General features: G+C 68.7%; 52 protein-coding genes and 1 other RNA gene (2 of these 53 running past the window's edge). 16 read left to right on the top strand and 37 right to left on the bottom strand.

Annotation, left to right across the window (positions count from 1 at the left end; genetic code table 11):
- A protein-coding gene (locus ABT304_RS14650) for a glycoside hydrolase family 13 protein (RefSeq protein ID WP_350716111.1) crosses the window boundary here: on the bottom strand, positions 1-523 show its start. The gene continues 1,100 nt to the left of window position 1, outside the view; the window shows 523 of its 1,623 coding nt (coding positions 1-523); it begins with the start codon at positions 521-523; its stop codon lies off the left edge, out of view.
- A gap of 324 nt (positions 524-847) precedes the next feature.
- Here ABT304_RS14650 and ABT304_RS14645 point away from each other — a divergent pair, with 324 nt between their 5' ends.
- Positions 848-1,051, top strand: a complete 204-nt coding sequence (locus ABT304_RS14645) for a cold-shock protein (protein ID WP_008357755.1) — start codon at positions 848-850, stop codon at positions 1,049-1,051.
- A 70-nt stretch (positions 1,052-1,121) separates the two neighbouring features.
- On the opposite strand, the gene ABT304_RS14640 is transcribed toward ABT304_RS14645, so the two are convergent.
- Both ABT304_RS14640 and ABT304_RS14635 read right to left on the bottom strand, forming a co-directional pair.
- The gene (locus ABT304_RS14640) at positions 1,122-1,598 is read right to left on the bottom strand and encodes a YbaK/EbsC family protein (RefSeq protein WP_350716110.1); all 477 of its coding nucleotides are present in this window, start codon (positions 1,596-1,598) and stop codon (positions 1,122-1,124) included.
- Between the two features lie 10 nt (positions 1,599-1,608).
- Positions 1,609-2,307 (bottom strand): spermidine synthase, encoded by a 699-nt coding sequence (locus tag ABT304_RS14635; RefSeq protein ID WP_350716109.1) that lies wholly within the window; start codon positions 2,305-2,307, stop codon positions 1,609-1,611.
- A 191-nt stretch (positions 2,308-2,498) separates the two neighbouring features.
- Here ABT304_RS14635 and ABT304_RS14630 point away from each other — a divergent pair, with 191 nt between their 5' ends.
- A complete protein-coding gene (locus ABT304_RS14630; RefSeq protein ID WP_350716108.1) occupies positions 2,499-3,713 on the top strand; it encodes an MHYT domain-containing protein in 1,215 nt (404 codons plus the stop codon).
- 18 nt (positions 3,714-3,731) lie between these two features.
- Here the strand turns inward: ABT304_RS14630 and ABT304_RS14625 are convergent, their stop codons facing one another.
- The 9 genes from ABT304_RS14625 to ABT304_RS14585 form a co-directional block, all read right to left on the bottom strand.
- Positions 3,732-6,704, bottom strand: a complete 2,973-nt coding sequence (locus ABT304_RS14625; RefSeq protein ID WP_350716107.1) for a bifunctional [glutamine synthetase] adenylyltransferase/[glutamine synthetase]-adenylyl-L-tyrosine phosphorylase — start codon at positions 6,702-6,704, stop codon at positions 3,732-3,734.
- Positions 6,705-6,731: 27 nt separating this feature from the next.
- Positions 6,732-7,508 carry a type 1 glutamine amidotransferase gene (locus tag ABT304_RS14620; protein ID WP_350716106.1) on the bottom strand — a complete coding sequence of 259 codons (777 nt, stop codon included), beginning with the start codon at positions 7,506-7,508 and terminating at the stop codon, positions 6,732-6,734.
- A gap of 112 nt (positions 7,509-7,620) precedes the next feature.
- Positions 7,621-8,958, bottom strand: coding sequence for a type I glutamate--ammonia ligase (glnA, locus tag ABT304_RS14615; protein WP_160022154.1), 1,338 nt, complete (start codon positions 8,956-8,958; stop codon positions 7,621-7,623).
- 49 nt (positions 8,959-9,007) lie between these two features.
- Positions 9,008-9,199 (bottom strand): hypothetical protein, encoded by a 192-nt coding sequence (locus ABT304_RS14610; RefSeq protein WP_141805306.1) that lies wholly within the window; start codon positions 9,197-9,199, stop codon positions 9,008-9,010.
- An 11-nt stretch (positions 9,200-9,210) separates the two neighbouring features.
- The gene (locus tag ABT304_RS14605) at positions 9,211-9,960 is read right to left on the bottom strand and encodes a hypothetical protein (RefSeq protein ID WP_350716104.1); all 750 of its coding nucleotides are present in this window, start codon (positions 9,958-9,960) and stop codon (positions 9,211-9,213) included.
- A gap of 7 nt (positions 9,961-9,967) precedes the next feature.
- The gene (locus ABT304_RS14600; RefSeq protein WP_350716102.1) at positions 9,968-10,603 is read right to left on the bottom strand and encodes a SatD family protein; all 636 of its coding nucleotides are present in this window, start codon (positions 10,601-10,603) and stop codon (positions 9,968-9,970) included.
- A gap of 96 nt (positions 10,604-10,699) precedes the next feature.
- Complete coding sequence (locus ABT304_RS14595; protein WP_350716100.1) at positions 10,700-12,724, bottom strand: NAD(+) synthase; 2,025 nt, start codon at positions 12,722-12,724, stop codon at positions 10,700-10,702.
- Between the two features lie 58 nt (positions 12,725-12,782).
- Positions 12,783-13,853, bottom strand: a complete 1,071-nt coding sequence (locus tag ABT304_RS14590) for a 3-keto-disaccharide hydrolase (RefSeq protein WP_350716099.1) — start codon at positions 13,851-13,853, stop codon at positions 12,783-12,785.
- Between the two features lie 126 nt (positions 13,854-13,979).
- A complete protein-coding gene (locus tag ABT304_RS14585) occupies positions 13,980-14,450 on the bottom strand; it encodes a GNAT family N-acetyltransferase (RefSeq protein WP_350716097.1) in 471 nt (156 codons plus the stop codon).
- Positions 14,451-14,504: 54 nt separating this feature from the next.
- Between ABT304_RS14585 and ABT304_RS14580 the strand changes: the two genes are divergently transcribed.
- A complete protein-coding gene (locus ABT304_RS14580; RefSeq protein WP_350716095.1) occupies positions 14,505-15,041 on the top strand; it encodes a GNAT family N-acetyltransferase in 537 nt (178 codons plus the stop codon).
- A 95-nt stretch (positions 15,042-15,136) separates the two neighbouring features.
- A complete protein-coding gene (gene panB / locus ABT304_RS14575) occupies positions 15,137-16,009 on the top strand; it encodes a 3-methyl-2-oxobutanoate hydroxymethyltransferase (RefSeq protein WP_160022140.1) in 873 nt (290 codons plus the stop codon).
- 73 nt (positions 16,010-16,082) lie between these two features.
- Here the strand turns inward: panB and ABT304_RS14570 are convergent, their stop codons facing one another.
- Positions 16,083-16,730: an ion channel gene (locus ABT304_RS14570; protein ID WP_350716094.1), complete on the bottom strand. Its 648-nt coding sequence runs from the start codon at positions 16,728-16,730 to the stop codon at positions 16,083-16,085.
- Between the two features lie 46 nt (positions 16,731-16,776).
- On the opposite strand from ABT304_RS14570, the gene ABT304_RS14565 reads away from it, so the two are divergent.
- Positions 16,777-17,991, top strand: a complete 1,215-nt coding sequence (locus ABT304_RS14565; protein ID WP_350716092.1) for a PQQ-dependent sugar dehydrogenase — start codon at positions 16,777-16,779, stop codon at positions 17,989-17,991.
- 20 nt (positions 17,992-18,011) lie between these two features.
- Here the strand turns inward: ABT304_RS14565 and ABT304_RS14560 are convergent, their stop codons facing one another.
- On the bottom strand, positions 18,012-18,221 hold the full coding sequence (locus tag ABT304_RS14560; RefSeq protein WP_160022132.1) for a hypothetical protein: 210 nt from the start codon (positions 18,219-18,221) through the stop codon (positions 18,012-18,014).
- A gap of 75 nt (positions 18,222-18,296) precedes the next feature.
- Between ABT304_RS14560 and ABT304_RS14555 the strand changes: the two genes are divergently transcribed.
- The 3 genes from ABT304_RS14555 to ABT304_RS14545 are packed head-to-tail and all read left to right on the top strand — an operon-like array spanning position 18,297 to position 21,486.
- Entirely contained in the window at positions 18,297-19,781 is a 1,485-nt protein-coding gene (locus ABT304_RS14555; protein ID WP_350716090.1) for a circularly permuted type 2 ATP-grasp protein, read from the top strand.
- Positions 19,781-20,710, top strand: a complete 930-nt coding sequence (locus ABT304_RS14550; protein ID WP_160022128.1) for an alpha-E domain-containing protein — start codon at positions 19,781-19,783, stop codon at positions 20,708-20,710. The genes ABT304_RS14555 and ABT304_RS14550 overlap by 1 nt, the downstream gene beginning before the upstream one ends.
- A gap of 14 nt (positions 20,711-20,724) precedes the next feature.
- Positions 20,725-21,486, top strand: coding sequence for a transglutaminase family protein (locus ABT304_RS14545; RefSeq protein ID WP_350716088.1), 762 nt, complete (start codon positions 20,725-20,727; stop codon positions 21,484-21,486).
- Between the two features lie 6 nt (positions 21,487-21,492).
- On the opposite strand, the gene ABT304_RS14540 is transcribed toward ABT304_RS14545, so the two are convergent.
- Positions 21,493-21,804 (bottom strand): 4a-hydroxytetrahydrobiopterin dehydratase, encoded by a 312-nt coding sequence (locus ABT304_RS14540; RefSeq protein ID WP_350716086.1) that lies wholly within the window; start codon positions 21,802-21,804, stop codon positions 21,493-21,495.
- A gap of 41 nt (positions 21,805-21,845) precedes the next feature.
- Positions 21,846-22,271, bottom strand: a complete 426-nt coding sequence (locus ABT304_RS14535) for a tetratricopeptide repeat protein (RefSeq protein ID WP_350716084.1) — start codon at positions 22,269-22,271, stop codon at positions 21,846-21,848.
- Between the two features lie 87 nt (positions 22,272-22,358).
- Between ABT304_RS14535 and ABT304_RS14530 the strand changes: the two genes are divergently transcribed.
- The 4 genes from ABT304_RS14530 to ABT304_RS14515 all read left to right on the top strand — a co-directional run bounded on the left by ABT304_RS14530 (position 22,359) and on the right by ABT304_RS14515 (position 23,820).
- Complete coding sequence (locus ABT304_RS14530) at positions 22,359-22,550, top strand: DUF1918 domain-containing protein (protein ID WP_141794223.1); 192 nt, start codon at positions 22,359-22,361, stop codon at positions 22,548-22,550.
- Positions 22,551-22,563: 13 nt separating this feature from the next.
- Positions 22,564-22,917: RNase P RNA component class A (rnpB, locus tag ABT304_RS14525), an RNA gene on the top strand.
- A 169-nt stretch (positions 22,918-23,086) separates the two neighbouring features.
- Positions 23,087-23,386 (top strand): hypothetical protein, encoded by a 300-nt coding sequence (locus ABT304_RS14520; RefSeq protein WP_350716082.1) that lies wholly within the window; start codon positions 23,087-23,089, stop codon positions 23,384-23,386.
- Positions 23,383-23,820, top strand: a complete 438-nt coding sequence (locus tag ABT304_RS14515; RefSeq protein ID WP_350716080.1) for a PIN domain-containing protein — start codon at positions 23,383-23,385, stop codon at positions 23,818-23,820. The genes ABT304_RS14520 and ABT304_RS14515 overlap by 4 nt, the downstream gene beginning before the upstream one ends.
- Before the next feature lie 2 nt (positions 23,821-23,822).
- On the opposite strand, the gene ABT304_RS14510 is transcribed toward ABT304_RS14515, so the two are convergent.
- Positions 23,823-24,968: a tyrosine-type recombinase/integrase gene (locus ABT304_RS14510; RefSeq protein ID WP_350716078.1), complete on the bottom strand. Its 1,146-nt coding sequence runs from the start codon at positions 24,966-24,968 to the stop codon at positions 23,823-23,825.
- Positions 24,969-25,066: 98 nt separating this feature from the next.
- On the bottom strand, positions 25,067-25,294 hold the full coding sequence (locus ABT304_RS14505; RefSeq protein WP_350716076.1) for a helix-turn-helix domain-containing protein: 228 nt from the start codon (positions 25,292-25,294) through the stop codon (positions 25,067-25,069).
- A 125-nt stretch (positions 25,295-25,419) separates the two neighbouring features.
- Between ABT304_RS14505 and ABT304_RS14500 the strand changes: the two genes are divergently transcribed.
- Positions 25,420-26,157: a helix-turn-helix domain-containing protein gene (locus tag ABT304_RS14500; protein WP_350716074.1), complete on the top strand. Its 738-nt coding sequence runs from the start codon at positions 25,420-25,422 to the stop codon at positions 26,155-26,157.
- Positions 26,158-26,259: 102 nt separating this feature from the next.
- Here ABT304_RS14500 and mobF read toward each other — a convergent pair whose 3' ends face one another.
- The 16 genes from mobF to ABT304_RS14420 form a co-directional block, all read right to left on the bottom strand.
- Positions 26,260-28,896, bottom strand: coding sequence for a MobF family relaxase (gene mobF, locus ABT304_RS14495; protein WP_350716072.1), 2,637 nt, complete (start codon positions 28,894-28,896; stop codon positions 26,260-26,262).
- 519 nt (positions 28,897-29,415) lie between these two features.
- A complete protein-coding gene (locus ABT304_RS14490) occupies positions 29,416-31,044 on the bottom strand; it encodes an AMP-binding protein (RefSeq protein WP_350716071.1) in 1,629 nt (542 codons plus the stop codon).
- Positions 31,045-31,072: 28 nt separating this feature from the next.
- A complete protein-coding gene (locus ABT304_RS14485; protein WP_350716069.1) occupies positions 31,073-32,224 on the bottom strand; it encodes an acyl-CoA dehydrogenase family protein in 1,152 nt (383 codons plus the stop codon).
- Entirely contained in the window at positions 32,224-33,267 is a 1,044-nt protein-coding gene (locus ABT304_RS14480; RefSeq protein WP_350716068.1) for an LLM class F420-dependent oxidoreductase, read from the bottom strand. The genes ABT304_RS14485 and ABT304_RS14480 overlap by 1 nt, the downstream gene beginning before the upstream one ends.
- Positions 33,257-35,413: a 3-hydroxyacyl-CoA dehydrogenase NAD-binding domain-containing protein gene (locus tag ABT304_RS14475; protein ID WP_350716066.1), complete on the bottom strand. Its 2,157-nt coding sequence runs from the start codon at positions 35,411-35,413 to the stop codon at positions 33,257-33,259. The genes ABT304_RS14480 and ABT304_RS14475 overlap by 11 nt, the downstream gene beginning before the upstream one ends.
- Before the next feature lie 42 nt (positions 35,414-35,455).
- Positions 35,456-36,661: an acetyl-CoA C-acetyltransferase gene (locus ABT304_RS14470; RefSeq protein ID WP_350716065.1), complete on the bottom strand. Its 1,206-nt coding sequence runs from the start codon at positions 36,659-36,661 to the stop codon at positions 35,456-35,458.
- 66 nt (positions 36,662-36,727) lie between these two features.
- Positions 36,728-37,414 carry a TetR/AcrR family transcriptional regulator gene (locus ABT304_RS14465; protein WP_008357826.1) on the bottom strand — a complete coding sequence of 229 codons (687 nt, stop codon included), beginning with the start codon at positions 37,412-37,414 and terminating at the stop codon, positions 36,728-36,730.
- Positions 37,402-39,258 carry an acyclic terpene utilization AtuA family protein gene (locus tag ABT304_RS14460; RefSeq protein ID WP_350716063.1) on the bottom strand — a complete coding sequence of 619 codons (1,857 nt, stop codon included), beginning with the start codon at positions 39,256-39,258 and terminating at the stop codon, positions 37,402-37,404. Before ABT304_RS14460 ends, ABT304_RS14465 begins: the two co-directional genes overlap by 13 nt.
- Positions 39,255-40,082, bottom strand: coding sequence for a TIGR03084 family metal-binding protein (locus tag ABT304_RS14455; RefSeq protein WP_350716062.1), 828 nt, complete (start codon positions 40,080-40,082; stop codon positions 39,255-39,257). Before ABT304_RS14455 ends, ABT304_RS14460 begins: the two co-directional genes overlap by 4 nt.
- Positions 40,079-40,867 (bottom strand): enoyl-CoA hydratase/isomerase family protein, encoded by a 789-nt coding sequence (locus ABT304_RS14450; RefSeq protein ID WP_350716060.1) that lies wholly within the window; start codon positions 40,865-40,867, stop codon positions 40,079-40,081. The genes ABT304_RS14455 and ABT304_RS14450 overlap by 4 nt, the downstream gene beginning before the upstream one ends.
- Complete coding sequence (locus ABT304_RS14445) at positions 40,860-42,866, bottom strand: acetyl/propionyl/methylcrotonyl-CoA carboxylase subunit alpha (protein WP_350716059.1); 2,007 nt, start codon at positions 42,864-42,866, stop codon at positions 40,860-40,862. The genes ABT304_RS14450 and ABT304_RS14445 overlap by 8 nt, the downstream gene beginning before the upstream one ends.
- A gap of 10 nt (positions 42,867-42,876) precedes the next feature.
- Positions 42,877-44,469 (bottom strand): acyl-CoA carboxylase subunit beta, encoded by a 1,593-nt coding sequence (locus ABT304_RS14440; protein WP_008357837.1) that lies wholly within the window; start codon positions 44,467-44,469, stop codon positions 42,877-42,879.
- Complete coding sequence (locus ABT304_RS14435) at positions 44,466-46,034, bottom strand: AMP-binding protein (protein WP_350716057.1); 1,569 nt, start codon at positions 46,032-46,034, stop codon at positions 44,466-44,468. The genes ABT304_RS14440 and ABT304_RS14435 overlap by 4 nt, the downstream gene beginning before the upstream one ends.
- A 30-nt stretch (positions 46,035-46,064) precedes the next feature.
- Positions 46,065-47,024: an NAD(P)H-dependent flavin oxidoreductase gene (locus ABT304_RS14430; RefSeq protein WP_350716055.1), complete on the bottom strand. Its 960-nt coding sequence runs from the start codon at positions 47,022-47,024 to the stop codon at positions 46,065-46,067.
- A gap of 137 nt (positions 47,025-47,161) precedes the next feature.
- Complete coding sequence (locus tag ABT304_RS14425) at positions 47,162-48,151, bottom strand: LuxR C-terminal-related transcriptional regulator (protein ID WP_350716053.1); 990 nt, start codon at positions 48,149-48,151, stop codon at positions 47,162-47,164.
- 74 nt (positions 48,152-48,225) lie between these two features.
- Positions 48,226-49,161 (bottom strand): LuxR C-terminal-related transcriptional regulator, encoded by a 936-nt coding sequence (locus ABT304_RS14420; protein ID WP_350716052.1) that lies wholly within the window; start codon positions 49,159-49,161, stop codon positions 48,226-48,228.
- A gap of 377 nt (positions 49,162-49,538) precedes the next feature.
- Between ABT304_RS14420 and ABT304_RS14415 the strand changes: the two genes are divergently transcribed.
- From ABT304_RS14415 to ABT304_RS14405, 3 genes are all read left to right on the top strand, one after another.
- Complete coding sequence (locus tag ABT304_RS14415) at positions 49,539-51,857, top strand: molybdopterin cofactor-binding domain-containing protein (protein ID WP_008357851.1); 2,319 nt, start codon at positions 49,539-49,541, stop codon at positions 51,855-51,857.
- A 4-nt stretch (positions 51,858-51,861) separates the two neighbouring features.
- Entirely contained in the window at positions 51,862-52,338 is a 477-nt protein-coding gene (locus tag ABT304_RS14410) for a (2Fe-2S)-binding protein (protein WP_008357853.1), read from the top strand.
- Between the two features lie 224 nt (positions 52,339-52,562).
- A complete protein-coding gene (locus tag ABT304_RS14405; protein WP_350716132.1) occupies positions 52,563-53,615 on the top strand; it encodes an acyl-CoA dehydrogenase family protein in 1,053 nt (350 codons plus the stop codon).
- Positions 53,616-53,775: 160 nt separating this feature from the next.
- On the opposite strand, the gene ABT304_RS14400 is transcribed toward ABT304_RS14405, so the two are convergent.
- The 3 genes in view from ABT304_RS14400 to ABT304_RS14390 are tightly spaced (at most 56 nt apart) and all read right to left on the bottom strand, a layout consistent with a single transcriptional unit that may run on beyond the window.
- Entirely contained in the window at positions 53,776-55,062 is a 1,287-nt protein-coding gene (locus ABT304_RS14400; RefSeq protein WP_008357860.1) for an ABC transporter substrate-binding protein, read from the bottom strand.
- Positions 55,063-55,115: 53 nt separating this feature from the next.
- A complete protein-coding gene (locus ABT304_RS14395; RefSeq protein WP_008357862.1) occupies positions 55,116-56,207 on the bottom strand; it encodes a branched-chain amino acid ABC transporter permease in 1,092 nt (363 codons plus the stop codon).
- Positions 56,208-56,263: 56 nt separating this feature from the next.
- Positions 56,264-56,529 carry the final stretch of a branched-chain amino acid ABC transporter permease gene (locus ABT304_RS14390; RefSeq protein ID WP_040755028.1) on the bottom strand. It continues 652 nt past the right edge of the window, so 266 of the gene's 918 nt are visible here — the last part of the coding sequence; its start codon lies beyond the right edge, outside the window; the stop codon is at positions 56,264-56,266.

Raw genomic sequence — 56,529 nt, 5'->3', positions numbered from 1 at the left:
AGTTGAGGTCCGGCTGGTCGTCGTCGAACAGGTGGAGATACCACTGCCCGTCCTCGATCCGCGTCCATGCCGGACCGCCGAAGACCGAGCGCCAGTTGGTGGGCGGCTCCTCGCCGTTCTCACCGCGGCCCTCGCGAAAGATGTAGCGGTCCCGCGCCGGTGACCCGGGTCCCGCCGCGCGAGCCTCCATGAACCACGGGTGTGCCGAGGACGTGTGGTTGGGGACCAGGTCGACGATGACCTTCAGGGCGAGCTCGTGGGCGCGCGCGATCAGATGATCGGCGTCGGCCAACGTGCCGAAGATCGGGTCGACGTCGCAGTAGTCGGCGACGTCGTAGCCGTGGTCGTTCTGCGGTGAGGTGTAGAAGGGGCAGATCCAGATCGCGTCGACGCCCAGCGCGGCGAGGTAGTCCAGGTGGTCGGTGATCCCCTGCAGGTCACCGAGCCCGTCGCCGTTCGAGTCCGCGAACGAACGCGGGTAGATCTGATATGCGACGGCTTCGCGCCACCATGGCTGGTCCACGTGGACCCCTATCTCCTCGATTGGCCTCCAGTACCCCGATCTTGTCGATGTGATGCTCGGGGTTGTCAAACCGGGCGGTCCTCCGCGGGCCTGCTATTCGAACGGATACACCGGCTGAAACGCCGAAAAACCGGGGTTGCCCGAAGTCGGCTCATGGCATGTAGGCTTGTCTGCGTTGAAGGAGGCGTCCCCACGCGCTTCGCGGTTGCTCTCGGTGACCGTTCGTGCAGCACTTGGTCTTCCGCAGAAGCAGAAATCAGGACTCGTGGATTCAACGCCCAAAGGGCGGCACGGAGTCGCCCTGTGTACACAAGGATTAGATTCATGACTCAGGGAACCGTGAAGTGGTTCAACGGCGACAAGGGCTTCGGCTTCATCGCCCAGGATAACGGGGGCGACGACGTCTTCGTGCACTTCTCCGCGATCCAGACCCAGGGCTACAAGACCCTGGACGAGAACCAGCGCGTCGAGTTCGACGTCACCCAGGGCCCGAAGGGCCCGCAGGCCGAGAACGTCCGCCCGGTCTGACTCTGGCTTTCAAGGCGGCCCCGCTCCTGCTTCGGCAGGGCGGGGCCGTCCCCCTTTTTGCAGTCCTTGCCTACTCGGGAAGCTTGGTGACGTCGACCCAGCCCCGGGCCTCGCTGATCGTCTCCAGGTCGCCGAGGGTGAGCGCGATGGTCGTGTTGGCGCTGCCCGCGGCCGGGTAGACCATGTCGAAGCGCTTCAGCGAGGCGTCGAGCCACACCTCGGCCGACGCCGGGTTGCCGAACGGGCAGACGCCACCGATCGCGTGTCCGGTCATCGGCTCCACGTCCTCGGCGGCGAGCATCCGCGCCTTGGTGCCGAAGTGGGCCTTGAACTTCGCGTTCGCGATCTTGGCGTCGCCGGCCGCGACGACGAGGATCGCGGCGGTCCGGTCCTCGGTGTAGAGGCTGATGGTCTTGGCGATCTCCGCCGGCGAGACCCCGAGAGCGACCGCGGCGAGCTCGACGGTCGCCTTCGACTCGACGGACTCGATGATGTCTCCACCGCGTCCGAATCGGTCCAGGTGGGTGCGGGCCAGCTCGATCGACATGATCCTCACCCTAGCGGCGCGTCCCGCCACCGAAGGAGTCGGCGACGGCGCGGTCGGTGAAGATCCGGTACTCCATCGGCGAGGGCGACCCGAACGGCGAGTCCGGCACCGTGCCGCAGACGATCACCAGGTTGCCTGCGCGGCGCCCCTTCATCGTCGCCGGCTCGACACCGACGACCATCTCGCCGAGGTCGCGGGCCGCCGCGACGAGGTCGCGCGCCTGAGGGAACGGCGCCCGGTCGACGAGGTTGGCCACGAAGACACCAGAGGGGGCGAGGACGCGGCGTACGTCCTCCACGAAGGCGGCGGAGGTGAGCTCGTCCGGGGTGCGACCGCCGTCGAAGGCGTCGAGGATCACCAGGTCGGCGAAGCCGTCGCGTACGCCGCCGATGCCGCTCTTCCCGTCGACGGGACGCACCTTGATGCCGCTGCGCGGCGGGAGCGGCGCCTCGCTGCGTACGCGCTCGATGACCTCGACCGACGGCTCGAGCACGATCTGCGAGGAGCGCGGCCGGGTCACGTGGACGTAGCGCGCCAGCGTCATCGCGGCACCGCCGATATGCAGGACTCGCACTGGCCCTGGAGGCAGTCGGTCGATAACATCCCCGATACGCCTCATGTAGTCGAACACGAGGCGGGTCGGATCCCCCAGATCGACGGCCGACTGCTGCATCGCGTCCAGTTCGAGCACATATACATCGTCGGCCATAGCGGAGATACCCTACCCCCCACGTGGAAATGGGGGACCTGTTCCTCTATTGTGACCTGCGCGACAACGGCACTATTGCCCGCTATGGTTGCATCTCGGGTACCCCTAGGGGTATCTACGGATGTCTCCAGATCTACTTCGCCGATCCCCCACACCCCGCCCGGCGAGGAACGAGAGGAAGTCAAAGCAGCGTGACAACCATCGAAGAAGTCACGATCGGGGCGTTCAGCCAACCCCTGGTCGGGATGTCGTTCATCATCTCCGTTCTCGGCTCATGGGTCGGCCTGACCTGTGCGACCCGCGCTCGTAGGCGCGGTGCGGGCACGGGCGCTTGGCTCTGGCTGTTCGGCGCCGCCGCCTCGATCGGCGGAGGTGCGATCTGGTCCATGCACTTCATCGGCATGCTCGCCTTCGACAGCCACGTGGCGTACGCCCTCGACGTCGGCACCACCCTCATCTCGCTCGCCGTCGCGATCATCGCGGCGATGGTCGGCATGCTGATCGCGACCGCCATGCGCGGCAACGCGGGCTACATCGTCGGTGGTCTGGTCACCGGGGCCGGTGTGTGCGCGATGCACTACACCGGCATGTACGCCATGGACATGAGCGCCAAGATGGTCTGGAAGCCGGCCGTGGTCGTGGCCTCGGTCGTCATCGCGCTGGTCGCCTCGGCGCTCGCGCTCTTCTTCGCCTTCAACGTCACCACGCGGCTGATGCGCGTGGGCGCTGCCGTCATCATGGGCATCGGCGTGTGCGTCATGCACTACACCGGCATGCTCGCTCTCGAGATCCACAGCTCCCCCGACGACAAGCTCGGACACGTCAGCGGCGCCGACCCGGTCTACCTGGCGATGCCGATCTTCGCGATCTCGGCCGGCATGCTGATCGTGATCGGCTTCGCCACCATGTTCGCGGGCATCAACGACGATCTCGAAGACCCATGGACCCCGGACCAGCGGCCGGTGACCTCCGACTCCGGCGCCCACGCGATGATGCCGCAGCGGCCGGCCCTGGGTCAGTCCTTCTCCGGTCACGAGCCCGACATGCTCCAGCAGCCACGACAGCCGCTGCAGCCGCTCCCGACGCGTCAGCCGGCCGCCTCCGGCAGCCCGCAGGCGAACCAGGCGGCAGGCGAGGGCATCGGCAGCATGTTCTCCCAGCGCCCGCAGAACCCGGGCCAGCGTCCGCAGCGTCCGACCCAGCTGCGCCCGCAGAACGGACGTTGGACGCCCCGGCCCTACGCGCAGCAGCCCTCCAACGGCTTCCCGGAGCGGCGGACGGACCTGTTCAACCCGCAGGGTGGACAGCCCGGCGAGGAGGCGACCAACGAGCCGCCGGCTCAGCCGCAGCCTCGGGCGCCGCGCAATCCGGGCTGGCTGCCGCCGCGCAACGACAACAACCTCTAGGCCGACTGCATCTGGGGGCTACTCCCAGAAGACGCGCTCGACCACACCGTGGGCGAGGCGGGTCATCCGCAGGTAGTCATTGACCAGCTCGTCGGTCGCGCCCGCCGGATAGCCGAGGATGGCCGCGACGGCGTGCTGCTCGACGGGCCCTGCGGGCAGCGAGTCCGCCGGGCGGCCGCGCGCGAGCGTGACCGCGTTGCGGACCCGGCTGACCATCCGCCACGCCTCGATGAGCGTCTCGGCGTCGTCGGCCGCGATCAACGAGGCGTCGCGGGCGGCCTGCAGCGCCTCGACGGTGCGTGGCGTACGCAGCCCCGGGACGGCGTACGCATGCCGCATCTGCAGCAGCTGGACGGTCCACTCGATGTCGGCGAGCCCGCCGCGGCCGAGCTTGAGATGGGTGTTGGGGTCGGCGCCGCGGGGCAACCGCTCGTGGTCGACGCGGCCCTTGATGCGGCGCACCTCGATGATGTCGTCCTCGCTCAGCCCACCCTCGGGGTAGCGCAGCGGGTCGATCATCTCGGTGAACGCCTCGCGCACCTGCGGGTCGCCGACGACGGCGTCGGCGCGCAGCAGCGCCTGCGACTCCCAGATGCCCGACCACTTCGCGTAGTAGGAGGCGTACGCCGGCAGGGTCCGCACCAGCGCGCCCTGCCGTCCCTCGGGGCGCAGGTCGGCGTCGATCTCCAGTGGCGGGTCGGCACCCGGCAGGGCGAGCAGCCGGCGTAGGTCGGCGATGACCTTGAGCGCGAACTGGGTCGCCTCGCCCGGGTCGGCACCCTCGACGGGCTGGTGGACGAAGAGCACGTCGGCATCGGAGGCGTAGGAGAGCTCGAACCCGCCGTAGCGGCCCATCGCGATGATGGCGATCCGCGTCGGCGGCCCGTCGATCCCACGACGGGAGACCTCCTCGGCCACGACCGTCCGCAGCGAGGCCTCCAAGGTGGCGTCGGTCAGCCGGGACAGCGCAGCACCGATGGTGTCGATCCCGGCCTCACCGAGGAGCTCGGCAGCCGAGATCCGGAACAGCTCGCGGCGGCGGATGGCCCGGATGTGGCGTACGGCCTCTTCGGCGGAGGTGGTGGTGCGCCGGCGGGCTGCGCGGGCGACCATCTCGTCGGTCAGCGCCTCGGCGGAGAGCGGCGCGAGGTCGTGGCCCAGGAGGCGCAGCGCCTCGGGCTCCCGCTCCAGCAGCGCCGTCGTGTAGCGCGAGGTGGACAGGATCGTGGCGAAGTGTTGCGCGACCAGGCCCTCGTCGCGCAAGGAGCGCAGATACCAGGGGGTGGCGCCGAGGGCGTCGGAGATCCGGCGGAACCCGAAGAGCCCGGCGTCGGGGTCGGAGCCCTCGGAGAGCCACTCCAGCATCACCGGCAGCAGCGCCCGCTGCAGCGCGGCGCGCCGGGAGACGCCCGTGGTGAGCGCCTCCAGGTGCCGCAGCGCAGCCTTGGGGTCGGCGTAGCCCAGGGCGGTCAGCCGCTCCTCGGCCGCCTTCGCGGAGAGGTGGGCCTGGCCGGACGGGATCCGGGCGACCGCGTCGAGGAGCGGCCGGTAGAAGAGCTTCTCGTGGAGGCGGCGTACCTCGATCCGCTGGTGGCCCCACTCCTTCTCCAGCCGCACCACCGGGTCGCGCAGGTAGCCGAGCGAGCGCGCCAGCCAGCGCAGCGACTCCTCGTCGTCGGGGACGACGTGGGTGCGTCGCAGCCGATAGAGCTGGAGCCGGTGCTCCATCCGCCGCAGGAACGCGTAGGCCTCGTGCATGGCCTCGCCGTCCTCGCGCCCGACATAGCCGGAGCGGGTCAGCGCCGCCAGCGCGGAGAGCGTGGTCGGCTGGCGGATGCCGGTGTCGGTGCGGCCGTGGACCAGCTGCAGCAGCTGCACCGCGAACTCCACGTCGCGCAACCCGCCGGCGCCGAGCTTGAGCTCGCGGTCGGCCTCCCGGGACGGGATGTGGGCGATGACCCGGCGCCGCATCTTCTGGGTGTCGGAGACGAAGCCGTCGCGCTCGGCGGCCTTCCAGACGAACGGGTTGACGGCGTCGACGTAGGCCCGGCCCAGGGCGAGGTCGCCCGCGGCCGGCCGGGCCTTGAGCAGCGCCTGGAACTCCCAGGTGCTCGCCCAGCGCTCGTAGTAGCCGACGTGGCCGGTGATCGTGCGGGAGAGCGCGCCCGCCTTGCCCTCGGGGCGCAGCGCGGCGTCGACGGGCCAGATGGTGCCTTCGCCGGTGTGGGCCGAGCAGACCTGGATCAGGTTGCTGGCGAGCTGGGTGGCCACTCGCAGCGACACGTCGTCGCCGACTCCGTCGGCGGCCTCGTGGGCGAAGATCACGTCGACGTCGGAGACGTAGTTGAGCTCGTGGCCGCCGCACTTGCCCATCGCGACGACGGCCAGCCGGACCTTGTCGGCGTCCGTCCCCACCCGCGCGCGGGCGACCGCGAGCGCGGCGTCGAGGGTGGCGCAGGCCAGGTCGGAGAGCTCGGCGGCGACATCGTCGACCGGGAGCTGGTGGGCCAGGTCGCGGGCGGCCAGCCGGAGCAGCCAGCGGCGGTACTCCACCCGCAGCGCGTCGACCGCCTCCGCGTCCGGGACCGTGGCCACCGGGCACTCGTCACCCGGCTTCGCGCCGACGGCCTCGAGCAGCGAGGCCCGGAAGACGTACGCAGCGGGCCTGGTCGTGCCGAGGGTCGGGTCGGCCAGCTCGCGCCAGTGATCGGGATGGCGGGCCAGGTGGTCGGTCAGCGCGGGCGAGGCGCCGAGCACGGAGACCAGCCGCATCGCAGTGCCCTCGTCGCCGGCGAGCTCCTCGACGAAGCCGTCGCCCTGGGACTCGGCGAGCGTGACCAGACCGTCCAGCGCCGCGTCGGGGTCGGCCGCCTGACCCAGGATCGCCAACAGCTCGTGGGCGCCGGGGCCGAGACCTGCCAGATGGGCCAGGGCCGTGTCCGGGTCGTTGAAGCCGAGCCGGAGCAGCTCGCCCTTGCCTGGCAACGTCATGGCCCCGATTCTGTCACCTGGGTGACGTCACGCGCTCCAGGGCCTGGGGGTCGGGATGACCCCTCCCCGGGTGCCGCCGGGGGCGACGGCGGCACTGCGTTCACGGACCAGGCGAGCGAACCCGAAAGCCAACGGCTGCCAGGTCTTGATCAGCTCCTTCTCGGCGAAGGTGGCCGTCGCGACCACGTCGTCGACGCTGCGCCCGATCTGCTCGAGCTCCTCGACCGACTCCTCGGCCCAGACCGCAACCGCGGCGGCGTCGACCTCGGGGTGGAACTGCACGCCCCACACGGTCGGAGCGAACCGCGCCGCCTGGACCTGTCCGTCGATCGAGCTGGCCAGCTGGACGGTGCCCTCGGGCAGCCGGCCGACGACGTCGCGGTGCCAGTGCATGGCGCGGTCGTCGCCCGCCAGCAGGCGCATCAGCGGGTCGAAGAGCACCTCGGGCTCCCAGGTCACCTGGTGTACGCCCACGGTGAGCCCGAACGGGCTGCGCTCCACGGTGCCACCGAGCGCCATCGCGGCCAGCTGGTGGCCCAGGCAGATCCCGAGCGTCGGGATACCGGCCTCGGCGGCCTGCGCGATCCGCTCGCGAGTGACCTGGAGCCAGGGGTGCTCGTCGTCGGAGTCGGCGTCCATCGAGCCACCCATCACAAGCAGCCCCGAGTAGGAGGCATCCAGCGACGAGAGCGGCGGGATCGGCTCGGCGTACGCCCGACAGACGTCGACACACATGCCCGCCTCAGCCAGCCAATGACCGAACAACGCCGGCGGCACTGTCTCCTCGTGCTGGATCACAAGCACTCGGGGAAGACTCAACGACATCACTCCCACTCTCCCGTTCGATCCAGTGTGGCAGCACCAGATCGGAAGTGTGGAATCGGGCTTGAGTTTCCTTGACAACCAGTTTGCGGACTCAGATGACCGGCAGCATCCGGGAGCGCTCGTAGGCGGTCACCTGCTCGCGGTAGGCGGCCCACTCGGCGCGCTTGTTGCGCAGGAAGAAGTCGAAGACGTGCTCGCCCAGGGTCTCGGCGAGGAGCTCGGAGTCCTCGGCCATCCCGATCGCCTCGTCGAGGTTCTCCGGCAGCGGGTCGATGCCGAGGCTCTTGCGCTCGCGCTCGGTCAGCGCCCACACGTCGTCCTCGGCCTCGCGCGGCAGCTCGTAGCCCTCCTCGATTCCCTTCATGCCCGCCGCCAGGATCACGGCGAAGGCCAGGTAGGGGTTGCAGGCGGCGTCGAGGCTCCTGACCTCGATGCGGGTCGACTGGCCCTTGAGGGGCTTGTACATCGGCACCCGGACCAGCGCCGAGCGGTTGTTGTGGCCCCAGGCGACGTGAGCCGGCGCCTCTCCCCCGCCGATCAAGCGCTTGTAGGAGTTGACCCACTGGTTGGTCACCGCGGTGATCTCGCCGGCGTGGCGGAGCACGCCGCCGATGAAGCTGCGACCGGTCTTGGAGAGCTGGTATTCGGCGCCCGGCTCGTAGAACGCGTTGGCGTCGCCCTCGAACAGGCTCAGGTGGGTGTGCATGCCCGAGCCCGGGTGATCGGTGAACGGCTTGGGCATGAAGCTGGCCCAGATGCCCTGGCTCAGCGCCACCTCGCGGATCACCGTACGGAAGGTCATGATGTTGTCGGCGGTGCTCAGCGCATCGGCGTAGCGCAGGTCGATCTCGTTCTGGCCCGGCCCGCCCTCGTGGTGGCTGTATTCGACGCTGATGCCCATGGCCTCGAGCATCGTGATCGCCTCACGCCGGAAGTCGGCGCCCATCGACTGCGCGGTGTGGTCGAAGTAGCCACTGGAGTCGACCGGGGTCGGCTCGCTGCCGTCGCGCGGGTTGTCCTTGAAGAGGTAGAACTCGATCTCGGGGTGCGTGTAGAAGGTGAAGCCCTTCTCCGCGGCGTTGGACAGGGTGCGCTTGAGCACGTAGCGGGGGTCGGCGTAGGACGGCGAGCCGTCGGGCATCACGATGTCGCAGAACATCCGGCCCGTGGCTGGGCCGTCCTGGCGCCACGGCAGGATCTGGAACGTGCTCGGATCCGGCAGGGCCAGCATGTCGGCCTCGGTCACCCGCGCGAACCCCTCGATCGCGCTGCCGTCGAAGCCGATGCCCTCCGCAAAGGCGCTCTCGAGCTCGGCCGGCGCCACCGCGACCGACTTCAGATAGCCGAGCACGTCGGTGAACCACAGCCGCACGAAACGTACGTCCCGCTCTTCGAGTGCCCGGAGCACGAAGTCCTGTTGCTTGCCCATGCGTGAACACTAACGGTCCGACGTTACAGGCGGGATCTCCGCGCCACGGTCAGCGGCCGGGACCTCTGAAGATCGAGATCACCAGCGCCACCCCGAACCCCGCCAGGGCGGCTCCGAGGATCGACCAGGCGGTGCTCGTGCCGCCTCCGCCGAGATAGCCCATGCCGGTCAGCGCCAGCGCTCCGCCGGCCAGGAGAAGCACGGCGGCCACCAGGAGCCCAAGAGCCTTACCCACAGTCATGACACGGCAATCTAGGTGATGACCAGGGCGAGGGTCACCAGCGAGGTCATCCAGGAGACGAAGCTGCCGACCAGGAAGTATTCGGTCACGTCGTTGATGCTCGGCCCCTCGTGCTCGCCGCGGAACGACTGCAGCTCCGGCCAGCGGATCAGGCCCTTGGCCGCGACCACCAGGCCGGCGGCGGCCAGGTTGCCGGTGAGACCGAGCCCGAAGATCGTCAGCCGCTCGAGCGGACCCAGGAGCCGGCCGCCCTTGAGGTTGTTGCCGTCGACACCGTCGAGCGGGTTGGCCACCTTGGCGACGTCGAGGACGAGCTGCACCACGACGTTGCCGGTCGAGACCTGGACCAGCAGGCCACCGAAGACGAGCAGCACAGCCTCGGGGCGCGCCGCCTCGACCCAGACCCAGGGCGCGTGCTCCGCCCACGCGGCGACCGGTCCGCCGACCTCGCCGGCCACCGGGGCCAGCAGGATCCCGACGAAGATCGCCCCGCCGAGCAGCGCCAGCGGGATCCCCGGACGGGGGTTCTTGTCCACGCCCTGGGGCGGATGGGCCAGGAACCCCCACAGCACGGTGAGCCCGGCGATCACGATCACGGCCGCCAGGTCACCTCCGAAGAGGGCCGAGAGCAGGCCGAAGGCGATCACCGCAGCAGCCCCGATCGCCTCCGGGACCCAGCGGATCTGCTTGAACGGGTCGATGATCGAATGGGCGAAGTCGACCGTCCCGACCCCGATCAGCAGCAGCGCTATCCAGCTCATGCCGCGCTCACCGGACCTTCCCCAGCAGCTCGTCGGCGCGCACGATCACGGCGATGCCGTCGCGGCGGACACGCTGGGAGACCGCGGAGGGGGTGATGTCGAGCTCGGCGGCGATGGCCTTCTGAGGCATGGCGGAGAGCATGCCAGAAAGCACCGACACCGAGGACCGGTCCAGACGAGAAAAGAGCTCGTCGCGCGAGACCAGAGCAGCATTGACCGCGGCCGGGTCCGGCCCGCCCGCCTCCTCCGCCGGCTGATACCAGGTCCGTACGCTGCGGGAGGCCGCCTTGTTCTCGGCGTTCTCCGCTGTCTCGATCGCCGCCCGCGCCGACCACCACCCCGGTCCGTCCTCGACCCGGGGGTCGTCGCTGAGCACCCGTGTCGCGCCCCAGCTGATGCCGTGACGTACGCCGACCACGGGGTCGAGCGCGATCCGCAGCCGGAACGTGGCCTGGATCGCAGCGCCGACGGTCTCGAAGGCTCCCTGGTACTCGTCGCCGACCGTGATCCGCAGCGGGGTGACCGGCTGCCAGTTCTCGTTGATCTCCGCGACGGCCTCTGCGAACGCCGCGTGGACCTGCGCGCGGTCAGTCTTGGTGCGCGAGCCCACGAGGTCGCCGATCACGGTCGCCACAGAAGCCATGTGAAGATCATACCTTCATTCTGGCGAGATGAAGATATTTGCTTCATTCGCTTCGGGTGAAGCCATCTCCTTCAGCGCGAGGCCACAGGCTGATCCCTACTCCACAGGAACCCGGGCCTCGATCTCGGCGAGCCAGGCGGCCGGGGAGGCGTCCGAGGGCATCCGCCAGTCACCGCGGGGCGACATGGTGCCACCGTTGGAGACCTTGGGACCGTTGGGCAGCGCCGAGCGCTTGAACTGGTTGGCGAAGAAGCGCTTCACGAAGACCTCGAGCCACGCCCGGATCTCCTTCATCTCGTACGCCGTCCGCTTCCCCTCCGGGAACCCCGGGGGCCACTCGCCGGCCTCGACGTCGTGCCAGGCGTTCCACGCCAGGAAGGCGATCTTCGAGGGCGTGAAGCCGTTGCGCACGGTGTGGAAGAGGGTGAAGTCCTGCAGGGCGTACGGCCCGATCTTCTGCTCCGTCGACTGCAGCACCTCCCCCGGCACGAGCTCGGGCGAGATCTCCTGGTCGAGGATCTCCTGGAGCACCTCGTCGGCGGCTCCGTCGAACTGCTCGGTGGTGATCACCCAGCGGATCAGATGCTGGATCAAGGTCTTCGGGACGCCCGCGTTGACGTTGTAGTGCGACATCTGGTCGCCGACGCCGTACGTCGCCCAGCCGAGCGCGAGCTCGGAGAGGTCGCCGGTGCCGAGGACGATGCCGCCGCGCTGGTTGGCGATGCGGAAGAGGAAGTCCGTACGCAGCCCCGCCTGGACGTTCTCGAAGGTGACGTCGTAGACCGGCTCGCCCTCCCCTGCCGGATGGCCGATCTCCTTGAGCATCTGGGTGGCGGTCGGGCGGATGTCGAGCGTCTCGTAGGTCGTCCCGAGGGCCTCCATCAGCTTGATCGCGTTGGACTTGGTGTCGTCCGAAGTCGCGAAGCCGGGCATCGTGAACGCCAGGATGTCGCTCGCCGGCCGGCCGAGCCGCTCCATCGCCTTGGCGGCGACGATCAGCGCATGGGTGGAGTCGAGCCCGCCGGAGACGCCGATGACGATCTTGGTGTCCGGGCCGATCGACTGCAGCCGCTTCTCGAGCCCGGAGACCTGGATGTTGTAGGCCTCGTAGCACTCCAGCGCCAGCTTCTCCGGGTCGTCGGGGACGAACGGGAACCGGTCGACCTTGCGCCTCAGACCGTCACCGGTCAGCGGCGGGCTCAGTTCGAACTCGATCTCGGAGTGGAAGGCCCCCTCGGCCCGACGGTTGTCGTCGAAGGTGCCTTGCCGGATCCGCTCGGCGCGGATCCGCTCCAGGTCGACGTCGACGACGGTGCGCCGCGGCCCGTCCGGGAACCGCTCGGTCTCCCCCAGCAGGTCACCGAGCTCGTACGCCATCGTCTGCCCGTCCCAGGACAGGTCGGTCGTCGACTCGCCCTGGCCGGCGGCGGTGTAGACGTACGCCGCCATGCACCGCGCGCTCGCCGACTGCACGAGGAGGCGACGCGCGTCGGAACGGCCGACGGTGATCGGGCTGGCGGAGAGGTTGAGCAGCACGGTCGCGCCGGCCAGCGCCGCCTTGGCGCTCGGCGGCACCGGGACCCACATGTCCTCGCAGACCTCGACGTGGAAGACGAGATCCTTGACGTCGGTGCACCGGAAGAGCAGCTCGTTGCTGAGCGGCACCTCCTCGCCGCCGAGCATGATGGTGCCGTCGGCGCCGTCGCCCGTGCCGTACCACCGCTTCTCGTAGAACTCTCGGTAGGTCGGCAGGTAGGTCTTGGGCACCACGCCGAGCACCTCGCCCCCGTGGATCACCACTGCCGTGTTGAGCACCCGGTCGCCGTGGCGCAGCGGGGCGCCGACGACGATCACCGACAGCAGCTCCTCGGAGGCCACCACGATCGCGCTGATCGCGGCGTGCACGGCATCGAGCAGCGTCCGCTGCAGGACGAGGTCGTCGATGGAGTAGCCGCTCAGGCACAGCTCGGGGAAGACCGCCACCGCGACCCCCTCGTCGGAGCACTCGCGGGCCTGCGCGATCACCTCGCGCGCGTTGGCGGCCGGGTCGGCGACGGAGATCGGGATGGTGCACGCCGCGACCCGTGCGAAACCATGGGAGTAGGCGGAGTAGAAGTCCACACCCGGAGTCTAGGCGCTACCCCAGCCACCCGATGCCCGCCGCCGACGGCGTACAGCCTCAGGACAGGTCGCGGATGCGGATGTTCCGGTAGGAGACCACGTCCGGGGCGCTGCCGTGCGCCTGGACCCCGACGTGACCCGTCAGCCCGCGACTGCTGGAGTCGGGGTCGTTCGGACGACCGGGGAACGGCAGCCCGGGCAGGTTCTCGAACTCGTTGATCACGACACCGTTGCGGATCACGGTGTAGTGCTGCCCGACGACACGGATCTCGAGGTCGTTCCAGGTGCCCTTCGGGGTCGGTCGCGCCTCCGCCAGCGTCAGGTCGGCGAAGCCGTAGATCGACCCGGTCTTGCGGGGGTCGTTGCCGCCACCCTCCGGCGAGTCGTTGACCTGGATCTCGTGGCCACAGTTGACCGCGATCCAGGAGAGGTTGCCGGTCTCGCTGCCGTTGAACGTGGTCGGGCACCCCTCGACCGGGCCCCAGAGCTCCGGGAAGCGCACCTGGACGCCGCTGTTCCCGCGGGCCGTCCCGGGTGCGTCGTCGCGGAACTGCAGTCGCAACGAGAAGTCGCCGTACTCCTGTGCCGGGTACCACAGGGTTCCGAACCCGCCACCCGCGCCGGCACGGCTGCGGATGGTGCCGTCCGGCACCAGGTCGAACCCGCCGTCGCCGGCGTACGCCCAGTCGCCGAAGGAGTCGGCCGAGCCGTCGAAGAGCCAGTCGTAACCCTCGACCTTCCCCACCTGCGAGCGGGCGGCAGCGGACTGCAGCCGGCTGGCCTCGGCGCGCGTGACCTCACCGGTGACGACCAGGTCGGCGGTGACGCTGCGGACGTGCGTCACGAAGGCCCCGTGAGTCGGCCACGTCCGCTCGTCGTCGATGACGTCGTTGATGGTGCAGCCGGAGCGCAGGGTGCTGTTGGCGACGCCGCTGTCGAGATCGAGGAAGACCACGCTCGAGCGGGCATCGGGCGCCGGGCACGTGGCGTCCGTCGCGGGCGCCCCATCACCAGGAGTCGCGGAGGCGGCTCCGATCGGACCGCCCAGGCAGAGAGCGGTGATCCCGAGGACGGCCGACCCGACGGCGAGCCGGGCCCGGGTGCTGCGTGAGTGGAGGAGGTGGGACATCGAGACTCCGAAACGTCAGGACGCCGAATGAGGATGTGATGCGCGTCACGTCGGATGCTAGTGGCGACAGCCGCCGACTTTCAACCGTTTCCTGACGACTTTCGCGGATCACCTTCGAAAGTAGCGTCAGTCCGCCGCGCGCTCCATCACGATCTCTTCCGGGCCGTCGTCGATGGGGCTGGGAACCGTCTCGGACTCGACGAAGCCGAGCCGCTCGTAGACGGCGTGGGCGCGGTCGTTGCCGACGAGATGGGTGAGGCGTACGGGCAGGTCGCCGGCGCGGGCGATCACCTCGCTCAGCAGCGCGCTGCCGGCGCCGGAGCCTTGGGAGTCGGGCAGGACGTACAGCTTCCAGAGCATCAGGTGGTCCTCGAAGACCGAGTAGGAGGCCATCGCCACGACCTGGTCGTCCACCTCGGCGACGAGAAGGGTGCCGGCCCTGATCCCGGGGAGCACCGCGTCCGGGGCCCACCACTTGGCGATGCCCTCCTCGACGTACGCCTCGCCGGTGATCGGCGGGTACGTCGCCCGCCAGGTCGTCACGCCGACGTGGATCACCGCGTCGAGGTCCTCCGCTGTCGCCTCTCGCACCCGCATGGACGCGACGATAACCAGGAGCGCCGGGGCTGTCGTTCGGTTTAGCGTCGGACCGTGCTGATTCGACGTGAGCGTCCCGAGGACGTGGCCGACATCCGTGCGGTCACCGCCGCCGCCTTCTCCGGCGTGGAGCATTCCGCGCCACCGATCGAGCCCGACGGCGCGCCCGGGGAGGCGACGCTGGTCGGTTGGCTGCGCGAGGATCCGGGCTGGATCCCGGAGCTCTCGCTGGTCGCCGAGGCCGACGGCGAGATCGTCGGCCACGCCGTGGCCACCCGTGGGACGCTCGCCGGCCGGCCCTCACTCGGCCTCGGCCCGGTCAGCGTCTCCCCCGCCCGCCAGCGCGACGGCGTCGGCTCGGCCCTGATGCACGCCATCCTCGGTGCCGCCGACGCGATGGGCGAGCCGGTCGTCGTCCTCCTCGGCTCCCCCGACTACTACGGCCGCTTCGGCTTCGTCCCCGCCTCCTCGCTCGGGATCGAATCACCCGAGCCCGCCTGGGGCGACTACTTCCAGGCACGGCCGTTGGCTGCGTACGACCCGGACCTGCGAGGCCGGTTCCGTTACGCCGCCCCGTTCGACCGGCTGTGACCACCACCACAGCGCGTACGGCTTCATCTGGACCTACGCTGGGAGTAGTCCGTGGACTCCATCAGGGAGCTGCGAGATGACACCAGAAAGGCTCGATGATGAGCACGAACCCCTCTGCTGAGGAGACCGCCCCGTACGGGACCGGAGCTGCCGGAAACACGCCGGCGAAGCCCGTACGCAAGGTGCGCACGCATCATCTTCGCGAGATGAAGCAGCGTGGCGACAAGATCACGATGCTGACGTCCTACGACATGTACACCGCCCAGATCTTCGATGAGGCCGGGGTCGACCTGCTGCTCGTCGGTGACTCCGCCTCCAACAACGTCCTCGGCAACGAGACGTCGCTTCCGGTGACTGTGGACGAGCTGCTGCCGCTGACCCGCGCGGTCTCGCGCAGCGTGAAGCGCGCGATGGTCGTCGGCGACCTGCCCTTCGGCTCCTACCAGGCCTCGCCCGAGCAGGGCTACCTGACCGCGGTGCGGTTCATGAAGGAGGCCGGCGCCCACTGCGTGAAGCTCGAGGGCGGCGCCGAGATGGCCCCGGTGATCAAGAAGCTGACCGAGGGCGGCATCCCGGTCATCGCCCACATCGGGTTCACCCCGCAGTCCGAGCACGTGCTCGGCGGCTACCGCGTCCAGGGCCGCGGCGACACCTCCGACCGGATCATCGACGACGCCAAGGCCGTCCAGGAGGCCGGAGCGTTCGCGGTCGTCATGGAGATGGTCCCCGGTGAGGTCGCTGCGCAGATCTCCAAGGAGCTCGACATCCCCACGATCGGCATCGGCGCCGGCCCCGACTGCGACGGCCAGGTGCTGGTCTGGCAGGACGCCTTCGGCATGCGCAGCGGCAAGATGGCCCGCTTCGTGAAGCAGTACGCCGACGTGAAGTCGGTCCTGTCCGAGGGCGCCGAAGCCTACATCTCAGACGTCAAGGGCTCGACCTTCCCCGGCCCCGAGCACACCTTCTGAGGATCTGCGACACAGAAGTGGTCGATCCGGGCCGTCCGCCGGCTCGGGTCGACCACTTCGCGGACTCCGCCGGCTACACACGTCGCGCCCTGGCGGCGGCGAGCCCGACCAGGCGGGCGACCACCATGGCGACGTAGAAGACCCCCGCGATCTGCTCGAGCATCACCATCGATCGGGCGTTGGGGAGCACGGGAACGATGTCGGAGAGGCCGACCGAGGTCAGCGTGGTAAACGATAGGTAGAGCAGGTCGAACCACTGCCGGTGGTCGCCGAACGAGCCGGGCCAGATCACCTGGATAGCCGCGTACAGATAGGCGAAGGCCCAGGCGACCACGGTGAACGCGGCACCGGTCGCGAAGAGCTCGTCGCGGGTCACCACGTCGTCGTGGAAGAGGTAGCGGATCATCGCGTAGGAGACGAACAGGTAGAACGGGACGTGGAAGAAGGCCGAGGTCAGCACGACCCAGCCCTCGTTCGGCGCGACCGACTCCCACACCGCGAAGATCATCGCCGGTCCGCCGAAGATGATGGCCGCCCACGAGAAGGCTGGTGTCATGCGTACCGCCGCGACCGCTGCCAGCAGGAGCAGCAGCTGCAGCACACCGAGCGCGGCGCGGCCGGCGGTCGAGCTGTCGAGGAAGGGGTAGGCCAGGATCGCCACCACCTGTCCGAGCAGGAGTACGGCGGAAGGGTGTTCGCGCATCGCCCTGATCACGTTCATCACAACCGCCCACCCTAGAGCCCACCCGACCAGTACCGTCGGCACCATGCGCGCTGCCATCGCCCTCGCCTCCGTGATCACTCTCGGGCTCTCGACCGCCGCATGCGCCGGAGACTCCACTCCCGCCTCCACTCCCCCACCGCTGAACCCGTCGGGCTCGCCAAGCGCCTCCGCGAGCGCCTCCGCATCGGCCCCCGCGGCTGTGCTGCCGACGTCGGACCGGGTCCCGGGGCTCGATGTCGAGGTGGTCAACGACGAGCTCGACCATCCCTGGGACGTGGCCGACATCGGCGAGGACCGCTTCCTCGTCACCGAGCGCGACCGGGCGGTACTGTCGCTGATCGAGGGCGGCGAGCGGCGCGAGATCACGCTCGAGGACAACGACATCTGGGTCTCCGGTGAGACCGGGCTGATGGGTCTCGAGGTCGACCCCGGCTTCGCCGAGAACCGGCGCATCTACACCTGCCAGGGGTGGAACGGTGGTGAGGACGTACGCGTAATCTCCTGGACCCTCGACGCCGGGCTGACCAGGGCCACCCAGGAGCGGACGCTGATCGACGGCTTCCCCACCAGCTCCGGGCGCCATGGTGGCTGCCGGCTGCTGATCAGTGCCGATGGTGCGCTGTGGGTCGGCACCGGCGACGCCGCCAACGAGGAGAACCCGCGCAGCCTCGACTCCCTGGGCGGCAAGACCCTCCGGCTCGACCCGCAGACCGGCAAGCCGTGGCCCGGCAACCCGTGGGCCGGTGACGAGGGGCCGCGACGGTTCATCACGAGCTTCGGCCACCGCAACGTACAGGGTCTGGCGGAGCGAGCAGACGGCACGATCTGGTCGATGGAGCACGGCCCCGACCGCGACGACGAGGTCAACGAGATCACCCTCGGCGGAGACTACGGCTGGAACCCCGGTGCGGGCTACGACGAGTCGGTGCCGATGACCGACCAGGACCTGCCCGGAGAGCAGATCGAGGCGGCCTGGGAATCCGGGAACCCGACCGTCGCCACCGGCGGTGGCACCTTCATCCCGGTCCAGGAGCGGTGGGGTGCCTACGGCGGGGCGCTGGCGGTCGCCGTGCTCAAGGACCAGGAGCTGCGGATCATCTCCTTCGACGAGTCCGGGAAGCTCACCGACGACCGATCACCCGAGGTCATGCACGACTACGGGCGGCTGCGTACGGTCTCGCTGGCCGCCGACGGCGACCTGCTGATCACCACCGACAACGGCGGCGAGGACGTGCTGCTCCGGGTGACCCCACGCTGAGGACCACCCGAAGCTGAGGATCATTTGTCCTCGGTGCCCGCGTCGCCCTCCCAGGCCTTGTCTTCCTTCTCCCAGCGCTCGTTGTTCTCCTGAACGTGCTCCAGCGCACGGGAGGCCTCGGCGTGGGAGGCGTAGGGACCGAGACGGTCCTTGGCCTTGCAGCCCTGGTACGGCTCGACGGTCTTGTGCTTGAGGCAGTAGTAGTACTCGCCCGCGTGCTCGTCGCTCATGTCACAAACCTACCGTTGAGCGAGATGTTCGCGTGGGCAACAGCGCTGTTACACGGATTTCAGTAGGTTGCCCCCATGAGCCAGATGTTCGACGCCTACGAGACGCGGGATCCGGCCTATGACGAGATGTTCGTCGGCAGCGAGCTCCGACCTCCCTATCAACGGCTCGGCGACTCGCTGCGGCGGCTCAGCGCGGCGGAGCTGATCAGCCGGGTCGAGGCGATGCAGGCCAGCTATCTCGACCAGGGCGTCACCTTCGACATCGGCGGAGAGGAGCGGGCCTTCCCGCTCGACATCGTGCCACGGGTCATCGAGCGGGACACCTGGGCGACGATCGACAAGGGCGTCCAGCAGCGAGTCAAGGCGCTGGAGCTGTTCCTCGCCGACATCTACGACGAGGGCAACGTCTTCGACGACGGCGTGATCCCGCGCGAAGTGATCACCACCTCCAGCCACTACCACCGCGCGGCCGCCGGGGTGCATCCGCCCAACGGCGTACGCATCCAGGTCTCGGGCATCGACCTGGTCCGGGACAACACCGGCGAGTTCCGCGTGCTGGAGGACAACGTGCGGGTCCCGTCGGGTGTCTCGTACGTCATGACCAACCGTCGCGCGATCTCGGCCGCACTCCCGGAGACGATCGCCGAGCACCGGATCCGGCCGGTGGCCAACTACCCGCAGAAGCTCCTGGCGGCGCTGCGCGCGGCCGCTCCCGCCGGTGTCGCCGACCCCACCGTGGTCGTCCTGACCCCTGGCGTCTACAACGGCGCCTACTTCGAGCACGCGCTGCTGGCCCGCACGATGGGGGTCGAGCTCGTCGAGGGGCGCGACCTGGTCTGCCGTAACGGGCAGGTGCTGATGCGTACGACCAAGGGGCTGGCCCCGGTGCACGTCATCTACCGGCGCATCGACGACGAGTTCCTCGATCCGGTGCACTTCCGGCCGGACTCGATGCTCGGCTGCGTCGGGCTGATCGACGTCGCCCGGATGGGCAACGTGACGCTGGCGAACGCGGTCGGCAACGGCGTCGCCGACGACAAGCTCGTCTACACCTACATGCCCGACATCATCCGCTACTACCTGGCGGAGGATCCGATCATCAAGAACGTCGACACCTGGCGGATGGGCGACGCGTCCTCACGCGAGGAGGTCCTCGACCGGCTCGACGAGCTCGTGCTCAAGCCCGTCGACGGCTCGGGCGGCAAGGGGATCGTGATCGGGCCGGCGGCCTCCGCGCGCGAGCTGGACGTGCTGCGCGGCAAGATCCTGGACGACCCCCGCTCCTGGATCGCGCAGCCGGTGGTGCAGCTCTCGACGGTTCCGACCTTCACCGATGGCGATCTCGGGGCGCGGCATGTGGACCTGAGGCCGTTCGCGGTCAATGATGGCGACAAGGTCTGGGTTCTTCCCGGTGGCCTGACTCGGGTGGCGCTCGCGGAGGGCGAGCTGATCGTGAACAGCTCCCGTGGCGGCGGCTCGAAGGACACCTGGGTGCTCGCCGGACCGACGTCCTCTCGGCCACACAGCCGGAGTCAGTCTCAAACGCAGGGGGTTGCGTGATGCTGAGTCGCATCGCCGAGTCGATGTTCTGGATCGGGCGCTATGTGGAGCGCGCCGAGGACACCGCGCGCATCCTCGACGTACAGACCCAGCACATCCTCGAGGACGCCGCCACCGACGAGGAGACCGCCTGTCGCTCGCTGCTCGCGGTGATGGGCATCGAGCTCTCCGAGGAGGAGAAGGTCGGGCTGCCGCAGATGCTGGACATGCTCGCGTACGACACCACCGCACCGACCTCGATGGCCTACGCGCTCGGCGCGGCCAGGGAGTCGGCGCGTGGCGCCCGGGAGACGCTCTCGGTGCCGTTGTGGGAGGCACTCAACACCACCTACCGGGCGATCCCGGCCGGCCAGTTCAAGCACATGCGGGCCCCGTTCATCTTCGGCTGGGTGCGTGACCGGGTCGCCCAGATCAACGGCACCGCCGACGCCACGATGATGCGCGATGAGTCCTGGCAGTTCCTGATGCTCGGACGCTACGTCGAGCGCGCCGACATGACGTCGCGGCTGGTCGCGACCACCTCGTTGACGAGCGCCGGCGGTGCCTCGCAGTGGAACTCGACGCTGCGCGCCTGTGGGGCGTACGACGCGTTCCTGCGGGTCAACAAGGGGGTCGAGACCGAGCAGGCGGCCGCCGAGTTCCTGCTGCTGGACCGGATCTTCCCGCGCTCGGTGGTGCACGCGCTGCAGCGGGCCGAGCTGGCCCTGGACACGCTGGAGGGGACGACCCGCCGCGCCGGTTTCACCGACGAGGCCCACCGGCTGATCGGCCGGATGCGGGCCTCGCTGGAGTATCGCTCGCTCCACGATCTGCTGGCGGACCTGCCCGCCGAGATGGAGCGGCTCCAGGTCACCTGTGCCGAGGCCACCGAGGCGGTCACCAAGCGCTACTTCGCCGGTGCCGAGGCACTGGCCTGGCAGCCGGTCTGAGGAGTCTGATCGAGATGAGCATGCAGTTCCGCATCGTGCACACCACGACGTTCGCCTACGACGGGCCGGCGGTCGCCTCCTACAACCAGGCGCGGCTGACTCCCCTGACCACGCCCGACCAGATCGTGGTCCACCACCGGATCGACGTCTCACCCAAGCCGTGGACGTATGAGTACAAGGACTACTTCGGCAACGAGGTCACCGCGATCGAGGTGCTCGAGGCGCACCGTCGGCTGAAGGTCTCCGCGACCAGCACCGTCCACGTCGACCGGAAGCCCGGGGCGGCGCCTGTGCTCACCTGGGAGGAGGCCGGTCGGCCTGAGGTCGCCGACAGGTACGTCGAGTTCCTGGGCCTGCCCGAGCTGGTGACACCTTCTGAGCCACTCGCGGGAGTCGCCAAGTCGATCGCGGCCGACGCCGGGTCTCCAGGCGAGGCAGCGTTGGCGATCGCGCAGGAGATCGCTATCGAATCCAGGGCCACCGGCTACCCGGCTATCGATTCCGCCCACCAGCTGCTGGGCGCGCTACGTACGGTCGGGATCCCGGCACGCTACGTCTCCGGCTACGTCTACCCCGGCGGCGCGCACTCCTGGGTGGAGTGGTGGGACAACGGCTGGCACGGGGTCGATCCGATGACCGGCACCGAGCCCGGCGACGCGTACGTCGGTGTGGCCACGGGCCGTGACCACACCGACGTCAAGCCGCTGGGCGGGATCTACTCGGGCCCCGAGAAGCCGGTCGTCGAGGTCACCGTCGAGATGACCCGGCTCGCCTAGCCCGGCTCAGAGCGTGCTCTCCGCCGCGAGCCCGTTGATCACCTTCGCCAGCGCGATGTCACGGCTGGTGACGCCCCCGGCGTCGTGGCTGCTGAGCCGGATCTCGACGTACGGGTAGCGCAGGTCGATGTCGGGATGATGGTTGGCCTCCTCGGCCTTCGCCCCGATCGCGTTGACCAGCGCGAGACCGGTGATGAAGTCACCGGTCTCCACGCGGGCGACGATGCTGTCGGCCTCGCCGCTGGTGTCGAAGGTCCAGCCGTCGAGCTGCTCCTGGGCGACCTGCTCGGCGGTGAGGGTCGTGGTGTCAGGTTCCATGCCTCCACCCTGCCATCGCCGTGGGCGACGCGCCACGCCGGTCACCCCTCGCGCTGCGCGAGCCGGTTGCGTACGCGGTAGACGGCTGCGTGATGGTCGTAGTCGTCGCTCATCACGGCCGCCAGGCGCAGCGGGCCGAGCGCGTCCTCGAGTCGGTCCTGGCGCTCCAGGACACGACCCAGCGAGTGCTGGCTCCAGGCGTCGCTGGGATCGCGCTCGACGAGCCAGCGCAGCTCCGCCTCGGCCCTGGCGAGCTGGGCCCGCAGCATGTAGGCCCACGCCCGCATGCTGCGCAGCCCGAAGTTGTCGGGGTCGTCGGCCAGCGCCGGCTCCAGGATCTCCAGCGCCTCCACCGGGAAGCGCCGCGAGAGCAGGTCGTGGGCCGTCCGGTAGGCCACCTCGTGGGCGCTCTGGCCCGGGAAGACCACAGCCGGGGCTACGTACTCGAACTCTTCGTTCTCCGTCATCACACCCTCCGAACGTGATACCCCCAGATGGTATTCCATCCACACCTGTACGGGAGCACCATGGTGACGGTGAGGAGGTGAACGCGCATGCACGCATCAGTAGGTGACCACCTCGTCGTGGCGGGCCAGCACGTCGGGGACCACGTTCGGGAGGCCGAGATCATCGAGGTCAGCCACCCCGACGGCAGCCCGCCCTACCTCGTACGCTGGAGCGACAGCGACCACGAGTCGCTCGTCTTCCCCGGTCCGGATGCCCACATCGAGCCCGCCTCGCACTAGACTTTTGTGCGGACGGGCTGGCCGGGCGATCGCGTCGTTCCCTTGGGGACGTCGAGGAAAGTCCGGGCTCCACAGGACAGGGTGGTGGCTAACGGCCACCCGGGGTGACCCGCGGGACAGTGCCACAGAGAACAGACCGCCGCTACCCTCCAGGTAGCGGTAAGGGTGAAACGGTGGGGTAAGAGCCCACCAGTCCTCGCGGCGACACGAGGAGCTAGGTAAACCCCACCCGGAGCAAGACCAGACAGCGTACGTTCGAGGGCGGTCCGCCCGAGTGCGCGGGTAGGTTGCTAGAGGCCATCGGCAACGATGGTCCGAGATGGATGGTCGCCGACTACAGAACCCGGCTTACAGGCCAGCCCGTCCGTTTTTATGGTTCTGACCTGGTATTTTACTTTTCGGGGTGCTCTACTGTCCGGTTACTGTCCGGTCTAGAAGTAAAACAGGTTCGGTGACACCCTCGACGGACCCCGGTCCCGTAGACTCATCAGGGACACCAGTGACATGGGAGTCGGCGACGAAAGGGGCGAGGGATCATGAGCGAATCAGCGCTCGATCCGGTTGAGGTGGACGCGACGTTCACCGACCGCGGCCATCTGCAGCTGACCGACGCATCGGCCGCCAAGATCGCCGCGCAGCTCGGGCACGAACCACGGCCCGGGGACGTCGTCCACCTTTCCGTCCGCCGAGCCATCCGTGACCAGAGCCGTGGTTCCGGCCGCCCGGGCGAACGCGGCGCGCTCGCCCACCTTGCGCATCTCGCCGACGACTTCGGCACTGACGACATCCGCGCGATCCGCGAGGAGATGACAGCCGAGTCCGAGTGGACCCAGTGATCGATCTCAAGCCGCTGGTCATCGACACGCATGCCGTGATCTGGTGGGTGCTCGATAGCCCGCGGCTTTCCGAGGTCGCAGCGAACCGGATGCGCGACGCCGTCGATGCTGGACAGCCGTTGCACGTCAGCGCGTACTCGCTTCTCGAGCTTCGCTACGCCGCAGAGAAGCCGGCGACCCGCAAGGGCCACATCTCCCCCGAGCTCCACGACGCGATCGTCGCCGAGATCACGAGCGACGAGTCAGTCTTCACCGTGGCCGACATGTCCGCGGCGATCATCGTCCACCTCGGAACCGGCGCGCTTCCCCGCAGCAAAGGCCCGAACGACCCGGGTGACCGTGTCATTCTGGCGACGGCGATCGAACTCGGTGCCGACATCGTCACTGCCGACAAGCTGCTGCAGAATGAGGATCACATCTCCTTCGTCTGGTAGGGCTAGGAACCTGCTGCTCGCCGACCACCAGGGACGCTTGAAACAGATTTGAGGACAGGTCCGGCGAGAGCTGCCTGAAGAACGGCACGTACGGTCTCGTCCTCGTCACCGATCAGGTGCCCGTAGGTGTCCCATGTCTCGGCTGCGTTCTTGTGTCCAAGGAGGGCCTGGAGCGCCTTGATCGACGTGCCGGCGCGGATGTGCATCGAGGCGAAATAGTGCCGAAGATCGTGCGGCGTCGCGTCGGTCTTGACCTTCTTGGCGGCGGTGTTCCAGGCCATCCACAGGGTGCTCTTGCCGATCGGGTTGCCCGAGGAGTTAGTGAAGATCAGGCCGCTCTTGTGGATCCCGTAGGTCGTCTTCTGGTCCTCGATGGCCTCGAGCACGATGTCGGGCACTGCCATGGTCCGCACGCTCGACGGCGTCTTCGGCGGCTTCCAGGTCGGCTCGGTCGTACGCAGCTGGCGGTCGACCCGGACGGTGTTGAAGTCCTTCGAGACCCTGTCAACCGTCAGACCGAGGATCTCGCCGCGACGCATCCCGGTACCGGCCAAGACAGTGATCAAGTTCTTGTAGCGCGGGTAGATCGTCTCGCTCAGCTCCTTGACCACGTCGGTCGTGATCGGGACCAGCGCCGACTTGGGGTCCAGGCGGGGCAGCCGGGTGCCCTCACAGGGTGAGCCGGCGAGCACTCGCTCCTTGGCGGCCGCCTTCATGACGATGGCGAGCACTCCGTAACGCAGATGCACGGTGGTCGGTGCCGCGGTGGCTGACCACTTGGCGACCAGCTCCTGGACGTCTGCCTGCCGGATCGAGTCGATCCGCCAGTCGCCGATCTTCGGATAGATGTGGGCGTTGAGGGCGATCTCGAAGGTCGTTCTGGTCGACTCGGCATGGACCTGTCGGGCACGCCAGGCTTCGGCGTACGCCTTGAAGGTCTGCTTGCCGAGCTCGGGGTTGACCCAGTCGCCGCGGACCAGCCCTGCGGTCTGCTCATCGATCCAGTCCTGGCCCTCGGTCTTTCGGTCGAAGTGTTTGACGTGCTCCTCGCCGGCTCGGTCGACGTAGACCGCACGCCAGCGGACCTTGGTCTTGACCTCGCCCTCCTTGGTCGTCCACCTCGCGGTGTGCTTGCGGATCGTGGCCATTGCTCACCTACTCTCCTCGTGGTTGGCGTTCTCATCCATGTCCCTCAGGGTAGGCGTTGTCCCGAACAGCCGTTCGAGACGACGCCTACCGATTGGGCTCACCGGATCAGCGGCGTCGCTGCCCGGCGCTGCTCGCGCATGAAGGTGCGCAGGTCGCCGACGGTGGTGACCAGCCGGCGGCCGATCTTGAAGAACCTCGGACCGGTCCTGCGCTGGCGCCACCACCGCAGGGTGTTCTCCGACGTACGCAGGATCTCAGCCGCCTCGGTGAAGGTGAGGATCTCCTCGTTGTCCCGCTCGGAGAACGGGATCTGGCTCGTGGTCATGTTCATCTCCTGTCATCGACGTCCACCGCCCGGATGGCGGCGGTACTCGAGTGCAGGAGGTAGGTGTGCAGGGCTCCCCAGCAGACCCCTGTTTTAGATCCGACTGGAGGTGTACGTCCGATCAGATGTACGTCTGGCCGGTCTTCGGAACGGTCGTAGATCCAATCAGGCGTCCGTATCCGATCGGATATCCTGGGCACATCGACGGGGCGACAATTCTTCAGACAGCCCGACGAGCCGCAGGACTCACCCAGACCCAGCTCGCCGAGCTGGCTGGCACGTCCCAGGCCACACTGTCCGCCTACGAGCGCGGCACCAAGTCGCCATCGCTCAACGTCGCCGTACGCATTCTCCGGGCTGCCGGGCTCAACCTCTCCTTCTCGACTTATGTCGACTTCGAGGAGCGCAAGGTACGCGGCGTACAAGCGTTCTGGTTCCCCAACATGCTCTGGACCGTCGGCCCGCCCGACTGCTTCGCCACCCTCCGGGTGCCGGACCTGATCAATCACACCGAACAAAGTCAGTGGCACCTCAGCAACCGCACCGACCGCGCCCGAGCGTACGAGATCCTGATCCGCCGCGCCCTGCCCGAGTCCATGATCCGCTGGCTCGACGGCGCCCTGCTCGTCGATCTGTGGGACGAGCTCGACCTGCCCGCGGCCGTCCGAAGCGCTTGGAGCCCCGCGATCAAGTGGGCCATGGCCGGACCGTCGGTCGAGATGCTCTGGGACGCGTTCGTCAACAGCAGCAATCCCAGCAGGACCGCCACGGTCCGCATCGGCGCGCGCGACGCGTTGCCCCCACCCCCGCCGCCACCGCCCAGGCGCCGGGCCGATCCCGTCAACGGCCACCCCTGGGGATAGCGGGCCGCCCGTCGAGCCGTTCGAACCTCGCGTACGTTGGAACCCGCCCCGATATTGGAGGATTGACAACGGTATTGATCGAACACCGAACGGCGTGTGAGCTTACAAGCCGAGTCCCGGCCCGCCTCGGTCAGCTCCGGCCGAACGGGACGCCGGGACGTCGCCTGAGTGTCGATGCCCCCGGAGGCGCGGGGCTGCTCCTTGCCTTGGCGCGAGCGCGCCAAAGCGCTCGAGGTCCTCACCGACGCGCTGCGCGGCGTGGGTCGGGCCGAGGTCGGCGCGATCGCGACTGAAGACCCGGGTCCATTGATCTCGGGCATCCTCGACCGAGTCGGCGACCAGGTGAGCGATGTTGCGGTCACGGCCGCGGGTCATGCCGACGTACGCCGATGACGCGCTCGTGTGCATGCCGACCGCGACATGGGCGACCGAGACTGTGTCGCCCTGCACGCCGTAAGTCGTCGTGGCGTACGCCAACTCGAGATGCTCACGTGCGTACTCCCACGACAAACGACGGCGACCGGCCGCACCCTTGACGACGACACCCTTCCGATCGACGTTGCGCACGGTCCAGACCTCACGGTTGGCGACATCGGCGTCGGGATTGTTGCGACGCGTCGCGACTCGATCATCAATGCCGATCCGCTCGCCTGACCGCGTGGCAAACCTGTCCTTTCGATCGACCGCGTCCGACAGACCTCGACGAGCCAGGCCGTTGATCCGAGCGACCTGATCTCGGGTGTCCGCAACCACTGCGACGCCGTTCTCCGCCGTGGTGGCGACGTCAGCCAGCGCCGCGATCTGCTCGACCTCGGAAGCGTGCACGACGATCTCGCCGCGCGCAAGCAAGCGGTCGAAGACGGCCTCAGGCCGTTTCCCGGCCCGCATCCGAAGACTGAGCTCGGCGTACTCGGGATCGACGAATCTCCGAACCGAGTCCAGGTCGACGTGGCTGTTGCCGGCGTAACGGCAGGCAAGATCGAGCACACCGCCCCGACCGACCGCGGGCAGCTGATGCCGGTCGCCGATCAGTGCCAGCCGTGCCCCGGTGGCATCCGCGATCTGCACCAGCGCGACCGCACTGTCCTGGTCCAGCATGCCCGCCTCATCGACCACCAGCAGATCGCCTCGTCGTAGCCGCACCGCAGGGTGCGGGTTGGCCTCGGCGCTCTGCCAATGCCCGTGGTCATCCCATCGGAAACCGTACTGTCGCAGCATCCAGGCCACCGAATACGCAGACGCGCCCACCTGCCCGGCGGCGGCTTTGGCCCCCTTCAAGGTAGGCGAGACCACCACCATCCGCCGTCGCTGCACCTCCTGAATCCTTCGCGCGGCCGCGAGCGCAGCCGTCTTGCCCGCTCCTGCCGCACCCTCAATGACAACGAGCTGCTGGCTCCCCGCGAGATGTGCCACGGCTGCGGTCTGGTCTCGCCCCAGAGCGCCGAGCCAGCGCGATGCCCGCCGCAGATCAATCGGTCGCCCCGACCCCTCAACGCGGCCCGCAAACTGCCTCACAAGATGCCGCTCGACCGCCACCACCCGCGGCGATGTCAGCGCACGAACATCAACAGGTACATCCTCGCGACCGACCAGCGGCACCGACGCGGCGATGACCCGCGCGGTCAGGTCGACGGCCAACTCGCCCCTGACCGCGTGCGCGGCCACCACACCGCTCTCGGAGATGAGCTGTTCGGCCGCTCCCCGTATGTCTGCCCTGCTCCACGCCGACCGCCGAGCACCCAGTCGACTCAACGCCTCGGCCGCCATCCCGTCGAGGTCAAGGATCCCCGACCGCGGCGCCGGCAACTCTGCCCTGTGCCGAGGCGGACGGAACCCGAGCTCAGCAAGCTCGCTCCTCCAGTGCTGTTCCAAGGCAGCACCCGAGGTGGGCACTACCTTGTCCGGACGCTCGTCGGCCCACGCCCGACGGTCCCACGCCTGCCGAAGCCGCAGCCCCGGCTCCTCCCCCGGATGCTCACCCCGCCACTGAGTCTCATAACGGTCGAGGTTGTGCCCGATCTGCGTCGACCGAGCCGAGAAGGCCTCCCCGTAAGCCTCCAGCTCCACGATCTCCCCCGACTCCAGATCCACGTGATAGCCATGCGCCGCCAGAGCAGCCCGGAACCCAGGGTCGGTCATCACCGCCGCATGGCCGATCCCGTTGATCGCCGCGATGCTCTCCCGGAACCCGACCGTGTGCAGCCCCCGCCACGTCCCCGCCGCCCACACCCGCGACGACACCTGAAGATGCAGATGCCAATGCGGATCCCCTGCCCGCGACGTGCGATGCGCCACGACCGCCGCCTCCAGCTGCTCAACCGGAACCTGCACCTGACGTCCCCGCGGCCCGACCCGAGTCGTTGCATGCTCCCCCACCCACGCCAGGATCTGCTCTGCCGCTCGAAGCTGCGCAGCGCCGTACGCCACCGACACATCCGGATGTGCAGCCGCAGCCAGCGACCACGACTTCGGCCCGTTCACCGTCACCTCGACGAACTTCACGCCCTTCGAGTCCGTGCGCAGCCGCCCCTTCGCCTTCACCGTCTCGACGTCGTAACCCGCCACCCAGCGCTCGTAGGTCTCCGCGTCCATCGCCGCCGCCCGCACAACCGCAGAACCAGTGACGACGTACCGGTCAGCCACGCCCGAGCCCTCGCCCAGGTAGTAGTCGTCGGCCCCGAAGGCATCCGACTCGACGTAGCGGCGCGCATCCACCGCACGCCCGGTGTAGAACTTCACCCCACCATGCACGCCCCAGCGCACCTCCATCAACAACCGTCAAGAACCACATAACCGCAGGTCATAAGTGGTTTTCCTACGGAAATGCGTAGCATGCGTGCCGACGATCTTCGGTTCGTTAGGCATCTCTCGGTGCGAGTGATCGAGCGGTAGCTACGAACCGTCAGTAACCGTCATGGGTTCCGGGTCACCTGGACCAGTCCGAGGTGCGACTCAGGCAAGGGCATCTGGCGTCCTCGCACAACGGAGCGACCCAGCAACCTCGTCGACCGGCTCGCACTTGCGAGACAGCGGTGCCATCGAGCCTGTCGAGACGGCAGGCTCATCCGTCGTCTCCCGCGTGCCTCTTCACCTGCCGTCTGCCTGGGCAAGGACGAACGTGTGCTCGGCGGATCGATCCGAGGGCCTGCGCGGCGTGACGGTGACGCTGGCCATCCGCGCGTCCGGCGCCCAGTCACTGAGCGCTCAAAGGGATCAACTGCCCTAGAGACCGCGACTGAAAGTAGCCCGTCCGCAGCCTCAGCAGTCGCCGTGCGGGTCGCCTTCTTGTGCATAGAGGCGCGAGTACGCCTCCCGCAGGACGTTCTTCCGGATCTTCCCGGTCGAGGTCTTCGGCAGCTCGTCGGCGACCACGATCGACTTGGGGATCTTGTACGCGTCGAGGTGACCGCGGAGCTTCTGGCGCAGGACCTCGGGGTCGACGCGGGAGCCTGGGGCAGGCACCACCACGGCGGTGATCGCCTCGGTCCAGTGCTCGTGCGGGAGGCCGACCACGACGGCTTCGGTAATATTCGGGTCAGCGGCGTAAAGCGCCTTCTCCACCTCGATCGAGGCGACGTTCTCGCCGCCGGTCTTGATGACGTCCTTGCGGCGGTCGGTGAACCAGAGGACGCCGTCGGAGCCGAAGTGGCCGACGTCCCCAGAGTGGAACCAGCCGTGCGCGAACGCCTCGTCGGTCGCCTCCGGGTTGTCGAGGTAGCCGGTGAGCGTGTGTGGTCCGCGGTAGACGATCTCGCCGTCCTCGCCGGCGGGTAGCAGTCGGCCGTCCTCGGCCATGATGCCGACCTGGACGTTGGTGACCGGCGTACCGACCGCGCCCGCGTGACTGAGCTGGTGCTCGGGACGGAACAGCGTCGCGGTGGGGCTCATCTCCGTCTGTCCGAAGAGCAGATAGAAGTCGCAGTCGAAGACGTCCAGACAGCGACGTAGCTGTGCCTCCGGCATCGTCGCCATGGCGTAGAGGGCCCGGCGCAGGCTGGACAGGTCCCGGCGGTCGATGTCGGGGTGGTCGAGCATCTGCCGGTACATCATCGGGAGCGCGAAGATCTGCGTGATCTTCTCGGCCTCGATGAGGTCCAGGAGACGGCCGGCGTCGAATCCCCGCTCGATGAACAGGGCTGCGCCCACCATGACGGCGGCGGTGCAATGACAGTTCAACTGGGCGGTGTGGAACATCGGCATCAGCGCCACGAACCGGTCGGTCTCGTCGAACCGTGCCTCCAGAGCCATCGACATCGACTCCAGATAGATCGCCGTGTGGTTGCCGACGACGCCCTTGGGGAACGAGGTCGTCCCGCTGGTGTAGAGGTAGCTCAGCGGATCACGGTCCGCTACGTACGCCTCCGGCTCCGACTCCTCACCCGCTGCCACGAGGTCCCCGAACTCGACGGCCCCGACGAGGGTAGGGCCCGGCTGGTCGACCTTGGGGTCCGTTCCCGGCGCGATCACGACATGGCTCACCGTAAGGTGCTCGGCGACCGCCTCGGCGACGCTCGGGATCAGTTGCCGCTCGACGACGATGCCGCGAGCGCGGCTGTGGCCCAGGACATAGGAGATCTCGTCGCTGCGCCAGCCGAGGTTGATCGGCACACAGACGACGCCGAGCTTCGCGCAGGCGTAGTACGTCACCAGGAACTCGATGCTGTTCCCGGAGGCGAGGGCGAGGGCATCCCCGCGCGCATATCCGGCGGCGACGAGACCGTGGGCGAACCGGTTGACCAGGGCGTTGAGCTCGCGATAGTCGAGGCGCCTTTCGCCGTCGACCAGCGCTAGCCGGTCGGGGTACCGGGCGGCGGCCCGGGTCAGGCTGTCACCGACATTGACACGCTGGATGAGGTTGCGACCGAGATCTTGTGCTGACGACGCCATCGTCGTACCTCCTGTGCGGGTGGAGACTTCAGTAGCTGCGGGGCAGACCCAGTGAGTGCTGGGCCACGAAGTTGAGGATCATCTCCCGATTGACCGGCGCGATCCGGAGCAGGCGGGCCAGGCCCCACAGCGGGATCAGGCCGTACTCGCTGGCCACGCCGTTGCCGCCGTGGCACTGGATCGCGGCATCGAGTGCGGACAGCGCGGCCTCGGCGGCCAGGTACTTGGCCATGTTGGACGCTTCGCCGGCGGGCAGCCCCTGGTCGTGCAGCCAGGCTGCCTTCGCGGTGACGAGGGCGGCCGCCTCCACCTCGATCTTGGCCTTCGCCAGCGCGTGGGAGACGCCTTGGTGGGATCCGATGGGCACGTCCCAGACCTGGCGCTGGTTGGCGTAGTCGGCGGCCTGGGCGAGGGCGTAGCGGCCGATGCCGACGAGCAGGGCGGCGCCGGTCACCCGCTCGGGGTTCAGGCCGTGGAAGACCTGCTTGAAGCCGGCGCCCTCGGTGCCGATGAGCCGGTCCGCGGAGACGTGCACGTCGTCGAGGAAGAGGGTGTACTGCCTCTCCGGAAGTGCCACGGCGACCGGGAGCGGTTGGGCGGTCAGGCCCGGGGCGTCGGTGTCGACGACGAAGAGCGAGAGCTCGGCGTCCCCGCGATCGTCGGTGCCCGTGCGAGCCACCACCAGCACGGCGTCGGCGACATCGATCCCGGAGATGAAGTGCTTCTGGCCGCGCAGCACGTAGCCGTCGCCGTCCTTGACCGCAGCGGTCGAGATCCGGTGGGTGTTGGAGCCGGCGTCGGGCTCGGTGATGGCGAAGACCACACGTCCCGCCCCGGACGCGAGCCTGGGCAGCCACTCCTGGCGCTGCTCGGGCGTGCCGAAGGTGCTGATCACCTCGCCGCTGATCGCACTCGCCACCAGGAGGAGGAGCAGCGGGGATCCCGCGGCCGCCGTCTCCTCGCAGACGATGGCCAGCTCGACGAGTCCTCCTCCGCCCCCGCCGTACTCCTCGGGGATGTTGACGCCGACGAAGCCGTGCTTACCCAGGGCCTCCCACAGCTCGAGGGTGAACTCCCGGGCCTCGGCCTTCTGGGTGTAGTAGCCGTTGCCGAACTCGCGGCTGATCGCGCTCACCGCGTCTCGCAGTGCGCGATGCTCCTCGGTGATGGTGAAGTCCATCAGGCCTCCTGGGTGGCGCGAGCGGCGGCCACGAGCCGCCCCTGGGTCTCGACGGGGATCGGGTACGGCGAGGAGAGGGTGAACCGGTCCGCCAGATCGCCGTAGCGCCGGTGGATCTCGGCGCCTGTCTCCTCCGGAGACCCGACGACGGCGAGGGCCGTGAGTACGTCGTCATCGATGAGGCCGGTCATGGTGTCCCAGTCCCCGCGGACGGAGAGGGCGTGCAGCTCGGCGTGAAGGTCGCCCCAGCCATGCAGGTCCAGGACACTGCTGTAGGCAGGCGTCGAGCCGTAGAACGCGAGCTGCTTGCGTACGGCCGTGGTGGCCTTCTCGAGCTGGGCATCGTCGCTCCCGGTCGCCACCAGGCCCGGATAGATGACGGTGAACTCCGACCGCTTCCGGCCGGACTCCCGCAGGCCCTGCTCCACCAGCGGCACGGTCACCTCGCGCAGATAGCGCTCGGTCGTGAACCCGTGCACGATCAGACCGTCAGCGCGGGTGGCCGCCACCTTGGTCATCGCCTGGCCGACGGCTGCGAGCATGATCGGCGGAGGGCCCCAGGAGTGATGCGGCGGAGTGAACATGGGGGTCATCAGCGTGTGTCGGTAGAAGCGCCCCTCGAACTGGAGTCGCTCCCCGTCGAGCCAGCTCGCCCAGATCGCACGAAGCGCCCCGATGAACTCCGCCATCCGGGCCGCCGGCTCCGACCACGGCATGCTGAACCGGCGTTCGATGTGTGCCCGCACCTGCGATCCCAGGCCCAGGACGAACCGCCCTCTGCTGAAGGTCTGCAGGTCGTAGGCTGCTGCGGCCATCGTCATCGGGGAGCGTGCGAAGGCCACGGCGATGCCGGTGCCGACGGTCAGGCTCTCGTTGTGCTCGGCAGCAAGGAGGAGCGGGAAGAACGGGTCGCGGGCCACCTCGGTGGACCACACACCTGAGTAGCCGACCGCCTCCACGTCGCGGACCTGGTCGATCAGCTCGGCGTACGACGCACCCTCGGTCCCATCGACGCTGCCACCGATGTTGGCGTCAATCCGCATGGCCCGCCTCCACGAGCGAGGCCGGAGGACGGAAGCGCTCACCGTACGACTCGGCCAGCTCGTCGGCCCGGCGGCCGAAACCGGCGATCCCTCCGTCGTACTGCTCCAGGTAGCGCAGCACGCCACCGGTCCAGGCTGGGAACCCGATGCCGAGCAGCGAGCCGACGTTGGCGTCGGCCTGCTGGGTGATGACGCCGGTGGCGTACGCCTGCCACGCCTCCAGTGCCTCGGCGAAGAGCAGTCTCTCGACGAGGTCTCGAAGCGGCGGCTGGTCGGCTGCCACCGGACACACCTCGGCGAGTCCGGGCCACAGGCCGGTACGCCGACCGGACTCGTCGTAGTCGTAGAACCCGGCCCCGGAAGCACGGCTGGCGCGACCGTGCTCGTCGATGAGGCGGTCGAAGACGTCGTGGCTGGGGTGTGACTGCCACGCCTGGCCCGCCTCGGCCGCCGCGGCCTTGGCCTCCTCACGCACGGCCCGCGGCAGGGTGAGGGTGAGCTCGTCGAGCAGTTGCAGGGCACCGGCCGGGTAGCCGGCCTGCAGAGACGCCTGCTCGATGCTGGCCGGCGCGATGCCCTCCCCGACCATGGCGACAGCCTCGTTCAGGCGGGCGATGATCACCCGGCTGGTGAAGAAGCCACGGCTGTCGTTGACCACGATCGGGGTCTTGCCGAGCTGCCGGACGAGGTCGAAGGCGCGGGCCAGTGTCCGCGGCGAGGTCTTCTCCCCCTTGATGATCTCGACGAGGTCCATCCGGTCCACGGGTGAGAAGAAGTGGACGCCGACGAAGTCCTCCGGCCGGCTCACCGCCGCCGCGAGCGACCCGATCGGAAGAGTGGACGTGTTCGATCCGAGAATGCTGTCGGATCCGACGACCTTCTCGACGCGGGCGAAGACGTCGGTCTTGAGCTCGGCGCTCTCGAAGACCGCCTCGACGACGAAGTCGACGTCGGCAAGGTCCTCGATCACGTCGCTGGGCTGGATCCGGTCCAGCAACGAGTCAGCGTCGGCCTGGGTACGGCGGCCGGCGCCGACGGCCTTGGTCTCGAGCTTCGCCGAGTACGCCTTGCCCTTCTCGGCCGCCTCGCGGGTCACGTCGACGAGGACGACGTCGATGCCGGCCTTGGCCGCGGCGTAGGCGATTCCGGCACCCATCATCCCGGCGCCGACGACACCGAGCCGGGAGGAGGTGAACGGGGGCTCGCCCTCCGGCCGACTCGCCCCGGCCTTGATCGCCTGCATGTCGAAGAAGGTGAGGTTGATCCGGTTCTTGGCGATCTGTGCGGTCGCGATCTCGACGAAGTAGCGCGACTCGACCTTGGTAGCTGTCTCCAGATCGAGCCCCGACCCCTCGACCGCGGCGGCGAGGATGGCCCGCTCGGCCGGCGCCGGGGAGCCATGGGTGCGGGCGCGCAGGCCAGCCGAGAGCAACGCCAGCTGGCCGGTGAGCGGGCCACTGGAGGGCGTACCTCCCGGGACGGCGAAGCCCTTGCGGTCCCATGGCTGCGCGGCATCGGGATTCTGTGCGATCCACCGCTTCGCGGCAGGCACGAGCTCCTCTGCGGTCAGGACGACTTCGTCGACGAGGCCGAGGTCAGCCGCCTGCTCGGCGGTGTAGGCCCTGCCCGAGAGAAGGATCTTGTCCAGTGCAGTGGTGACGCCGAGGTGCCGAACGGTCCGGGTGACGCCACCGAGGGCGGGAAGCAGACCGAGGCCGACCTCGGGCAGTCCGATGCGCACGTTCCGGCCGCCCACGGTGACACGGTGGTGGGTGGCGAGGGCCAGCTCGAGGCCGCCGCCCAGGGCGGCGCCGTTGATCGCGGCGACGACCGGCCGCCCGAGTGTCTCCAATGAGCGCAGCTGGGCCTTGATCAGGTCCAGATGCGCCGTGAACCGGGTGGCGTCCTCGGGCTCGAGCCGGACGATCTCGTTGAGGTTGCCTCCTGCGAAGAATGTTCGCTTCGCCGAGGTGAGGATGACGCCGGTGATGTCGTCGCGCTCATGCTGCAGCCGCGCGACGGTGTCGACCAGGTCGGCGACGAACGCCTCGGACAGGGTGTTGGCCGAGCCGGCGGGATCGTCCATCGTGAGGGTCACGATGCCGTCCTCGTCGCGCTGCCAGCCGATGATGGTGGTCTCGTTCATTGGGGCTCCTTCAGTGCGGGCGTGGTTCGACTCGGACACGGTTCACAGGCGCTCGACGATCGTGGCGATGCCCATGCCGCCGCCGACGCACAGCGTGACGAGACCGCGCCGCAACCCGCGGCGCTCGAGCTCGTCGAGGATGGTGGAGACGAGCATCGCGCCGGTTGCCCCGAGCGGGTGGCCCATGGCGATGGCGCCGCCGTTGACGTTGACCTTCTCGTGCGGGATGTGCAGGTCACTCATCCACTTGAGCACCACCGAGGCGAAGGCCTCGTTGAGCTCGAAGAGGTCGATGTCGTCCAGGGTCAAGCCGGCCGTCGCCAGGACCTTCTCCGTCGCCGGGCGGGGGCCCGTCAGCATGATGGTCGGCTCCGAACTGGTGATCGCCGTCGCGACGATCCGGCCGCGGGGCTCCAGCCCCAAGTCCTTGCCTGCCTGCTCGTTGCCGACCAGGACCAGCGCGGCGCCGTCGACGATGCCGGAGGAGTTGCCCCCGGTGTGGACGTGGTCGATCCGCTCCACCCAGTGGTACTTCTGCAGCGCGACGGCGTCGAAGCCGAGCTTGCCGGGGCCTTCGAACGACGGCTTGAGAGTGCCAAGGCTCTCGACGGTGGAGCCGGGTCGGCGGTGCTCGTCCTGATCGAGGACGAGCACGCCGTTCTGGTCGACGACTGGGACGAGCGATCGCTTGAAGTAGCCGTTGGTCCAGGCGTTCTCGGCGCGCTGCTGGGACTCGGCGGCGTACGCATCGACGTCCTCGCGGCTGAAGCCCTCCATGGTGGCGATCAGGTCAGCGCCGATGCCCTGGGGCACGAAGTACTCGTCGTAGGTCGTGGTCGGATCATTGAACAGCGGCCCGCCGTCGGAGAGCATGGGCACGCGGGACATCGACTCGATCCCTCCGGCCAGCACGAGCCGGTCCCAGCCGGAGGCGACCTTCGCCGCGGCGAGGTTGGTCGCCTCGAGACCCGATGCGCAATAGCGGTTGACCTGAACGCCGGCGACGGTCTCGGAGAGCCCGGCCACCTGGGCGACGGCCTTGGGCAGGTCACCGCCCTGCTCACCGATCGGCGAGACGACGCCGAGGATCAGGTCGTCGATGTAGGAGGAGTCGAGACCTGGCAGTCGGTCCCGCAGCTCGTTGACGAGACCGACCCCGAGGTCGACAGGCTTGGTGGCATTGAGCGCGCCACGCTTGACCTTGCCTCGTGGTGTGCGGATGGCCTCATAGATGAAAGCAGTGCTCATTAGGGATCTCCTGAGTTGCCGGAACGGTGGCCGGCGCGAGGTTGGGCCCCGATGGGGCCGGGCGAGTCAGTTCGAGGGTGCGGAGGTCAGCACGGCCAGTGCTGATGCCCCGAGCAGAGCCCGCAGACGGGGCTCAGGCAGGCCGGCGGAGTGCTGCAGGGTCGACTGGATGGCGCCGATCGCGCAGTGCACGATCGCTCGCGCCGAGGTGTCGTCCAGGTCGGGTCGCAGCTCGAGGAGCAGGTGGACCCACTCCTCCAGGTAGAGGCGCTGCTTGCGGCGCAGGCCGCGACGGTCGTCATCGGGCAAGTTGGCGATCTCGCGGAAGTAGACCTGGGCGACCTCGCGCTGTCCGACGACGAAGTCGATCTGGCCCTCGATCAGCTGGGTGAGTGCGTGCAAGGGGTCGGCGCCGTGGTCGGCGGCCAGCTGCTGTCCCTGCGCCAGGAGACCGTCGATGACGGACTCGAACATCGCCACCAGCACGGCGTTCTTGCTGCCGTAGTGGCGGTAGATCGCCGATGCCGTGATCCCGACCGCCGACCCGATGTCCTCCATGGAGACGGCGTGGTAGCCGTTGGTCGCCATGAGGTCCGCCGCCGCGGCGAGGATGCGCTGCTTGCGGGCAGGGTCCCGGGTGCGTGGACCTCGCCGTGGTCCAGGCGCGGTCTCGGGGCTCGGCACGCCATGCAGCGTACGCCTCGGGTCGAGCGGGTCGGCGCCACGCCACTCGCTCGCTGCTACTCCGGCCATGGTGCTCCTCCTCCTGGTCGTTGTGGTTCCTCTTGCTCGGCACGGGCGGTGACGAATGCCTCGGGAATGTCGGTGAGCCTCGAGCGGACGTACTCGCCCAGACCTTTGGCCTGCGGATCTGGCCTGGTGGCGTCGGCGACCCCGTTGCCCAGCAGACCGACCACGACGAAGTTGAGCGCACGCAGGTTGGGCAGCTCGTAGCGATGCACGGGGAGGGAGTCGGCCTCGGGAAGCAGTCGACGGAACTCGTCGATGCTCAGGTGCGCCTCGAGCCAGGCGTACTCCTCGTCGGTGCGTACCCAGATGCCGACGTTGGCATTGCCGCCCTTGTCCCCCGAGCGAGCTCCGGCGACGGCGCCGAGCGGTGCTCTGACCGTCGCCGCGGCGGGACCGGTCCGCCCCGTCTGCGCGCTCGGCCCGCCCGCGGCCGAAGGCCGTGGTGAGTACGACTCCGGCGTGGACGGGGACGGCGGAGCCGCGTGCGGGATCTCGGCGACGGGACCATCGGCGAGGTGCAGGGTCTGGGTCACGGTCTCGGCCGGTAGCAGCGCGGGCCAGTAGACGCCGAACTCGGTGGCGTCGGTGGGCGGTGTCGTGGCATGGAATCCGGCATACCCGCCGAGGAAGAGCTCCATGACCGCGTTGGAGAACCTGCGTCCGACGACGTCGCGATCGTGGCTCTTGACCGTGATGCGGAGGTGTGCCTGCGCCTCCGCGTTCGTCGGTGCGTCGGGCCTGTCGGATCGGATCAGCCGCACGTCGACCTCGTCGTACTGCTCCTTGCCCCCCAGGATGTCGAAGAGCATCACCTCGGCCGCCGCTGCCTTGGCCTCGACGTCGAGCCCGGTGATGACCAAGGTCATCGAGTTGCGGTATCCGCCGACGTAGTTGAGGGCGACCTTGAGCAGTCCCGACGGGGCGGCGCCCTTCGTCCCGCTCATCAGCACTCGGTCGGGTGCTTCCTGGCTCAGACGCACGGTGTCGAAGCGAGCCACGACGTCCGGGTTGGGGTAGTCCGGGCCGGCGATCTCGTAGAGCAGCTGCGCGGTCACGGTTCCCACCGAGACCACTCCCCCGGTATCTGGGTGCTTGGTGATGACGGCAGAGCCGTCGGCGGCGACCTCGGCGATCGGGTATCCGGGGTAGCCGGGCGAGACGATCTCCTCGGGCCATGGGTAGTTGCCGCCCGTGGCCTGCGGACCGCACTCGATCACGTGCCCCGCCGCGACGGCTCCCGCGATGGCGTCGTAGTCGTCCGGGCTCCAGCCGTGCCACCAGGCCGCCGGTCCGACGACGAGCGAGGCGTCGGTGACCCGCGGGCACACCACGATGTCTGCCCCTGCGCGGAGCGCCCCGGTGATCCCCCAGCCGCCCAGGTAGGCGTTGGCGGTCGCCGGGCGGACACCGGCGTCGGCCAACGACCGTCCGGTGTCCAGATGCTTGAGGTCGTGCCCCGCGGCCAGGAGCTCCCCGACACGGGCCGAGAGGTCGTCTCCCTCGAGCCAGGCGATCCTGGGGGCCAGGCCGAGCCTCTCGGCAAGGTCACCGAGCTTCCCCGCGAGACCCGCCGGATTCAGGCCGCCGGCGTTCGTGACGATGCGTACGCCACGGTCCAACGCCCCTCCCAGGACCTCCTCCATCTGCGCCAGGAAAGTGCGGGCGTATCCGGCCGTCGGATCCTTCCTTCGTGCCTTCCACAGAATGAGCATCGTGAGCTCAGCGAGGTAGTCGCCGGTCACGACGTCGAGAGGTCCCTCGGTGACCATCTCCCGCATCGCGGCCGCACGGTCGCCATAGAAGCCGGACGCGTTCCCGATCCGCACAGGGCGCTTGGGCGCGGTCATCGTGCCACCCCCTGGGTGGCGAGGTGGCCTGCCGGTCTGGGGTCGGTGGGTCGCCCGGCGAACGCCTGGGCGACCTGCATCCATGCCTGTGCAGCGGGACCACTGACTGTGAGCCCCGTGTCGAGGACGTTGCGCCGCTGGGTGACCACGAGGCAGAAGTCGAGGGCCGAGCCGACGACGACGTCGTCCGCGCCCTCAGGACCCCAGGCCCATTCGCTCCCGTCCGGCCCCGCGAGCTCGACCCTCACCGGCGCCGTCGGAACGTCGCGGCCGTGCAGCTGGAAGCTGAAGGCGTACGTGCGTACTCCGATGTCGGCGATGTGCCGCAGCCGCGGCGTCGACACCGGCGGGATGCCGAAGCTGTCCCGCACGTCCTGGCCGTGGGCCCAGGTCTCCATCAGGCGACCGGTCGCAGACGACAGCACGCCCATGTCCGGGCCGTACCAGGGCAGTCGCATCGAAGGGTCGGCGGCGTCGTAGGCCTCGAGCAGCTCGGCCCGCGATCGCCGCAGCCAGTCCAGGCACTGATCCGGCGCCAGCGAGCCGGCCCGCTCGGCCACGACGTCCGGGAATCTCGGCCCCAGCGCGAGGAGCTCCTCGCGCTGAGCGAGGAAGCCCGCCCGGTCGCGCAGGGCGAGGACCGTGGCATCGTCGAAGAACGCCAGGTGAGTGACCTGATCGCGGACGGTCCAACCTTCCGCCGGCGTGTCCCGCCCCCAGTCCTCCTCGTCGAGACCCCGGAGCGTCTCGAGCAGAGTGTCCCCCTCGGCCTTGAGGTCGGCACAGATTCCTGCCAATGCGGCTGCCTTGTCCGACATCGTCATCGTCCCTCCCACTGTGGGGCTCGCTTTTCTCGGAACGCGCGGGGCCCTTCCTGCGCGTCGCGGCTGAGGTAGACCGGCTCCCAGATGCGCTCGGCGCGCTCGTACGCCTCCGAGAGCGGCAGCTCGGCGACCAGGCGGGCGGTCTGCTTGCCGGCCTGCACCGAGAGCGGAGCGTTCTCGGCGATCCGCCGGGCGAGCGCCTGCACGAAGTCATGCAGGTCGGCATCGGGGACCACATGGTTGACCAGACCCAGCCGCTCGGCCCTCGCCGCGTCGACGAGGTCGCCGGTCAGCAGGATCTCCATGGCAGCCCGGGGCGGGATGAGCCACGGCAGTGGCGCCGCCCACGGCGCACCGCGCCCCACCTTGACCTCGGTGATGCCGAACCTCGCCGACTCCCCCGCCACGCACAGGTCGCAGTTCTGCGCCAGCAGGAAGCCTCCGGCGAGGGCGAGACCGTTCACCGCGGCGATCGTCGGCTTCAAGACCGGTATGGTGCGGCCGAACTGCGGTACGAAGTCGACCGGCGGCACTTGGAGGGCGGTCTCGGCCATCTCCTTCAAGTCCCCGCCGGCGCAGAACGCCGATCCCTCTCCGGTCAGTACCAGGACCTTGGCCTCCTCGTCGGAGTTGAACCGCTTCACGGCGGCGTGCAGGCCGTCCCGGACCCGCTTGTTGAGCGCGTTGCGCGCCTCGGGTCGGTCCATCCGCACCCACGCGACGCCGTCTTCGAGCTCGTAGCGGACCTGTCCGTCGACCGACTCGGAGCTGATGATCTCAGTCACCCTCGGCCTCCTTCACGACCGCGAGCAGGGTGCCCTGGTCGACGGTGTCGCCCGCGGCCACCTTGACCTCGGCCACGACGCCGCCCTGCGGGGCCCGGACGGCGTGCTCCATCTTCATCGCCTCGAGGACGACGAGGACCTCGCCGGTCTCGACGGCGGCACCTGCCTCGACCTCGACCCGGACCACGGTGCCGGGCATCGGCGCCAGCAACGACCCAGCCGCTGCCTCGTCGGCGGCGTCCGGGAAGCGGGGCAGTTCGATGAAGTGGCTTGCGCCCAGGCGAGAGTCCGCGAAGCGCTCGTCACCGGCTCGCGCGACCAGCACGCGGTGGCGGGTGCCATCGACGACGAGGTCGACCTGGTCGCGGCTGCACGAGTGCAGCACCACGTTCCCCAGAGGCACGCCGGCGACGGTGACGTCGGCCGATGAGCCCGTGATCCGGTACGACACCGAGAGCTCCGCGTCCTGATCGCCGGCCGAGGCGGGCGCATAGGAGGCCCACTGCGGAGCGTTCGGTACGTTGCGCCAACCCGACGGAAGGCCGGGCAGCTCCGCCACGGCCGCGCGGCGAGCCGCCTGGTCGGCCAACGCCACCGCGGCGGCGTGGATCTGGTCGCGATGCGGGTCAGCGGCCATCAGGTCGGCCGCAGAGTGCCGCTCGAGATAGCCCGTGTCGATCTGGCCTGCGAGGAACTCCTCTTCACGCAAGACGCCGACCAGCAGGTCCCGGTTGGTCACCACACCGTGGACGCGTGCCTCCGAGAGCGCCCGCGACAGCAGGCGAGCGGCCTCGGAGCGGGTGGCTCCGTACGCGATGACCTTGGCGAGCATCGGGTCGTAGTGGACGCTCACCTGGCTTCCCGAGCGGACCCCCGAGTCGACCCGGAGCCCGGGAAGCTGCGGCACCTCGAAGAGGTGCAGGTCGCCGGTGGCGGGCAGGTAGCCGGCCGCAACGTCCTCGGCATAGAGTCGCGCCTCGATCGCATGGCCGCTGAGTCGCGCCTCGGTCACGCTGCGCGGCAACGGCTCACCCTCGGCAACGGCGATCTGCAGCTTGACCAGGTCGAGCCCGGTGACGAGCTCGGTGACCGGGTGCTCCACCTGGAGTCGGGTGTTGACCTCCAGGAAGTAGAACTCACCGCTGGGGTCCATCACGAACTCGACGGTGCCTGCCCCGACATACCCGATCGCCTTCGCCGCGGCCACCGCGGCCGCACCGAGCTCCGAACGGAGCTCCTCGTCGACGACGGGAGACGGTGCCTCCTCGATGATCTTCTGGTAGCGCCGCTGGATCGAGCACTCGCGCTCGAAGAGGTGCACGACCTGCCCCTGGGAGTCGGCGAAGACCTGCACCTCGATGTGCCGCGGCCGAATGACGAGGCGTTCGAGGAAGACCGCGCCGTTTCCGAAGGCGCTGACGGCCTCTCGTCTCGCCGCGGCCACGGTCGATTCGAGCTCGTCGGCCGACTCGACGATCCGCATGCCACGGCCGCCACCGCCGTACGCCGCCTTCACCAGCAGCGGGAAGCCGATATCGCCGGCGGCCCGCTCGGCGAGATCCGCGCCGAACTCCTGGTTCTCGTCGATCACGATCCCGGGGAGCACCGGGACACCGGCCTCCGCCATCAGCTGCTTGGCAGCGGTCTTCGAGCCCATCGCCCGAATCGCGGCCGGAGGTGGTCCGATGAAGGTGATGCCGGCCTCGGCACACGCCTCGGCGAAGTCGGCGTTCTCGGAGAGGAAGCCGTAGCCCGGGTGGACCGCGTCCGCGCCGACATGCCTCGCCGCCGCGATCACCAGGTCGGCCCGCAGGTACGTCTCCGCGGGTGAGGCGCCGAGAAGGGGAACCGCCTGGTCGGCGGCATGGACGAACGTGGCGTCGGCATCGGGCTCGGAGTAGACGGCGACCGTATCGACGTCACGCTCGCGCGCGGACCTGATCACCCGGGTGGCGATCTCGCCGCGGTTCGCGACGAGCAGTTTCTTGATCCTTGGCATCGGCCTGCTCCTACATCCGGAAGACGCCGAAGCCACGACGGCCCTCGACGCGCTGTGAATGGATCGCGGACAGCGCCACACCGAGGACGCTGCGGGTGTCGCGGGGGTCGATGACCCCGTCGTCGTAGATCCGTGCGCTGGTGAAGAACGAGTGCGACTCGTTCTCGATCTGCTCCTCGATCTCGTGGCGACGCTGCTCGTCGGCGGCCTCGTCGAAGGGACGGCCACTGGACTCGGCCGCCTGCCGACCGACGATGGAGAGCACTCCGGCAAGCTGCGCCGCGCCCATCACCGCGAGCCGTGCGCCCACCCAGGCGAACATCAGGCGCGGGTCGTAGGCACGACCCGACATCCCGTAGTTCCCCGCGCCGAACGATGCTCCGATGTTGATCGTGATGTGCGGGACGGTGGAGTTGGCGACTGCGTTGATCATCTTCGCGCCGTCCTTGATGATCCCGCCCTGCTCGTACGCCGTGCCCACCATGTAGCCGGTGGTGTTCTGCAGGAACAGCAGCGGCGTGTCGCTCTGGTTGGCGAGCAGGATGAACTCGGTCGCCTTCTTGGCCTCGTCGCTGAACAGGACGCCACGGTGGTTGGCCAGCACGCCGATCGGGAACCCGTGCACCGAGGCCCAGCCAGTCACCAGACTGGTCCCGTAGCGAGGTTTGTACTCGCTGAAGCGCGAGCCGTCCACGATCCGGGCGAGGATGTCGCGCGGGTCGACGGGGACCCGGAAGTCGGCCGGCATGATGCCGAGCAGCTCCTCGGCATCGTACTTCGGTGGGTCGGCCGGGAGGCTCGGACCTGGCCCGAGCTTGCGCCAGCCGAGGTCAGCCACGATCTGTCGGCCGATGCGGATCGCGTCGGGCTCGTCGACGGCGAACTGGTCGGAGACACCCGAGACCTCGGAGTGCATCCGGGCGCCGCCGAGGGACTCGTCGTCAGCGTCCTCGCCGGTCGCCATCTTGACCAGCGGCGGCCCGCCGAGGAAGACCTTGGCCTGGCCGTCGACGAAGACCGCGTAGTCGCACATCCCCGGCACGTAGGCGCCGCCTGCGGTCGAGTTGCCGAAGACCAGCGCGATGGTGGCGATGCCCTCGGCAGAGAGTTGGGTGAGCTTCTGGAAGATCTTGCCTGCGTCGACGAAGAGGTCGGACTGGGTGGGCAGGTCCGCACCGCCCGACTCGACGAGATAGACCACGGGAAGTCGGTTGATCCTGGCGATGTCGAGCGCACGCAGGTTCTTCTTGAGCGTGAACGGATTCATCGCGCCACCGCGGACCGTCGGGTCGTGGGCGATGATCACGCACTCGACGCCGGACACGACACCGATGCCGGTCAGGATGCTGGCCCCGACGGTGAACGCACTGCCCCATGCCGCCAGCGACGACAGCTCGAGGAAATGGGTGTCACGGTCCAGGAGCAGCTCGAGACGTTCGCGGACCAGCAGACGTCCACGCTTGTGGTGTCGCTCGGCATAGCGCTCTCCCCCGCCTTGTCGGACGAGGTCGAGCTGCTCGTCCAGCTCCGCGATGGCTGCCAGATGTGCGCGCCGGTTCTCGTCGAACGTGGGGTCGCCGGTGGTTGCTGTGGACGTCATCATCCGACCTGCCTGTCGCGTCCCGACCAGAAGGGCGCTCGGAGGGTCTTCTTGTCCAGCTTTCCGGCCGGGTTGACAGGAAGGCTGTCGAGGAAGTCGATGGTCTTCGGCGCGGACACGCTGCCGAGCTCCTTCTTGACGACTGACATCAGCTCCTCGGGGGCAGCCTCGGCTCCCTGCCTGAGCACGACGAAGGCGTGGACCGCCTCACCCCACTTCGGGTGCGGTACGCCGATCACGGCCGTCTGCGCGACCGCGGGGTGGGTGAGCAACGCGTCCTCGACCTGCCGCGGGAACACGTTGAACCCGCCGCTGATGACCATGTCCTTCTTACGGTCGACGATGTAGAGGTAGCCGTCGTCGTCGAGGTAGCCGAGGTCGCCGGTGTGAACCCACCCGTCCCGTAGGGCCTCGGCGTTGCGGGACGCGTCGACGTACCCGAGCATCTGGCCGAGCTGCTTGGAGCAGATCTCGCCGACCTCGCCGGCCGGAAGCGGAGTGTCGTTCACGTCCTGGATGCTGACCCCGACGTACGGGATCGGCCGGCCGGCCGACGCCAGCCTCCGGACCGCCTCGTCGCTGTCGACGCGATGGTCCTCCTTGCGCAGCACCGAGATGTAGCCCGGCTCGGTGCCGGCATAGGTCTGGACGAAGATCGGGCCGAAGGCGTCAAGTGCCTCCTTGAGCCGGTCGGGAGCGATCGGGGCGCCGGCGTACACCGCGGTGCGCAGGCTCGACAGATCGGCCTCGGCCCGGCGCGGGTGGTCGAGCAACAGGTAGACGATCGTCGGAACCAGGGCCGTCGCGGTCACCTGATACTTCTCGATCGAGCTGAGCAGCACATCGACGTCGAGACCGGGGAGCATCACGTTGGTGCCCCCACGGATGAACGTCGGCATCACGAAGACCTGGGTGAAGTGCGTCAGCGGGGCGCCGTGCGCGAAGATCTCACCCGGCCGGGTGTCTCCGATCTCCAGGCCGGCGGTGATGCTGTAGTGCGCCCAGGTGAAGTGCGAGTTCACGACGCCCTTCGGGTCGCCCGTGCTGCCCGAGGTGAACAGGACGTACGCCTCGTCGTGCTCCTGCACGACGACGTCCGGAGGTGTCGCCGGCTGCGCCGCGGTCATCTCGCCGAGATCGACCGACCCCGCGGGCCCGCCCTCTGCTGCGCTGGGAGCCACCCTGATCAGCTTCTTGAGCCCCGGCAGGCTGCCGGCGAGCTCTTCGGCGACCGAGTCGAAGTCGGAGTGATAGATCAGCGTCGTAGCGTTGGTCTGCTCGAGGTTCGTTCGGTGCACGCTCGCCGCGGCACGCGTCGGCATCTGCACCAGCACCGCGCCGGCTTTCCAGACGCCGTGCTGCACCGGAATGAACTCCAGCGTGTTGGGCAGGAGCAGCCCGACCCGCTCGCCGCTCGCCACGCCCATCGAGCCGAGCCCGTTGGCGATGCGGTTCGCGAGCTCGTGCATCTCACGGTAGGTGAGTGACCGGTCGCCGTCCAGGATCGCGGTGCGCTCCGGGTAGCTCGCGCACACCCGGTCGAAGACTTCGGGAAGTGTTCCCCACATGATGTTTGACCTCCAGTTTCCGGTTCTGACTCAGTCGTTCTCGACTTGGGTGAATGCCGCCGCGAGCAGGCGCGACCGCGCCTCGCGCAGTTCGCGGTCAAGCAGCGCAACCAGCTCGGCCACGGGCAGCACACGATCGGTCCCCGAGACGGAGTGGCCCGCCGCCCACACCCCGCGTTGGGACAGGAGCCGGTCCACCGAGAAGCCCGCCTCGCTCTCGTGCCCGCCGCCCATGGCCGGATCCACACCTCGTAGCCACTCCGAGAGCACGTTGGCGGCGAGCCCGGTGACCTGCGTGGTCGTGGCGACGTCGTCCAGCGACGCTGCGACGACTCCGGCCCTGTACGCCGCGGGCGCGAGGCTCTCCGTGGTCGCGATGAAGCGAGTCCCGAGATAGGCCAGGTCGGCGCCGAGCACGCGCGCAGCCAGAATCCCGGCTCCGTCGCTCACCCCACCGGCGAGCACCACCATCCCGTTGAACTCGTCCCGTACAGCCCGGGTGAACGCGAACGCGTTGGCCCATCCCGTCTGCCCTCCGGCACCGGCGGTGAGCAGGACGACGCCGTCCACACCGGCATCGATCGCACGGCGCGCGTGGTGGATGCTCGCGACGTCAGCGAGAACCGTCACCCCGGCGTCATGGAGCGGGCCGACGATCGATCTGGGGGATCCGACGCTGGTGATCACGACCTCGACGCCGCCGCTCAGCACCGCACGCAGGTCGGAGTCGAGCCGGCTGTTCGTCGGGTGCACGACCAGGTTGACGGCGACCGGCGCGGCCTGGGTGCCAGTGCCCACGTGTGCGCGTCGCTCGTTGATCTCCGCGAGCCACCGCTCCAGCTCCGACGAGCTCGCCGCGTTGTGGCTCGGAAACGCGCCCACGACTCCGGCGCAGCACGCCTCGGCCACCAAGTCGGGCCCGGACACGTCGGTCATCGGGGCGGCGATGGCTGGGATGCGTAGGCGGTCGGTCCACTCGGTCAACGCCACTGTCGTTTCCTCTCAGCCTGTTGGCCACACTCTCCGAGGCCGCACCTGCGGCCCGTCATCGAACCTAGTGAGCGCTGTCACTACAAACGTCAGCCTGCGGGAGGAAACCACCGCCCGATGGGGTGAGCCTGCGACCGTCAGTCGGGCGAACCGAGGTATCGCGCGATCGCCTGAGCGCGGTTCACGGCTCCGAGCTTGCGCAGGATGTGGCGGACATGAGACTTCACCGTGCTCGCCGAGACGACCAGCTCGCTCGCGATCATGGGGTTGGTCGCCCCCACGGCCATCAGCTCGAGCACCTCACGCTCCCGGCTGGTGAGGGGCTCCTCGGTGGCGTCCGCCAAGGTGCCGGCACCGCCCTCGTCCAGAACACCACCCAGGAGGGGCCCGCACAGCGGGCCTCCTTCGTCGATCCCGTCTGGGACCAGGTCCCCGCTCGGGGAGCTCAGCATCCGCTGTGTCGACGCCAGGGCGTCGTGCAGACGCGTCCGCTGCGCGCGATACTCCTCGGCGAGAACGAGCCGCTCGTAGACGAGACCGAACCCCTGAGCAAAGGTCCAGAGCACGTCTCGGTCGACGCCGTCGCAGCGTCTCGAGACGGGCCCATGGTCCGCATGGAAGAGCCCCACGACCTCCCCGCGCACCACGACAGGCGCGACGACGTACGAGCCGGAACGGCCAGCGTCGATGATCATGGGCCGATACACAGGGGATCTGGCCGTGTCCTCGACGAGTACGGGCCGGTGGCCGCGCACCACGCGGGTCTCGACCAGCATCTCGTTGAGCTCGATCGGCCTGTCGATCCATGCCCCCAGCCACTCCGGCTCGGAGCGTCCCGTGACGAAGTGACCGGTCAGAGGTCGCCAGGTCGCGTGCTCGACACGTGAGAGGACCGCGCGCCCGAAGGCGCAGCACTCGACGAGCTCGGCGCATGCGTCGTCGACCAGCTGGCGAGACGTCGGCATCGCGCTCAGTCGCCTCGCGGCGCTGCAGGCGTCCATGAGCCGCTGGGCGTGGACCGCGGCATCGTGCTTGTCGACGGCGCCCACGAACGCGTCGATCTCGCAGCCGAGGTCCCACTCGGTGGCATCGACAGCGCCTACCTCCTGATGGCCCGGCAGGTCCAAGATCCTGGCTCCCAGCGCATCCTCGCTGGAGCACCCTGAAGGTCGTGGCTCGGAGCGAGCCCGCTCGCCCAGTCTCATGAGGCGAGTCCCTGCTGCTCCAGCTGCTTGAACCTGAACACGGCCTCGGCGCGGTTCGCCGCCGGGAGCTTGTGCAGGATGTGCTTGACGTGCGACTTCACGGTGCTCTCCGAGAGCACCAGAGCCGAGGCGATCTGAGTGTTCGTGGCGCCGGTCGCGATCAACCGCAGGATGCCCCACTCGCGCGACGTCAGTCCGGAGGTGGTCGGCCCCACCGACTCCGTGGTGGCCCGCCGGCGGACCGGTGCCTTCGGCTCCGCCCGACGCAATGTCGGGCCGACTGTCGAGACCAGCTGCGAGGTGGCCGCGCTCAGGGCGGCCGCGGCCGCCTCGCTCTGCGCTCGGAGACGGTCTGCCGCGACGCAGCGCTCGTACTGCAGCCCGAAGATCCCGGCGAAGGTCGCGAGCAGGACACGGTCGATCTCCCCGAGGGGACGGCCGGTCGTGAAGCTGTCGGCGTGGAGGAATCCGGACACCCGATCCGAGATGATGATCGGGGCGACCACGTACGACCGCGAGCGGGAGAGCTCACCCATGACGCTCGAGGAGTGGGATCTCGGCCTGGGACGGTCGACGAGCAGCGTCTGCCGCCGCCTCAGCACCTCGGTCTCCACCAGCGACCCACTGAGCGGGATCGACAGCCCCACGAGGCTCTCGGCAAGCAAGGTGTTGACGGGATCGTCTTCGCCCTTCGTGATCGCCAGGGCATGGGGTGTCCAGACAGATCCGGTGACCCGGGAGAGCATCGCGCGGTCCAACCCGCCCGCCTCGCAGATCAGCCAGGGCGCCAGCTCGACAAGGCTCCCCAGCGACGCGACGGTCGCCATCGATGCGGCCTTCTCCACCACCGCGGACAACCGCGCCGAAGAACCAGCCGGATCCTCGAGCTCGGGCCACGTGACGCTGCCGCCGACAACCGTTTGTGTGGTCACTGCCAACCCACCCTTTTGTGTATCACGATTCACTATCTCAGCAATTGTTGCGACATCAGTCACATTCGTCAAGGTTAGTCGCACTCTCACGTAGGCGGGCAGAGCCTCGGCCATCTCATGTGGAGATGTGAACCCAGGATCACATCAAGCATCGACAACCGACCGGACCGCACTGGAGTTGTCGACGATTCCGTTGCCACCGGACCGAGGCGACTCCATCTCGGGTGGCTCGGTTTCGAACGTCAGCCCCTGGGAGGAAATAGGTGTCTGATGGGGTGAACCGGTCATCGCCACCCTCGCAACAGCGCTGAACCGCAGCTACGTTGTGGCCCAGATCACCTCTCATGATCGAAGGTTCCCGGAAGCAGAGGGCTGCGATGACACAGGACGAAACGACCTACGATGGGCCACGAACCAGCCGGCGTACGCTGCTCGGATATCTGGTGGCGGCTCCGACCCTGTCGGTGGCCGTGTCGCTCGGCCTGGAGCAGCGGGCGGCGGCCAAGGTGATCACCCCGCCGGGGGTCGCGGACATCATGGACCTCAGCGACGCCCAGCTCCTGGCGGTCGCGCCGACGGCCAACCTGATCTCACTCGACCTGCGCGAGGACGGCACGGTGCACTTCGCTCTGCCCAGGATGGAGGTCGGTCAGGGGATCACGACCTCGACGGCCATGATCATCGCCGACGAGCTCGACATCGGCCTGGACAAGATCGAGATCACCCTCGCCGATGCGCGCCCCGAGCTGCTGATGAACCAGCTGACCGGCGGCAGCAACACCACGATGACGACGTACCTCCCGATCCGCACAGCGGCCGCGATCGCCCGCAGGCGGCTGCTGGACGCGGCCTCGACCATGCTCGGCGGCGACGTGCCCCTCGCTGCGCTGAAGACCGTCGACGGGAAGGTGCTCGCGCCGAACGGGGTGGAGATCTCCTACGGCGAGCTGGCGGCCTCGGCCTCGGTGGACGAGACCGTCGAGGTCGAGGCACAACTCAAGGAGCCCGCCGAGTTCACCGTCATCGGCACACCGCGCAACCGGATCGACGCGCGCGCCGCAGTGACCGGACGCAAGCAGTTCACGATGGACATGGACGTGCCCGGGGCCCTGCCGACGATGCTGTGCCGGCCACCCACGCTCAACGGCAAAGTGGACTCGGTGCGCAACCGAGCGGCCGTGCTGGACATGCCGGGGGTCACCCACGTCGCGGAGATCCCTACCGGGGTGGCGGTGCGAGCCGAGACCTTCGGCCAGTGCATCGACGCCATCCGCGCCCTCGACGTCACCTGGGGTCCGGGCCCGGTCGACGGGCTCAGCGACGCCGACATCCTGGAACGGGTACGTCGCGCGGAGATCCCCCTGGCCGTCCCGAAGGTGCCGCTGCTGGCCAAGACCGTGGAGACGAACTCGACCTTCTGGTTCCGCTCGAACTCCGCGCTGGAGACCAACTGCGCGATCGCCGACGTACGCCCCGGTCGCGCCACGGTGTGGGGCGGCTTCAAGGCGCCGATCGTCGCGCAGGAGCGGATCGCCGAGATCCTCGGGCTGCCACCGACATCGGTGACGATCCATGTCGTGACCGGTGGCGGCTCGTTCGGGCGCAAGGTCTTCCCAGACGCTGCCGTGGAGGCCGCGCAGGCGAGCAAAGCGATGGGGGTGCCGGTGAAGCTGATGTGGCACCGCGCCGACGACTCGCGTCAGGGCCGGGTGCACCCCATGGCCACCACGCGGATCCGGGCGACCGTGCTGGCGGGGGAGGTGCTGACCTGGGAGCTTCGACACACTGGCGTCAAGAACGACTTCACCCACGGGTTCGGCGACGTCCTCACGGCGACCGCCCCGCGGCTGCCGGTCGCCGACCTCGGCTTCTCCGAGACCGTTTTCGCACTGACCCAGGCCTACCACTACGACTTCGGCGTCAGCACACAGCTGCTCAACGAGATCGATCTCGGCTTCACCACCGGCGCCATGCGCAACATCTACTCCCCCGACGTCGCCACGGCTCGTGAGCTCACCGTTGACAAGATCGCCGCGGCCGTCGGGAAGGATCCCTACCGATTCCGACAGGCCTTCGTCCGCGAGCAGCGTGCGAAGACGGTGCTCGACGCGGTCGCACAGCAGGGACACTGGGGCCGGGCGATGCCGGCGGGCACGGCCCAGGGCATCGCGATCAACAACGAGTACCACAGCTTCTCCGCCTGCCTCGTCGAGATCGACTGCCGTCCTGAGACAGTCAACCGAAAGGTACGTGAGGGGGTGACCGGCCCGCGCGTCACGAAGGTCGTGATTGGCGTGGATGCCGGTCTCGTGGTCAACCCCCGCGGTCTGGACGCCCAGATGATGAGCGGCGCCATGGACGGCATCGCCCAGACGCTCACGTCCAGCCTGCACCTGCGTGACGGCTACTTCCTCGAGGCCAGCTGGGACAACTACGCCTACACCCGCGAGTGGAACACGCCACCGACCGTCGAGGTCATCATCGTCCCGAACGACTCCGAGGACCCAGGCGGCGCCGGCGAGCTCGCCGTGGCCGCATCGATGGCGGCCACCGCGAACGCCTACGCGCGGGCGACCGGCAAGACGCCGACGGAGTTCCCTATCAACCACCACGACCCGTCGCACTTCGAGGTCAAGCCGACCATCCCGCCCGTGCCGCAGTCTCCGACTGACGGTCTGACCTACCTCCAGGAGTGAGCAGATGCCCACCCACACCTTCATCGTCAACGGCAAGCGAGTCAGTGTCGATGTCGCCGACAACGTACGCCTGCTCTGGGTGCTCCGTGACCTGCTGGGGGTCACCGGCCCGAAGTACGGCTGCGGCATCAACGTCTGCAAGGCCTGTACCTCCCACATCAACGGCAAGGCCTTCAACCCCTGCTCGGTGCAGGTCAAGGACATCGGCTCCGACGACGAGATCACGACCATCGAGGGCCTGCCCGAGACCGTCGGCGCCGACCTGCACCCCATGCAGGAGGCCTGGCTCGACGAGGACGTCGCCCAGTGCGGCTACTGCCAGCCGGGCCAGATCATGGCCGCCGTCGACCTGGTCCGTCGGGTCAAGGCCGAGGGCCGCGATATCACCGACGACGACCTCGACGGTCTGCGCAACATCTGCCGCTGCGGCACCTACCCTCGCTTGCGTGAGGCGATCAAGACGGGCGCCGCCAGGATGTGACCCGCGCGGCGACACGTCGGCATCAACCTCGCGCGAAGGACCTGCGCCGGTGTAGGAAGCGCCACCTTGTTCGGGCCGAGCCGCTCACAGCGGCACCCGCGCCGGCCCTTCCACACCGCTCATGCGGCCGGAAGCGATGGATCCGAGACGGGCTCGCTGGCAGCATCCTCTTGATCCAGACAACCTGGGTATGAGCGGGGTCGGCGTACGTCGTCTCGTCGGCGATAGCGAAAACGGCAGTGCACGCGATGACGATGTCGCCGGCTGTCGAGTGGGGGACGTACGGAATTCGGGTGAACGCGCTCGCACCGGGACCATCCCCACCAAACTACGCCTGGGAGATGGGGAGGACCAGCGACGCCGAGCGCGCCGCCATCGCGCTCGACGAGCTGAGGAGGATGCAGCTCGCGACCCGCTACCTCGACCTGAGACTTCGAACCGAGTCGGTGCACGCCCTGCACAAATCACTACGCCGGCTGCGCACGGCCAACACCGTTTACGAGCTCGTGGCCGACGTTCCGCACGAGGCCGCCAAGATGGACTTCGACCGCACGCTGTTCTCCTGGCTCGACAACCGGCGCTGGGTTCCGGCAGCCTTCCACATCAACAGCGGCCCGGAGGAGGCTCGCGCCGTCGGAGGCGGGCAGTCCCTACCACCCGATCGGAGACCTGCTCAAGGGCGAGACGGTGCGCAACGACGTCCGACGATCGTGCGCAACGCACTCGACCATCCGCGGGTCCATTCACGCATCCAGTCCGTCATGCACTCCCACGCCTATGTCGCCGCCCCGGTCCTGGCACCCACCGGCGTTGTCGCCTTCGTCAGCGCTGACCAGAGCACCGAGACCGACACCGTCGACGACTTCGGCCGGGACCTGGTGGCCGTGTTCAGCGCAGGCGTCGGCCTCGTTCTCGAACGAGTGATGATCGGTGAACCGGACCAGGGCTGGAACCATCTGATGCGCGGCCTGGGGGTCGAGCGCCTCATCATCGCGGTGTTCAGTATTGGAAACGGCCGACGAGCACTCCTCTACGACGTCGCCCAGGCTGTCGACGACGGTCACGAGGAAAGCCTCGCGAAGGAGTCGTCGATGGCCAAGATGCGGGCTACCGAGGACGCAAAGCGGGCCGCGCTCGAAGGCATGCAGCTCATGGGTGGCGCCGGCTACGCGCGCGAGTTCGGAATGGAGTACCAGGTCCGTCGTGCCCTGGCCCCGCCGATCTTCGGCGGCACGAACGAGATCCAGCGGGAGATCATCGCCAAGAGCCTGTTCTGATGAGATCGTCGACAGAATCGGCGGTTCCTGTGGGCATTCTGCTCGGGGTGCTGGAAGCCCTGCCTGCTGCACCGCTGCTCTCGAGGATCTGTCGGATCTGGTCGAGCCAGTCCCCAGTCCCCGAGAGCAGCGGTGTTCGGCAGCATGCTGGGCAAGTCGTTCAGTCGTCGAATGAGTACTCGGCCGCAGCGTCCGAGGTGTAGTCCTGTGCCTTGGGCGTGATGCCCATCGGAGACCCGTCGATGTCGACGGCGTAGATCGTGCTGGTACGCGGCGGCTCGCGTTCCTCCGGCGCGCCCCACCCGTAGTCACCGAACATGCCGTCGGCGGTGATCGTATCCAGGCTGTTCATCGCCTCGATGAGCCCGTCACGGGAGAGGTCGCCACGTTCGACGGCTGCCTCGAGCACTTGGTGCGTCGCGCGGGCCTGTGTCCAGCCGACAGTGAGGTACCAGTCAGCCGGGGTGTCGGGGGAATACTTCTCCAGGGCCGCAATCATGTCGCCCATTCCCTTGGAAGCCGACTTGTCCCAGGAGCCGCCCTCGGCGAGGATCACGAGGTTCTTCTCCGCGTAGTCCTTCAGGTCGCCCTCGAAGAGTGGCTTCAGCCAGGTCGGGGACTGTCCCAGCCACTGCGGCTCGAAGCCTACCTGGGCAGCCTTGCCCAGCGCTCCTGCCGTGTCTGCAGGCGTCGCGGTGAGCAGAACGGCGTCGCAGCCGGCGCCCTTGAGCTGGTTGATGTGGGTCGTGTAGTCCGTCGTCCCCAGGGTGAACTGCACCTGCTTGCCGAGCTTGATCCCGTGCTGCTCGGCGACGAACGCCAAGCCGTCGCGGCCCGTGGCACCGTACGCGTCGTCCTGGGTCAGCGAGCAGATCGTCTCGCCTTCTCCGCCGCCCTCGGTGAGGTACCAGTCCACGCCGTTCACGACCTGGATCTGGTATGGCCCACCCCAGGGCAGCAGGTTCTGCTCGCGAACCCAGAAGGAGTCGAGGGACGCAGGCGAGGCAACGATGCCGTCCTGCGCAAGGTCCGGGAGGAGCGAGCTCACCACCTGCGTGCCCAGGAGCTGCACGTACATGGACACCTCGTCCTTGGTGGCCTGGTACTCCTGGGCCGCGGTCGTCGACTCGTACTTGCTGTCACGCACCAGCACCTCGACCGGGTACTTGCCGGCGATACCGCCCGACTCGTTGATCATGTCGAAGTAGATCTGGTTGCCGACAGTGACCGGGTTGCCGATCACGGCGACGCGGCCACTGGTCGGGGTGAGTGCCCCGACCGTGATGGTGGTGCCGTCGAAGCCGGGCGCCTCTGCCGGCGCTCCCGCAGAGCCCTGCCCCCCGGAGCTTCCGCTCCCGGAATCGGCCCGGCCACAGGCCGCGAGGGCCGCCAGGCAGAGGGCAGTGATGGTGATCCCCGCCGTGGTACGGCGGCGTAGATGTTGCATGGTGACGCTCCTCATGAATTGTGTGGTGTCGGGACAGCGCTTGCGATGGGAAGTCAGTAGGCGAACGGCCAGCCCTGGAACCAGGTCCGGACCCTCGCCCACAACGCGGCGAGCCCCCGTGGCTCGAGCAGCAGGAAGACGATGATGAGACCTCCGAAGAGGACCCCGTTGAGCTCGCCGGTGCTCATCCAGCCGCGCTCGACCGGGATGCCCAGGATCGGCATCGCGGCGCCCTCATTGGCGATGAGGCGCTGCCCGTAGACCACGAGCAGGGCCCCCAGGATCGACCCGTGGACGGTGCCGAGGCCGCCCAGGATGATGATCGCGACGAAGGTGATCGACATGAACAGACCGTGGATACCGGAGAGCTCCTGGTAGTCGATGGCGCCCAGACCGAGCGCGTAGATGACGCCGGCTGCCGCCGCCATGGCGCTGGCCACGGCGAAGGCGCCGATCTTGGTGCGGCCCGGCTCCACGCCGATGACCTCGGCCGCCAGATCACGATCTCGAACTGCCTGCATCGCGCGGCCGACCCGGCTGCGGGTCAGGTTGTGCGCCACCACCGCCGCCAGCGCCACGAGTGCCCAGGTGAGCCAGAACATCGACTGCTCACGGGTATACAGCGCGCTACCCAGGTCGAGACCGGCGCCGAAGTCGAGCGGGCCGATCGCCACCGCGGCGTCGCGGGTGGGTGCGGTTCCACGGACGGGCCGGGTCAAGCTCTCCCAGTTGCGCAGGACATGCTCCGACACGAAGACGAGGCCGATGGTCACTATCACGAGGTAGTTTCCGCGCAGTCGCAGCGCGAATGGCCCGATCACCGCGCCGGCGACGAGTCCGAGGACGATCGCCGTGGCGAAGTAGGCCAGGAACGGCCAGCCGCGTCCATCACCGAGGTACGAGGTGCAGTAGGCGCCAATGGCGACGAAGGCGGCGTGGCCCAGGCTCACCTGGCCGGTCAGTCCAATCAACAGATTGAGGCCGATGGCGCCGATCGCGAAGGCCCCACAAAGGATCAGGGTGCCCAGTGTCGCGTCGGAGATCAGGACCGGCAGAGCAAAGAACACGGCAACGAGTACGACCGAGAAGGCGATGCGCCAGGGGCCGCGAATCGTCCTCAGGTCCGCCGCATGACTGAGTGTCATGTTCCGGTACGGACGTCCCCGGCGCTTGGACGCGTGGGACAAGGTCATTGTCGACATCAGATTCGCCTCACTTCGGGCTCACCGAACAGCCCATACGGCCGCACGAGCAGGATGATGACCATCACGGCGAACGGCGCCACACGGTCGAAGCCGGACCCCAGCCAGGCGGCGTACTCCGGCTGGAGAAGTGCTGTCAGCTGCTGGATGAGTCCGATGAGCAGGCCGCCGACAACGGCGCCGACGGGTGATTCGAGCCCACCGACGATCATGGCGGGGAAGGCGACGAAGGCGACGGCACCGAGTGATGGGCCGACCGAGCCCG

The sequence above is a fragment of the Nocardioides sp. NPDC000445 genome, assembly GCF_040300245.1.
Classification (GTDB): domain Bacteria; phylum Actinomycetota; class Actinomycetes; order Propionibacteriales; family Nocardioidaceae; genus Nocardioides.
Note: the sequence above shows the minus strand (reverse complement) of the source record. Positions and strands in the feature narration are given on the sequence as shown.

Coding starts and splice junctions, on each gene's coding strand:
- ABT304_RS14645 (WP_008357755.1), top strand. CDS start 848: ATGACTCAGGGAACCGTGAAGTGGTTCAACGGCGACAAGGGCTTCGGC.
- ABT304_RS14640 (WP_350716110.1), bottom strand. CDS start 1,598: ATGTCGATCGAGCTGGCCCGCACCCACCTGGACCGATTCGGACGCGGT.
- ABT304_RS14635 (WP_350716109.1), bottom strand. CDS start 2,307: ATGGCCGACGATGTATATGTGCTCGAACTGGACGCGATGCAGCAGTCG.
- ABT304_RS14625 (WP_350716107.1), bottom strand. CDS start 6,704: ATGACGTTGCCAGGCAAGGGCGAGCTGCTCCGGCTCGGCTTCAACGAC.
- glnA (WP_160022154.1), bottom strand. CDS start 8,958: ATGGGCAAGCAACAGGACTTCGTGCTCCGGGCACTCGAAGAGCGGGAC.
- ABT304_RS14610 (WP_141805306.1), bottom strand. CDS start 9,199: ATGACTGTGGGTAAGGCTCTTGGGCTCCTGGTGGCCGCCGTGCTTCTC.
- ABT304_RS14605 (WP_350716104.1), bottom strand. CDS start 9,960: ATGAGCTGGATAGCGCTGCTGCTGATCGGGGTCGGGACGGTCGACTTC.
- ABT304_RS14600 (WP_350716102.1), bottom strand. CDS start 10,603: ATGGCTTCTGTGGCGACCGTGATCGGCGACCTCGTGGGCTCGCGCACC.
- ABT304_RS14590 (WP_350716099.1), bottom strand. CDS start 13,853: ATGTCCCACCTCCTCCACTCACGCAGCACCCGGGCCCGGCTCGCCGTC.
- ABT304_RS14585 (WP_350716097.1), bottom strand. CDS start 14,450: ATGCGGGTGCGAGAGGCGACAGCGGAGGACCTCGACGCGGTGATCCAC.
- panB (WP_160022140.1), top strand. CDS start 15,137: ATGATGAGCACGAACCCCTCTGCTGAGGAGACCGCCCCGTACGGGACC.
- ABT304_RS14570 (WP_350716094.1), bottom strand. CDS start 16,730: ATGAACGTGATCAGGGCGATGCGCGAACACCCTTCCGCCGTACTCCTG.
- ABT304_RS14565 (WP_350716092.1), top strand. CDS start 16,777: ATGCGCGCTGCCATCGCCCTCGCCTCCGTGATCACTCTCGGGCTCTCG.
- ABT304_RS14560 (WP_160022132.1), bottom strand. CDS start 18,221: ATGAGCGACGAGCACGCGGGCGAGTACTACTACTGCCTCAAGCACAAG.
- ABT304_RS14555 (WP_350716090.1), top strand. CDS start 18,297: ATGAGCCAGATGTTCGACGCCTACGAGACGCGGGATCCGGCCTATGAC.
- ABT304_RS14550 (WP_160022128.1), top strand. CDS start 19,781: ATGCTGAGTCGCATCGCCGAGTCGATGTTCTGGATCGGGCGCTATGTG.
- ABT304_RS14545 (WP_350716088.1), top strand. CDS start 20,725: ATGAGCATGCAGTTCCGCATCGTGCACACCACGACGTTCGCCTACGAC.
- ABT304_RS14540 (WP_350716086.1), bottom strand. CDS start 21,804: ATGGAACCTGACACCACGACCCTCACCGCCGAGCAGGTCGCCCAGGAG.
- ABT304_RS14535 (WP_350716084.1), bottom strand. CDS start 22,271: ATGACGGAGAACGAAGAGTTCGAGTACGTAGCCCCGGCTGTGGTCTTC.
- ABT304_RS14530 (WP_141794223.1), top strand. CDS start 22,359: ATGCACGCATCAGTAGGTGACCACCTCGTCGTGGCGGGCCAGCACGTC.
- ABT304_RS14520 (WP_350716082.1), top strand. CDS start 23,087: ATGAGCGAATCAGCGCTCGATCCGGTTGAGGTGGACGCGACGTTCACC.
- ABT304_RS14510 (WP_350716078.1), bottom strand. CDS start 24,968: ATGGCCACGATCCGCAAGCACACCGCGAGGTGGACGACCAAGGAGGGC.
- ABT304_RS14505 (WP_350716076.1), bottom strand. CDS start 25,294: ATGACCACGAGCCAGATCCCGTTCTCCGAGCGGGACAACGAGGAGATC.
- ABT304_RS14500 (WP_350716074.1), top strand. CDS start 25,420: ATGTACGTCTGGCCGGTCTTCGGAACGGTCGTAGATCCAATCAGGCGT.
- ABT304_RS14490 (WP_350716071.1), bottom strand. CDS start 31,044: ATGGCGTCGTCAGCACAAGATCTCGGTCGCAACCTCATCCAGCGTGTC.
- ABT304_RS14485 (WP_350716069.1), bottom strand. CDS start 32,224: ATGGACTTCACCATCACCGAGGAGCATCGCGCACTGCGAGACGCGGTG.
- ABT304_RS14480 (WP_350716068.1), bottom strand. CDS start 33,267: ATGCGGATTGACGCCAACATCGGTGGCAGCGTCGATGGGACCGAGGGT.
- ABT304_RS14475 (WP_350716066.1), bottom strand. CDS start 35,413: ATGAACGAGACCACCATCATCGGCTGGCAGCGCGACGAGGACGGCATC.
- ABT304_RS14470 (WP_350716065.1), bottom strand. CDS start 36,661: ATGAGCACTGCTTTCATCTATGAGGCCATCCGCACACCACGAGGCAAG.
- ABT304_RS14465 (WP_008357826.1), bottom strand. CDS start 37,414: ATGGCCGGAGTAGCAGCGAGCGAGTGGCGTGGCGCCGACCCGCTCGAC.
- ABT304_RS14460 (WP_350716063.1), bottom strand. CDS start 39,258: ATGACCGCGCCCAAGCGCCCTGTGCGGATCGGGAACGCGTCCGGCTTC.
- ABT304_RS14455 (WP_350716062.1), bottom strand. CDS start 40,082: ATGACGATGTCGGACAAGGCAGCCGCATTGGCAGGAATCTGTGCCGAC.
- ABT304_RS14445 (WP_350716059.1), bottom strand. CDS start 42,866: ATGCCAAGGATCAAGAAACTGCTCGTCGCGAACCGCGGCGAGATCGCC.
- ABT304_RS14440 (WP_008357837.1), bottom strand. CDS start 44,469: ATGATGACGTCCACAGCAACCACCGGCGACCCCACGTTCGACGAGAAC.
- ABT304_RS14435 (WP_350716057.1), bottom strand. CDS start 46,034: ATGTGGGGAACACTTCCCGAAGTCTTCGACCGGGTGTGCGCGAGCTAC.
- ABT304_RS14415 (WP_008357851.1), top strand. CDS start 49,539: ATGACACAGGACGAAACGACCTACGATGGGCCACGAACCAGCCGGCGT.
- ABT304_RS14410 (WP_008357853.1), top strand. CDS start 51,862: ATGCCCACCCACACCTTCATCGTCAACGGCAAGCGAGTCAGTGTCGAT.
- ABT304_RS14400 (WP_008357860.1), bottom strand. CDS start 55,062: ATGCAACATCTACGCCGCCGTACCACGGCGGGGATCACCATCACTGCC.
- ABT304_RS14395 (WP_008357862.1), bottom strand. CDS start 56,207: ATGACACTCAGTCATGCGGCGGACCTGAGGACGATTCGCGGCCCCTGG.